Here is a 57671-nt window from a genome sequence, read left to right on the forward strand (position 1 = left end):
CATAGTGTGTCTGTCGAGCACCAGATCTTCCCAACCAAGCGGTGTGTTTATTCTTTTAGCCGGAAATTCTATGCTAAAAGATGGTTTGCGTAATTTACCTCCGGTAAAAAGATCTATGTATTCGTCATTGATTAACAGTTGTCCACTTAATATGGGCTCGTTTGCCGGAGATGAGCCAAGCCACAGAATATTATGAATTTTAAACAGATGGTCGGTATCAAAAAACTGTTGTACTTTAAAGCGCTTGCTTAAATCGCTACCTGCCAGTAAAAAAGAAGCGGTTTCCCCCGTCGGCAGAAAACCGCTGTGAAACGCCCCCCTTAAGCCTCCATATTCTGTTACACCACGATCTTTTAATGTTGTTCTGTTAAAAAAAACATCAAGCAATTGCGGAGCAACATGCGGAAGCAATGCTAAAACTAAAATTAATCGCTCAGAGAAGGACAGTTGATAGAATTGAATGAATTCGGTGAAAACCGATTCTTTCTGATCGGATTTTGGTGATTCTACATCGTAAATAGATTTATACTCGCATTCTTCTCCGGAATGTAGCTTTAACCTCGTTTGAAGTACTTTTTCAAACCAGTTAATTTCATCAAGCAGATCTAATGCATTTAAATGATATGCATCCTTTTTGAAAGGTTGTTCGTTTACCATTCTGTATGTATGATTTCTTTTAGCCAGGGAAGTTTAACCGTACCAATGCTCCAAGGCAAACGATCTAGCAGAATATCGACCCCTGTGCGTTCAACCTGTATCAACCACGAGCTATCTTTTTGAGTTATTTTGCCTTCACGCAAAAAAAAAGTATTCTGAAGTGCACCAACGCTTGATCCTTTTAAGGCATCCCAATAGCTTATAACTGTTTGGAGTAGTAATTTTGATTCTTCTTTTTCCTTTTTTTTCAGTTTAATACCTTTGGGAATTAAATCAGTATGCTGCATGCCACACAGGATTTTGTTCAATGGCATTTCCCATTCATTATATTTTTCGCTTCCGCATTGCAAATAATAAAGCAGAACCGCTGCGCGTAGCTGTGTATGGGCAGATATAAACCGATTCTCATTATCAACTATCCCTAAATCCTTAAAATAAGCCGGCAGAAATGGATGTAGCAGGATTAGTCCTGCATTTTCTAGATATAAACCCTCTTTCGGTTGCCGGTTGTCGGTAGTTTTTTTTTGCTGTTCTTTTTCAGGTTCACCTGTTAAAATTCTTGCATTAGCATCAACCAATTCATCGTAAACATGTTTTTGCAGATTGGACCAGGCTTGGTTAGGCATAATCTCTTGCGCCCGATTTCTAATTCCTTCCGCTGAAACAGGAAATGATCTTCTTAAATTGATCAGGAAGTTTTTGATGAGATCTGTTTCATCAACGTGGAGTGCCATAAAACCGAACAATTGCTTTAAGAACATCTTTTTGGGAATATTAAAAATCTTTGTCAAGTGACTTTTTTCCCCCAGAAGTGTGTTAATGTTTATTTTAATAGAATTATCCGGATACAAATTTCTAAGGTGACCGATGTAGACCTCAAGATCAGCACTTGTCATATAATCGCTAAAACGACTAAGTGTTCGTTCTGCTTCAGGGATGGATAGTGCCTTGATTCTGGTTAATAGTTTCAGAAAGAATCCTTTTTGTTCTTCCTCATCAAAAGTTTCAAGAACTTCGGATGGTGATTTTCTAAGCTGTTTTTCGTACCACCAGGGATAGGTTCCATTTTCAAGAAAGTACAATAAGGCAAGTTTTTTCTGGTTCTTCTCGCTATTATATGCTATCGAGGATGATGATGTATTGGTTGCAGGATTAAAATGATCACCTACAGAGAAATCTCTATTGTACGGGTTTTCTTCGAACTGTTTTTTAAGCTCGCTAACAATCTTCTCTTCTACAATTTGTACAAATCTGCTTTTGAAGTCACTTACCTGTAGATTACCTAGGTCAACCTGAATTGAGTTAATGCTTACATAACTGTCCTGACGTATGTTTTGGTGAAAGATCCGTTCATAAATTTCAGGCAGTTTGTTGCTTATAATTTCGTTTAAATATTGTTTGCATTGAAACGCAAGCTTTTCATTATCGGCCTGGAGCCTGATTTTTTGCCTTCGGATAATTACATCACCATTCACATTTAACGATTAAGTTTAAAACCTCTGGTAATAATATTTGCTTTCTCTACAGTAACGGCTCCCTCTCTCCTTACACCTTCATCTTTGATCAAACTCATGCCTCCCTGTACTTCGGCTAGAGCAGCATTTACATCTTTGGCATTTGTTATATCACCGGTTATGGCCGTATTATCGAGTTTTTCGGTAATTACATTGGCATTTTTAATGTAATCTTTTTCGGCAGCAATTCTTTCCGGAGTTCCAGCCTGAAGGCTTTCCATCTGATCCTGAGCAGCTCTTAAAGCATTCAGATCTGCGGTTATTCCCAAGTCCTTACTGGGAACTGTAAATTTTGAAGGCGTTAATACTGTGGTAAATAAAGACGAATTCTCGTTTAAACGTTTATCAAATCCATCGAGTTTAATATTCAATCCCTTAATGCTGTCCTCAACTCCCTTGTTTACCCTTACATTTATCCTATCATCTAAATCAATGTCCTTGATGTAAGGTACAAGTTTAAGGTTAAGGTCTTTTGTATAATTAGGTATGATTTCGAAAACCTGGCCTATTGGGAATTTCGGAATTATTGGAGTTCCCGGAGGCAATGGCAATGGCAACGGAGTATATATGGGTGGGTTATTTACCACATCTTTATCAATACTGGCATAAGGAAGCATAAAATCAGCCACTACTGTCTTATCATCAGCCGTGTAAACAATTACAAATGTTCCTCCTCGTAAAACACCACCTGCATGTTCCAAACCTGGATTTTCTTTCATAAAGTTGCCGAGCATTAACCCGGTTTTCTTTTTGATTATGGTATTTTGATAGATGCTTGATATGACATCCGTTTTTCTGAGGATATCAGAATTGAGAATAAAATCATGTGGAATGGCAGTGTTTGAGAAGGTGAACTGCTTGGTTTGCGCCTTAACGTTGCTAGTTGCTGTAATGATGTTTGATACTGCAGAGCGATATTTTACATAATCAAATCTCACATCGCCAATATCTACAGCATTGTCGTACACATTTTGTCTTGCAGTTTTAAATTCTGTTGCAGGAATTAATGTTGTAGCTGCGTCGGTTACCCTCACAAGATCATCATTAACCGAGTCGGCATCATCCATCCGATCAAAAAAGGTGCTCTTTATCGATTTTTCATACATATATAAATGCGGGAAAAACCAGGGTCTTGGAGGAATTGTGTCTAACTTTTTCTCCACCTGAACAGATATAATATTTATAGGCAGGTTATTATCCAAAATGATTTTGTTAAGCGAAGCCTCGACATCGGTAAGTTTAAAGCCAATGTGCCCTTCTACCCTGAAAAAATTATATTTAAGGATATTGTATTTTAAAGGTGTAATTGTAGCACCAACATTGGAATATTGATTTGAATTATAAGAAAGGATCTGGTTCTCTTTTTTACGGTTGTTTGCATTAAAATTCCAGTATAGATTTATAGGGAAATTTGCATTGTAACTATAGTAAAAAGGTATACTTCGTTCACCAAGTGCTGCCTCTTCAAAAAGGCTGGGTATTATTTTAAGGCCTATATCTACGGATCGGAAATCTTCTGCCTTTGGAACTTTAAAGCTGCTTATCATGCTATGAATACGCATGAAATTGAACCGTGTCAATTCATCTGAATCATTATTGCTGTTCAATATCGGCGATTCATAAAAATGATGGCGGTATTCTAAATCGATGTGTATTTTATTGAACCGCTTGATCAGTAGGCCAAAATTGAAACGGATATTACTTGGTTTTAAAATATTTCCACGCAGCAAACTAGATATGGGTCTGGCTTCGAGTACCGGCCGTTCTCCTATAGGTGGAATTCTTAAATCTGGAAAAATTACCGGTATTGGATTTTTTAAGGTTGCATCCCTAACCAAACCAATCAATACATGTTTAGGAAATAAATCAACATCCGGTGAGGCCAACATATCATCAGAAAATATGGTTTCTCTAAGCTCGTTATAGGCATAACTAATGTCTCGGGCATAATCATATACATATTGACCGTAAAAGGACTCACTAAGCTTAAATTGTTCCTCCAGTAAGCTTTTCCACTTCTCTGTCGGATCCCCTCCTTCAAAATCATCTTCAACCACCAGTTTACAAACCTGGTAAGCTTTGGTAAGCTTGGCTATAATATCGTCCTTTACAACTAAAGCATTATTAAATGATGCGTTAAGCTCTTTATAAGTGTCTAGATCGGTATTAACAATAACCCTGGGAATGTTAAGGTCTTCAATTGAAAAATAATCCTTATTCATTGAAGGCATGCTTTGAAGCAGAGCGCCAACATTATTTTTATGGATAAGCAAAATCTTTAGCTCTTTTACAGCAATAACACCTTTGTTGTCGCAATCAGTTCCGGTGCATAAATCGGGATCGTTGTTATAATCCTCCAGGTATAAAATACCTGCATAATCTTTCAGTGCAGTGCCGGTTGCTGCTTCAAGTGTGGCCAGATCTTTGCCAGGTATGGCGCCTACCTGTCGACTATCTCTTAATTCGAACATCGGTAAGGGCTGATCGCTATCATTAAGAAAATAAGGATATTTGGCGTTTAAATCTTCAAAAACATCATATTGATCAAACTCCTGATCGTAATCAAAATACAAAAGGTCGCCATCGGTAGTAATTGCTGCGCCTTTTGAAACTACCAAGTGTTTGTTATCTATAACCCCTATTTCCAGTCCATAAATAATCCCGACTCCAATTGCTTTGGTTCGTGTCAATTTGTTCTGTACGTCCAGATAGTTGAATAAATCATTCAATTGATCTGCCGTTAATACCTGATCATTTTCGAAAATAGTAAAGCGGGTATTGTCTTTACTAATTTGGTCGAGCACATTACCCATAATATTTTATGTTTTAAGAGTTCCCAATGCATTTTGATTTAGCATAAAGAGCGTCCGCTCTTCACTACTACTACAATCTTCGAGTCTGGCCACCGGATAAATTGACCTTAATGCCGTTAAAATGGTTACAAACTCGGTTAATTTTGTATTTGTTGTATCTTCTATTTTTCCTGATTTGACATCCAGCCATTCTTTATATGCATTTTCGAATGTGATTAATTGCTCATTACTAACCCAGCAAATCTTTACAAAGGTGTGTGCCGGAGCTTCCATTCTAATTGTTCGTTCTGCATACTGCCTAAAAGCGATGTTCAGAAATCGCGGTGTATAAGCGGGTAAAATAATACTGATTCGAAACGAGTAAGGGTCTTTATCTTCACAGTCTTTACAGCCATCATCAACACAAATTGGCATAAACCCGGCTTCATCGTCAGGAATTAATTCAGGTGTTTCTGTTGCAGGATCATTTATTACTTTAACCTGAGGTGGCAATAGAAGCATGTGTTCTATTAAGAACATACCTTCATCCGCTCTGTTTTTGGTAACCAGTAAAACCAACTGTTGCAGATCCAAACTTGCATCATTCATGGAGGAATAAAGCTTGGTACTGGTGCCTATTGCTTTATCTGCGTTTAAAACCTGATAATAAAATGTACCGTCGCCATTGTCTATTGTTTTCAAATTCTGAGCTTGATAAATCAGACTGATCGAATCTTCAAGTGCAAAACGAGCCCCTTCTTCTCCAGGAAATTTCTCAGAACCTTCCAACAGAATAGTTCCATTTTTGAAATCTGTTATCCTGTACCAGTACTCGTCGTTACCTGATCCGTTTAACCCGTGTTGAATCTCTGTATTCAGGTTAACCAGATTACGCCTATTCAGGTTGTCGAATCCGAGCAAACGCTGCAATCTTTTTTCAAGACCACTTATATTATTACTATCCCACAATTGATCCTGCTGAACATAATTATAGCTGGAAAATCGTTTAGAGCTATATTCCGGATAATTTTTCAAGAAATTGGCCTTATCCTGAACAATATCTTCTGGATTTATGACAGATGGAATAATTACATCTTTAGGGTTTGAGGTAAAACCCGAATAAAGCACGTTTACATACTCAGAGAATGATTCAGAAAACCTCGAGAGCAAATGATCAAGAAATAAATTACGACGTTTGTAGTAAGTGATTTTATCCTCTGCAACAGTCTGTACTGTTGTATCTATAGTAGCATTATCTAAAAAAATATCGTCAGCGTCCTTAAAACTCCTTACAGTATTTGCGAAATAGGTGTTTTTCTGAGTATCAGTAGAGAATAGATTGCCCAGATTTGAAAGTTGTGAGAAAGAATTGGCTAAATGCTGATCAAAAAAATACAGATATCCCTGCAATTGTTTTGCCTGGGCAATTCGTTCTGCGCTTGCATTTTCTGGTAGGCCCCAGTGGCTTATTCCATAGTTTTTTGGGAAGTGATTTTGAATAGAATAATAGTTTCCGGTATCTTCAAACGTTCCTGAATTGAATGCTATATCTTCAGTCCTCACCAGATCATTACCAGTAATATAATCGCTGATCAGTTTGTCAAACCTGGTTTTTATGATGTTCATATCAGGTCTGAGCGGAATACCATTTTTATAAATCAGCACATTTGAATCCAAAATATTTATGATGGGTTGTTTACCTCTCTTAACTGGAATTATCCATTTGTTGTCGAGCTCTTTAGTTTGATCTGTTGGGTTAAAGATAATATCAAGGATATTGTTTACCCCGGATGCGTTAAGCATCTGCTGCATAATATCTGAAAGATGGATTTCCTTTTTCAGATCGGAAGCTAAAAGTTCTTCTTCTTTTATAAAACCATGAATCAGTAACGGTCCTTCAAATATTACATCCGAAGTGTAGCCGCTATCAATGAGATCATTTAGCCAATAAAATTTTATAAGCGGTGTAAGGTAGAGCTGAATATTAAAAAATAGTTCTGCAAGGGTCTCAAACGGATCTGCATCAGATTTTATTTCAATTTCACTGCAAAGCCTGAACGCTTGCGTAGTTATTTCATTAATGGTTAAAAAGTCTTCGCAAAGATTCCTGTTCTGCATTACCAGTTCCAATATTTCTGTTTTTATCAGTTCTTTACTGTCATTAGCAACATTGGTGTCAAACTCTATCAGTACATCATAGTAACCCAACACATCAACCGGTTCCCATTTAAGGCTTTCTGGCTGTGTAAATTGAAGTTTTTTAAGGGTAATGTCGGCAAATATACCCAGGCTCCTTTTTTGCAGCCAGGCATTTTTTACGCCTTCAATATCGATAATCAGCTTGCGGTAATCGTTAATGGTTACTGCCTTGTTCGGAAATATTTTTGAAGCTGAAAAAAAGTGTTTTAGAATATTTTCCCTTGCATCTTTAGATGTGGCCAGCAGATCAGGAATGGTGTTGTTTGTTCTATAACTTAAATCTGTAATTGCATAGCAAAGCAGCTCGAGTATGGTAATGCCCGGATCATGAACATTGTAATCTGTCCAGATATCAGAGCCTGTTTTTTCAATAGATCCGATACCCGTTTTCCGCAGTTCTTCATAATCAAAAGCATCGCTTTGCGGTTTTTTCGACGAAATACTTAGTGCTTCACTCATGTGAATTAGAGGTTTATTTTAGTTCAGATTAATAGTTTCATTGTTCTCGAAAGTGCTATAGAAGAACTTGGTGAATCACTTACAATGTTATGCTGAGTATGTGATACCAAAATAGATGCGGGATTAGAGGCTTCTGCAACTTCTACATTTCTTCCGAATGCTCTTTTATTTGGAGAAAATTTATAAAGAGAAAAATCAGTTAGATAGTCAATGTACTCGAGGTCTTCTAAAAATTTAATGACCATCGACTTTGTAATTTTACCCCCAAAATGAATGTCATTTCCTGTATTATTCATCCAGGGGGATAAAAATTCCTGTAATTTCTGATTGATTACCTTTTGATAATAGTTGAACTCATAGCCCTTTTTTAATTTTAAACTAACCGATACTTTTACTGGCTCATAACTTGGATTCACAACCTGGTAAGATACCCAGGCAGATGAATGCTTACTTAAAAAAGTATTGATTTCATCAAGCGTATGTTTATCAACCTTTGGTTTAAAAGGGTCAATAGCATTGTGGTTGGTTAAATCAGGAACAACCACTATTAATGTATTTCCAGGTGAATAAAATGAACCTGTAGTTGCATGATTAATACATTTAACTTTATGAACCGTTGGGAAATGCTGCAGAATAAGACGCTCGTAATCCCAAATGGCAACGGTCCTTTCTTTATGGCGCAAACGTTCACTTACACGAGTATAATACGCAGCATCATTTTCTTTTACCGCACCGCCGAAGGAAGAATAAGGTTGGGTAATTTTTTTAATCGCTGCAGTTTCAATCTTTAGTTTGGTAATTGTCTTGGCTGGCAGCGCTTTGGCCAAACGCAATGGATCATTATTCTGATCGTCAAAAATGACAATTCCGGCATTTGCCTGCACATCAATCAGGTTGCAAACGCCATCAGTATCTTTTTTTATAGCTGCTTTTATCCAAAGTAAATCGCCAGGTAGAATTGTGTTAGATGTTGTAGCTTCTTTTGGAATTATTATTTTTATAACTCCACTGGCAAGTAAGCCATTAGTGGTATCAAAAATAAAATCATCGTTTGCAAGTGTTTTCCAATAGTTATCGCAGAGCACACTCCATTCTAAAGTTATTTTCGGTTTTTCTGGATTTGCGCCTCCCTCAGCTATCTGGAATAAAATACTTGCGGAATCTTCTGCATATAGATCGCTCAAGCCAATAAGCAATTCACCCTCTGCGTGATACTGTGGAACCAGTTTTACTAAAGCGTTGTTTAGAAACGAATGTTTGCTTCGGGTGTAAGCGTGTTCCCTTGCCTGACCGAAAGCACCCCAATGAAAAAATTCGATCTCTTCATCAACATAATCATTTAATGAGGTTCCACTAAAATTAATTTTGGCTGTTGTTGCCGTATAATTTAAAGAAATGGATTGAATCTCAGGTGAAAATGGTTCTGCAGGAAGCTTAAGCGCTCCTCCGCTGAGGCTATATCTTAAAATTTCGGCTGTATATTTTTCCCTGTAATCTTTAAACAGAAAACTATGATCAAGTTTAAGGTGTAACTGGCCTTTGCGGATGTCTTTGTAAAGATTTAGAATTAGCTGTAGCGCAGGCTTATATAATTGAAGCGTTTGGGCTGATTTGGCATTTACGAAATTGGACTTTTGCTGAATGCTGGAGAATCCCGGTAACAGATAAGACATTTTACTGCTTACCGTTTGCAATACCGATTGTCCCGGATTAATGTAATATGGAGTATAAAACTGTGGAAGTATAAAAAATGGAAATAAAACGGCATAATCGGGATTAGTAAATTTCCAGCTGGTTTGTAACTGAGCGTTTGATGAATTGAAAAGCTTTACTGGTTCATAACTTTTTTTCCACGAATAACCATCTTTAAATGCTGCAGAAGCACTGAAAAAACTATTATTGATATTTGAATTGCCGTAATTTGCAAAATAGGTTTTAAGGTTGGAATCTGGAATATTTTTCCAATCTACATCGAGCGAGAAACTTTTAAGTCGTTTTGAAAAGGTTTCTTCATGAAGAACGTAAAAATTTGAATTTTCTTCTGATAATGGCCCAAATGGTTTAAAAGGTTTTTTGGGATTTACTGTTCCAAAATCATTTTCAAGTTCCATTGAAGAAATACCCTGAACATCAACCTCTATAGTTGCATCCACAAGTTCGGTATTTATGAAATTCTGATAACCAAAATCTGTTTTTTCGTTATTTACAATGATCTGTAGTATCGGGTTGGTCGTGTCAAACTCTCCCCCATGTGTAGCCTTATCATAAACAATTACAGCAGGCTCATCTTTGCTTATATTAAAAGTAAGTTCTATCCTATAAATGAGATTATCAGATGATGTTATTACTGCCGAAGTAAGCTTCGGTCCTATCCATCCCTTTTCACCGGTAATACTAACCTTAAAAAGATTGGAGGTTAGTACATTATTTTTTGCGGATGCATCAAGCCCTCTTACAGTAAGGTATACTTTAATACTCCTGCTGCCTTCTTTCATTTTCAGAATATTGCTCGATAGGCAAAAGCCAATCTGGGCTAATGGTATTGAAGTACTACCGAAACCATTCCATTTTGGATTTTCGGGATCTAGAATCGCACCTAAACCATCTTTGGAATTTGCAATTGGAGCATGAAATACAATATTTCGGTTAACAGGACTAACATAAAGGGACTTTAGCTGAGCCACTTTGGAAGGGTTTACCACAATATCATGCTCAAGTTTATAGCTGATCTCTTTCTTGGTATTGTCTTTACCTGCTAAAAGTAATGTTCCCGATGTTAATAAGGTATTTTCAGTATGCTTCTTAAGTTCAAAAAGTACATGTGCTTTATCTGCGATTGGAGGTGTTTGATTTAGTTTTAAAACATCATGATAGTAAAAGTCCAGGTGGCGCTGGGTAAGTGTATTCATCAAAGCTTTTGGCTTTTCCATCAGCTCGATAAAAGTGTTCCATAAAGCGAGGTGTGGTGGCAATGATTTGTTACTTGCCATTGCATTAATCTCTTCGATACTCAAACCGAAGAAACTATCCCATTGACCACTTTCAGTTAGATTTTTGTTATCAGTATCAATATCAAAAAACCTGACCTGTTTTGAAATCTCCTGTACAAACTTGTAATAATCTGCTTTTGTACGTTGATCAACAGGGGCAATTGCAGGATCCAATAACGCTGACATTCGCTGCTGCTGCGTTTGCCCGTCGCGTTTAAGAATAACTTTATAATCTATTGCTTTAGCGCTCATGCCAATTTATTATTAGCCTCGTTAAGATAAAACGGATAAACAAGATTGAAACGGGTATTGGTGTTGATTACCTCGTAATCGACAGAAATATCGATTCTGCCCTCAGTAATGAAATCGTCAAGAAGATTTACAAGTAGTAACTTAATTCTTGGCTCAAACATTAGAATGGCGTTTTTGACAGTTATTTTTATTGAAGTTTCTGTTGAAGTACTCATCGCTTCGAACACATAGTTTTCAAGATTACAACCATATAAAGGTTGTAGAAATCTTTCACCAATGGTTGTCGACAATAAAATTTCCAAACTCTTATTTATATCTTCCTCATCGGAGGTCATTAAAACCCGGTTAGTTTGCTTAGAGAAAGTTGGAGGAAAACTCCATCCTCTTCCAAGAAATGAAAGTTCGGATACATCTTTAAGCTTATCCATAATTTTTTAATATTTGGTACTTGCTTTATGTTATGGGTCAAATAATTTCAACTACCGCGTTATACAGCGTATCATCATTGAACTTTGTTTTGATTACAAAAGCCTCAGGATGGGCTTTTAAATGATCGATCACCCCTATGGCTACTGCGACACATAAAAGGGTCATCTGTTTATTGGTTTCAGGAGGATTTTTTCCCATTACTTCTGGATAATGTTCATTAAATGCAGCCTGAATTGCTTCTGCCATGCTTCCGGCAAGATCTGAGGGTGTTCCTGGAATTAAGGCCATAATTATCCTGTTTTAACTTTTACAGATAATAAATTTGGAGTAGCTGGTGGCATTGGAGGAACGGGTGGTGCCGGACTTACAGGTAATCCTAGCGCGGTTTCGCCTGGATGCATGTGTGTGGCGTATATGTTTACAATCTGGTTTAGATAAGTAAGCAGTTCATCTCCAAATACAAGTGGATGTGAGGCGCCGTCAACCAGTTCTATTTGAGGGGCATCAACAACTACTTTTGTATTTCCATGTACCTTTATCAATCCTCCATTGATATCTATATTTATTTCATTGCCTTTAGCATCTTTTATAGTGATAGCCGAAGGCTCAGTAATGATCTTACTTCCACTCTGATCTTCAACACGAAATCCCTGTTTATCATCACTAATGAATACTTTGTTTTCTCCCGGGGTTTCAATTTTAATTTCCTTGATGTCATCATCAAAAGTCAACTTCATTTTTTCGCGGGACGTATAGCCCTTTTTATGGTTGTCATTTGAAGGTTGTATTGGTGGAACTTTATTGGAACTATGAAGCATACCTAAAATAACAGGTTGTCTAGGGTCGTCGTATAAAAACCCAAGAAGTACCTCATCATCAAGTTCAGGTCTGAAGAACATTCCCCTTTCATCTCCGGCATCCGTTAAAGCTATTCGCGCCCATACGCCATCGTCATTGGCGTTAATGTAAGGCATTTTTACCCGTACCCGTTGTTCACCATCAGGATCTTCATTGTCGGTAACAATACCGGTATGTAAGCCAATTACGCCAGGCAGTAATCCTCCTGCTTTTGGTGCAACAACATGATTTTCTTCCATAAACGAATCAGGACTATGGCCAAATTGAGCATGCGTTTTCCATCCGTTTGATAGGGTGTATTCATGCCTTACCCCACTTACAAAAGCCTTCCCATTAAACCGCTGGCCAAGGCCATTCAATTCCACTACATCTCCTGGATTTATGTTAGCAATACCTTGAAACTTCACTCTCCCCCTTATTTTCGATAACCTGGATTTCAATAACTCTGCATCGGCCCAGGCTTGAGTTTCCTGTTGGTTTACAGCACCTGAATGGTTTAGAAACATCTCTGCAGGGCCCACAACTGATGCTAAATCTGTTGCTTTAAAACTTCCTTGTTCTTCCAAATCAGAAGGATCACTGGCTGTGGAATCGGCAATTTCTTGATTAGCGATATCCCATGTTTTACTGATTACCGAAGTATATTGATTTCTGCTATCCATCTCTGCATCAAGTTCTATCATTGTTGATCCATGTAAAAGTGAGAGAACGGCATCACCAGTAACTGTAGGTTTTTTGGTAATGATATTTTCATCGTTCGTTAATATGATATTACCATTTGCTTCTGCCCTGCTTAAAATAAAATCCCAATCAGTAGAATTGTATTGAACCATTTCTTTGTGGGTAACATCAGTAGATTCAATGTCGGTATCAGTAAAACCTGCATCTTCTAAAACCTGTGTAATAATATCCGAATCAGGGAGGTCATGGAAATAGGCATTCTTCCTGCCAATTGTTGTTTTTACTGCTTTGTGCTTACACTCTACAGTTAGCAATGGCGCCGAGCCAGTTCTTATTTTTAGCGATTGCTTAATTATAATTCCTTTGAATATATTGACAGCAGTGTCTGAATCTCCAGCTTCGATTTCTATTTCATTACCCGGGCTGAGCAGATCTCCGTCAGTTAAAGGAAATAGACCATCAGATGCATCTCCATCCTGAAAAACTAAAATCGCTGAAGAGATTTTATTAACCACCTTAGTAACAAAAACCGATTGCTTTGCTACTGATTGAGGTACGTCTTTGCCGTTTATTTTGAGTTTAAACTCAGCAACCGACTCAACTTCAGGAATCATTCTTTCTTCAGCCATTGTCTAACTATTTTACGTTCTTATCAAAAGGTGGAAAAACCAATTTCTGTCCGGGTATTAAATCCCTGAAATTTTTCAAGTTATTAACCTTTGCTATTTCCAGATAATATTTAAAATTGCCGTAAATTTTGTGAACCATTGCCGGCAATGTATCCCCCTCTTTCACAATTCGGATATGGGTAAGGTCCGCGGATTTTTTATCTTCTTCAGCTTCAATTTGAGCTTTTGCTCTTTTTTCAATAAAAGTTGCTGTAATAATTGCCCTAAGTGGTTTTCCTCCGTTATTAAATAGTTTGTATTGGATGTTTGCTGTTTTTAAGATACAATCAAATGCAAACTGATTGGCCCTGTACCAGATTAAACCTGGCCATTTTATACGAAGGAACCTTGTTCTATGGCCTTTACCATCGTATCCTGTAGTTTGATAAAATTCAATAATCTTGTCCTTAACATCCAAAGGAACACCCGTAGCATTTGTGCCATCCAAAAAGAACTTTAATGTAACTTGAAATGGCGTAGTGCCAAGAAATGGACCGGCATTACCTGTTGCCCCGCTTGCAGAATTCTGCTCAGATAGAACGGTATAATTAAGGGTAATCTCATCAGGATTAATAAAAGTAGAAAACGTTTTCTCCGAATCTCCTGCCCGCTCAATTTTCTCCCATGACTCAATTTTAAGTTTATCGGCAGGCATAAAGGGATTTAAGGCATCAAGAAGTCCCATTGTCAGCGTTCATTTTTTTGTTTAAGAATTTCCATAACCTGCTCTACGCATTCTTTAATAATATCTTCTTTTGAAAGTGTATCGCTGCTTTGAGAAGGCGCTCCAGAAGACGAAGGATCATCAGAAACGGATACAGAAATTTCGATTTCGTTTATTATAATTGGCATGGTTTAAAAACTTACGGACCCAGAGACACCTCCACTTATTGCGCCACCAACGGCCCCTACCGCCCCCATTAACAAATCGTCGAGTCCCATTGGTTTAAAATACTGGTAGGTTAATTCTAATGTTTCAACTACCATTGTATTTTGTTCTGCATTGAATTCGGAGACATCAATTTTAGTTGGGTAGGCATTAAATACATGCCATACATTTAGCGGAATGTGGCTGTCATTCAATAAACTCACAAGGATGTTTTTTGGCTGAAAATTAAAATTTTCGATGCTATCCCTGCACCAGTGACTTACAAAAGATCCCAAAAACAATCCCCGTTTTAAAATAAGTTTGTTATACTGAGGAACTCCTGGAAACTGATGTTTAAACCTGTTCTCTCCGCCTTCGGCTACAGTTTCTGTTGCAATACTCGCGCTTAGTCCGCTTACACTCTGGAAACGCACATCCTGGGGAGTTTGCGGGAACATTTCAAATACAACAAGAAAATGAAAGCCAACCGGTGGATAGATTAATCCATCAATGATACCGCTGATTAAACTCATAATATCATAGGTTAATCGCCATTTTGTATAGTAAGTCCTTCGTGGGCCAGGTCAAGTTGCTCGATGGCCACTTCACTTCCGTCTGCCTTTAAATCTGTACTTTGTATTTTAATTGGAAAGGCGTTCTTAATTTTCCAAGTGACTACAGGCTCATGATTTTCATTAAGTAGTTTGATGACTACATCGCGTCTTTCAACAGTATTAAGGCTTATGGTATTTAACCACTGATAGAATTCATTATCAGCAGCAAATACTCCTCGCTTTAGTGTGATGTTGCTAAATTCCCTCATGCCGGGCATTTTAATTTTACTGAATTCGGGTGAAGCGCCATCACGGTATTCAATCAGTTTATTTTCGATATTTAATCCGCTTACTTCCGTAAAGCCAATTTTGGTTCCGCCCCAGTCAACCTGGAAATGAAACTTTGGTAGTGGATAAGTTGCCATTTTATTTAGTTTTAGATGAGCTTTTAAAGCTGATTAATTAAGATTCCTGAAGTTTATGAGAGAATTTCAGTATGATAAACTCTGCCGGACGTACTACGGCCATGCCAATTTCAATATTCATTCTGCCTTCCAATATGTCAAGTGCAGTCATGGTTACACCGAGGCCAACCCTGACAAAGAATGCATGCTCCGGTTTAGCACCTGCAAGCGCGCCTGCTCTCCATTGCTTAATTAAGAAGTTTTCGATCATAGCCCTCACCCTAACCCAGGTATTGGCATCATTTGGTTCAAAAACAACCCATTCAGTCCCCTTTTTAATGGATTCTTCTGCAAAAATGAAGAACCGACGCACGGGTACATAACGCCATTCATTGTCATTTCCGGCCAAGGTTCTTGCTCCCCAAACCATCACCCCTTTACCTGTAAAATACCTTATCGCATTTATTGATTTACCTGATGTGGGATCAACATTTAGTGACATCTGATCCTGATGAGAAATCTTTAGCGATGCTGCATTTACATAAGATAGCGAAACATTAGCGGGTGCTTTCCAAACGCCTCTTGAGCTGTCAACAGCAGCGTAAATACCTGCAACTGCTGTTGAAGGTGGCATAACAATGGTTATTTTTTGAAGCTGGAGCTTGATCAGATTATAAAGCTCCGTATTGCCCGTAACTTCTGGTGGGGTAACTGGAGATGTTGGTACTGCCGGGGCGGGTTTCTGAAGATTAAGGCCCGTTTTTACTGATTCTTTTAAATTAGACGGCGGATTTTGGATACTTGCCAGACTAATATTTCCGGGATCATTAACCGCTTCGACAGTTTGGGTTGTTTCTACTCCTCCAACAACAGTTTTATAAACTACGTTTACATCTTTGTCTTCAAATCGATAATTTAATATAGTTTCCAGATAAGGAAAGTAAGCAGCTCCATATTTTATCAAATCCATATTACTGCCCAGGGTTGCTGCATTTCTAAAATCATCTGCTGAGCTGTTGATATCATTAGGCGTGTCTTTTAGCTGTTTTACATCAATAATGGTAAATCTGTCTTGAAGCAGGAAACATTGATTTAGCGCCTGATTAATCAGCGAATAATAGCTTGATGAATCCAGAGAAGGTCCATCGGGGAAAAGCAGTAAAGTAGGCTCATCAACTTTCGCTATTGCAGCTAAACCATCTTGAAGTTTTTGTGATACAATATCAGCATCGGAAGGGACTGAAGAAGGATATGAACCGACCGATACAATGTAACACGGCCCTCCTCCATTGGCGAAATACATCTGCAGCCCATAATATAGTTTAAACCTTGAGCTTGTTACATGTGCCTTGTCAATAGAGATTGTTCTTGCAACTGAAGAATCACTATTGGTAGTGTCTGTAATGGTTACAGTAAATGCTGTTTCCTTTTGGGCCAGACCAAACAATTGCTCATATTCTAGCAATGAACCAATTCGCTGGGGTAACAGCGTAAGATCTTTACCATTAAAAGTTGCTTTCTCAGTATAACCGATGAATGCAGGAATAGCGGTTTCCACTTCAGCTACGGAAGGTGGAAACGTTGGGATCTCACGTATATAGACCCCGGGGGTTTTAAATACATCTGCCATGTTGGTAGGTTTTTAATTAGATTGTGATTAAAATATCTGAGAAAGTATCAGAACCTTCTGTTCTTATGAGATTTAAAGGAGGGTTTGGTAAATTGGCTATGATTACTTTATTGGTTCCATCTGTCAATTTGATCCCCGTAATTGGCTCTTGTTTAAGTGGAAGTACATCGTTGGAAGTAAAAATGAATTTCCCTGGGGGTGAGCTTCCAAGTAATGTGAAATCTATAGATGAGCCATTGGTTTTGGCCACATTGATAGTAGTTATAGATGAGTTAAATTGTTTGGTAATAATATACCTCCATTTTGTTGAGCGATTCGTAAATGGTATTTTATAATTTTTTGTGCTGATTGAATGATCATTATTTTGAAACTGATAGGCTGAACTTAAATTGCTTTTGTAAAAAATTTCAATTACTCCAAATACATCAGAGGTCTCATGGGGATTGATTGAATAAAAAGAGGTCTTTTCGGTTCCATCAATTAAAAAGCGGGTTCGCCCTCCATTTGATTTATTAAGATCGAAAGAAAAATTATATACATTATTGGAGTTATCCAGTTGTTGTTGCAAACTCTCTCCGCTGTCTATAAACTCTAACTTTCCGGTTTGAGTTGCAAGATTACTATTATGTGCAAAAGAAAAGGTATTACTTACAAAGGGAAGTAAATCTGCTTCTGAAACAATTTTATTTGTTTTGTTGGAAACCAGCAGCGGCTCACTTGCTAATAAATTTGAGCTCAGGTTATTGAAGTAATAATGACTGCCAGCTGGTTTGATCAGATTGATGTCGGTAACGTTTTCAAACAGATTGTTTCTCAGTTTAAGCAGGAATGTAAATTTTGTTCCCTCCGTTAAAGGATTTTTAATGACATCCAGACTATCCACCTTTGCATACAATTTGCCGCCAAAATCACTTGGCAGAAAACGTAATCCCAGCGATTTCATGAGAATGGCACAGCTCTCAGATGGTTGCAAAACTATATCAGGGCATTTACCCGAACTGTAAAAGGTATGGGGAAACTCCACTGAAAAAAGAGCTTTGTATTTGATTTTTATCATTACAAAAAAGATTGGAGGTTAACTTAATTGTCGCTAATGGTAACTTCTGTAATTGGAGGTGCTTCCATTTTAGGTTCCAGGTCAATGAAACTCATGGTTCGTATTTTATAAATTGCGTTGGGCATATACTTTGCCCCAAGAACTGCCCAGAGGTTGTTTTGCTGTTCAAAAGTGATAGGATGTAAATTAACCAGTAAACGGCCTACCTTTTGCCAGGGTTTGTCATTGTCAACCTTTGCATTGATACCCGGATATTTATCACTATCAAAAACCTGGTTACCTTGAAAAAATGAAATCACGTAAGATAGTAGTCTTAGCGCGGTAGCATAGTTGTTAGCGAAGACAGAGAAAATAACAAAAACATTTAGATTAACCGGAGGGTTAATTATTTGAATCTTGTCATCTGTTTTTCGATAGTTGTACTGCGCATCAGAAATGCGATCTTCTTCCAGGTTTACCAGCGTTAAAATTATCTTAGATACTTCACCTCCGTCTGATACAACAGCAAATGTGCCGTCAGGAGTCATCAGCGATGAGATCATAACAACATCTTCATTTCCGAAGTTTGTGGCATCCTTGCGTTTAAGATAAGCGTTAAGCTCATCTGATAAAAATTCAAGTGCTGTGCGTAACATGTCTTTAAATAAAGTGTAAGCTCAATTCTTTGAATAGACAAACTGCCTAGCCGCAGAAATATCAGGGTTAAATAATAGACTATAACCGTAATCCTTTAGCTTCTGGTGATTAAAATTATCTGTATGCGTTTCAACAATAATGGTTTGTATCCTTTTTAGGTCCTCTTCTTTTGAAGCCTCAAATAGAAATTCTTCGTAACCTTCAATATCGAGCTTAAGTATAAAAACATCTCTGTCAAGTTCTTTGATAAAGGAAAATAACCCAACAGATTCAACAGATAAAAAGTCATTTGAATTCGGTATTGATGTCCATCGCCCGCTCCAGTCACTTTGATCTGGTGAATAAAGGTTTAATGTTCCGCTGGTTACCGAAACGGCTTTATTCAATGCTTTAATTTTTCCAAACCTTTTGGCGTTTTCATTTAGATACCAGAAACTATCGGGGTTTGGTTCAAAGGAAATAACATCAACGTTTTTTAAATGCTTTGCACACATTATAGAGAATGCGCCAATATGGGCGCCACAATCAATCACATAACTTTGGGTTAAAGGTTCGATATTGGCAAATCGGCTTTTAATACGGTACATGTCCTGGTTAATAACTTCCGGAATAACCCAACGATCATCATCCGTATCTTTTCTGTAAACAATATTCAAAAGATCATTCATCATTTATCTATTAAGCATGCGTGGATTTTGTCTTTTTATTGGCTTCTGAGGTTCTTAATAAGTAGCTAAAAAAAGTATCCTCATCAAGTATATTTGGATATTGATTTTCTTCCAGATATCCCCTAACCATATTGGCAGAAACCATATAGCAGTAAGAATTTGAATTGAGCATTTGCTGGTGTACCTCATCATTAGCCTTTTGAAAAAATGCTGAAGGATTGCTCCAGCAGATCGGCTGAATCTGTTCAACCTTTAGTTCATACCATGAGGTTTTACCCTCGTTTAAGGTTGCTGTTAAGGCTTGTGAACCAATTGTTAGCCAGTCTATTGGCTGTCCGGATCGTAAGATTTGACAAACCCGATTATAATAACCAGAGGCAATATCGCTATTCAATGATGCCCCCATAAAATTATTTGTAACCTCTCCAGAACGTTCCCGATACCCCATAAACTCGTACATATTCAAAATATCCATCAAAGGTTGGAGTGGTTTGATGACAACACAATCAGAATCGATCCATAGTCCGCCAAATTTTTTAAGCAAAAATGCCCTAATGAAATCCGCCCGATGAGCCACATATAAATCACTAATTTTGATGTCCAGATCACAATCCCGCAATTCATTAAATCGTTCTGGGGTTAGTAATTGTACATTATTTACATGTGCAAATACCGTTTTCTGGCAAGCGTTGATCCAGTCAGGAAGCTCACCTTCCCAATATAGCCACACTGGTAAATTTTTGTTTTTAAGATTGGCCATCTTTGTTGTAATGCTTTAATTCAACTTCTTTAAAACCAGTAAAGAATCTGTTAGCTGGAATTTTTGATAATTCTTTTTTGAAATAAGTTCATTTGCAAATGCCATTACATCAGGGAAGTAATCGGCAAAATCATGAAATGCCAGGTAGCCCCCGATTTCTATCCAGGATGCAAACTGTCTGAAATCATTTGAAATATTTAAATAATCATGTAGGCCATCGATTAACAATAAGGAAATTGGGGTGTTCCATTTTACATTTTTGGATTCATCAACTATTGAAACTACTGTTTCAGATAAATTGGCATTTTCAATATTTTTTCTAAAATGATCTAAAGATGGCTCGAACTGCTGCAAACCTTGATCTGCAGAACCTAATATTCCATTATGTGGATCAATTGAATAAACTTTTATGCTATCTGATACCGATTTAGCCAGCTTTCCTAGCAGAACTGTTGCTTTTCCATGGTAGCTGCCAACCTCAACTACATGTCCATTTGGGAATTGATCGCAAGCTTTTAATCCACAAGCAAGTAACAATTCGGCTTCACCTTCACTTAACCACCCATCAATTTGCTTAATTTCAATTAAAACTTGTGCAGGTAAAAACAATACCTGCTTATCATCTTCTTTATCTGTTTCTTCGGGCTTTTGTATATAATTATTTAAGTGCTTACGGGTATGTTTCCTAAGGGGATCATCGTATTTGCGATTTATCGGGTGTACCCAAAAAGCATTAGGATCATTAAATGCACAATCTAATTCTTCTGTTGTATAAGCTTTCTTGTAATTAACAAAATCATGGCTACAAGGGTTTAATACTATTTCATAACCAAGCAAACTCACCATCGTTGGCAATATGATCTCTTCGGTTGCCCATATTTTTGTATGGTTCATTATATTTTGAAGAATACTATTTGTTTTAAAAAGCTTTACCAGATCCTTAACTGCATCGTAGGTAAATACAGTTGAGGGCCAAAAAGACCAATGAACGAATTTACTTTCACCATCTTTAAAAGTTTTAAGCAATGGTTTCCATAAATCATATTCTTTAAATGCCTGAATAGAGGTAAAAACATCAGTATTGTTTGCAGTTATATGTTCTGGTCGGTTTGATAAAAGTCCAATATTACTTTTCTGCGAGAAGAAATCTGACATGAAAGTCGAGTATTCTGACTGCAGACTTAATTGATCAGAATCTACAATAGTTAAAATATCAAATGAAAAATTATCGAGTGCAAACTGCATACATTCAAGTGCAAAATTATGGAGGTAACCATGCTCCACCGGCATAACAGTTGGATTTACTATAGCTCCAAATTCTTCGAAAGGAAATGAACAGGAGTTTAAATTAAGATTGGCGCTACTGTTGAAAATAATAATACTCGAAGATGGATCTTGAAAATGCAAATTGCGAACCATATCAATTACACAATCTAACCTTTCATGTACCAGGCAAGCAAAAACATTTTTTAATTGCTTTCTTACAATCTTTAAATTCCATTTATCTGAAACAATTTGATCATGTTTAGGATAATATTTTAAATCTAAATTCGTGATGCGCTCTATATCCAGTACCGGATAAGGATGCCACCAATCACCGGAGGTTTTTTTCAGGCTAATATTCTGATCATGTATCATGTGGACAGACATCTGCGAATCTGTAAGTGCGGTTACTTTTTCGGGTGAGGCGGCCCAAACAAATAAGCCATCAACACCTACATTTATATCTTTATATTGATTCTTTTCCCAGTAAGACCGCTGATAACAAAGTGAACTTCCCAGCAGCCATTTACGTTGATTTGTAGGGTATTTATATTGAAAAGCCTCTTTTTTTAACAGATCATAATAGAGTAAATTATTTATTCCACAAATATCAGCGTTGCGCTCTTTCAGCTCTTTTACCTGATAATTTATTCGATAATCAGCATACCAGTCATCATCATCCCAATTAACTATTATACTACCTGATGCATGCCTGCACGCTAAATTAAGTTTTGCACCTAAAGATACTTGATGGTCAAGGCGAATGTATTTTATATTATCAGCCTTGGGAATCAGATCCTGTACACAATCAGAACCGTCATCAATTATAATTAACTCTTTATTCTGGTATTCCTGCCTTTGGAAATATTTGATGGCATGCGGAATAAAGTATCTCCTGTTAAAGGTTGGCATCACACATGTAACAAGCGGAAGCATATTGAGGAAGTTTTCAGGCTAAAGATGAAATTGTAAAGCTTCGCTAGAGGTTTGTCACAATAACACCCTTATAATAAGTTCAGTAAATTCTAAAAATCGTTTAATTTATATACCAATAAAGCTAAACTCTTTATAAACGAACATCAATAGTTAGTTATAACTATTTTTATTGACCACTTTTCTTAAACTGGATGAACAAACCTCGATAGACAGTGATTGATTTATGGAACTCAAATGAACTCCAAGACGCTCCTTCCCTCTTTTAAAGAATAATTTTCCCTTTAAGCCGGTAAAAGGTCCGTCTACAATCATCACTTCATCACCACTAACAAGATTTGCTTCTATTTCAAAAACCATAGTTTCAAATTTCATTATATGAGAAATTTCATCCTCAGACACCATTGCTGGTTTACCTTCAAAAGTTATAAATTTTAATACCCCTCCTATCTTTAATAGCTTAAAGCGCTCCCTCTCTGTTGAATTAATGAAAACGTAATTTGGAAACATGGGTACTTTTATTTCTTTTTTACGGTCGCTCCATTGCCTTATTACATTTTGCAAAGGCAAATAAGCTTTTATATTCTTTCTGGTAAGTTCATTATAGATTTTCTTTTCGAGATTGGGAAAGGTATAAACGATATACCAGTTGCTTTTTAATACATTTTCCATGATACAATATATTAGGGATATATTTTTGACGATAGGGATAATAATTAACTTGGATAATAAAATTGATAATATTTAATTGATGATGAAATAGTTATTTATAATCATTTATAATAAGGGCATGAACACTAAAAGTACTTTTTTGACTACTAGCAGGTCTATATATTTCTTTTTGTTAAATATCTTTGATTAGAAGATGCCTAAATTTTCATGACGCTGCTCCACTTAATTCTAATTCTTCGATTTTATTAACCCTTAAAATACCATATGCTATTATATTGATAGGTCCCTAACGTTCAACCAAATATTATCTAAAATGACTAAAGTTATGGAACATAACGCCGGAGAAATCGTTGAACTAGCTGTTCGACGACAAAATGTGAATATTAGCGAACTATCCAAGCGCTTGAATGTAAACAGACGGACCTTATATAATTGGTTTAGGCAAAAGAAATTGCATACCGATGTAATTTTAGAAATAGGTAAGGCTATCAATTACGACTTTTCAAGTGATTTTGAAGGAGAATTAAAACACTTAAATTATAATGAGGACCTAAGGTCCTTTAAAAAGGACTTTAACTCTGAACATCCCGATTCCGTCTATTATTGGATGGAAAAATACATCGCTTTACTTGAAGATTATAAAAGGTTGGTTCGAAGGGATTCAACCCATAACATGCTATCGTAACAGGACAATATCTGAAGGTATATTCAGCTTAGATAAAATTCATCCCTTTAATCTAAAAAGAGTTATGTTTCGAATTAAAAGAACTAACCTGACAAATGCGCTTTCTCTGGGACTACTTAATTGGTTTACAATCGGTCTTCTTGTGTTTGGTATTTTAATAGCAATTTTTTTCGGCACCAGCTCATCCGGTAAGGCTACCATCTTTATGTGGATGTTTGCTTGCCTTCTAGGTAGCTGTGTGATCGGATTTCTATTCGGTATTCCAAAAATTCTTCAGCGTCCGGCAGTACCTGACGCTAACGCCGGCATTACCCAACCCAACTATCAACAACAAGTTAATTCCAATTTAACGGAGATATCTGATTGGTTAACTAAAATTATAGTGGGACTAGGATTGGTAAATCTGACTAATATTCCCCCTTATATCTATTCCGCCGCAAAAATTTTGGCAAATGGCCTTAGTGATCCAAAGGGTACTTCCGAAGATTTATCCCTGGCTTTCGCTTATGCAATTATTATAGGTTATACCTGTTTTGGCTTTCTTTTTGGATACATCACTACTCGTACGTATTTGGCTGGAGTATTTTCTGAAGCAGATCAAAATGCACTTTCCCGGATTGCAGAAAAGGCTGATGAAACTGCGGGTAAAGCGCAAAGCGCACTCCATAAAGCTGAGCTGGCGTTAACAAAACCTCTTGAAGTATACACAAATGAAACCCTCTCGCCCGATGAGCAACTTCAGCGGCTAATAGAATCCTATAACCATGTTAGAAATAGTTTCCCTGTTGGTAGCAGCCGCACAAGCAAAACTACAGAGATTATAAAAGCAATGATGGATTTGGTCTCGTCTTTAATTAATTTCGATATTACTGCTGCACTGAAAAGTGTAGACAATGGAGAGAGACTAAGTGGATATGCATTCTTATATATGAAACCTAGCATCGAATATGTAGACCCGCTGGTTGATGCCATAATAAGAGACCCTACGGCGTTTGGACAATATTGGGGAATACAGGCATTAAGAACCATTGTAAATGCTCAGGAGATCTATAAATTTGATAACAGCAGTCATAAGAAATTAAAGAGTTATTACGATAAACTTAAAAATGATACCGATCGCAGATATGAATTAGGAAAGGTTCTTCAACTTTAAAAAGAAACTGCCCGGATCATATTCGGGGCAGTTTCTTTCTTTAGTATCCACCACCACCGCCATTGTTTCCTCCATTGCCGGTACTGGCAGCAACAAGAACTATGTTGCCTCTTATCTCTCCACTTGTAAAATCTGAACTATGGATATTAACATACCATTTTCCAGACAAAAGCTGACTGATCTCCGCAGTGTTCAACACTCTTGTAGTTCCTGTAAGTGTACCTGAACTGGCAGTGCTAAAGCCAGGGATTTCAATTACGATTGGGGAACTAGTTGAGTTTGATCCGTTTTCTGCACCATGAAAGTGCATGCCTGTAGTTGTTGCAGTAGCAGATCCAAGCTGCCATGTAATGGTATAAGCAATCGTTTTAGACTGCTCACTATAAGTGATGTTTGCCGTGCCCATTCCTGTTGTTGTAACCACAGGGACCTCATTAGAACTGTTTAGCTGGACTGTAGCCGTATAAGTTCTGTAGGTAACATCAGGCCCATTGCTTTTCTTTTTACAGCCTGAATAAAGAACTAACAGAATAACTGCCATAGCAAGGATGGCAGAAAAGAATTTTACAGAATAAGTTTTCATAGTAAGTAATTTAAATGATCAATTAATTACTCCGATTGACAGTACATAAAAGGGCGATAACTTTGATGAACGTTTAGAGTTGTCCTGTCATCATCGCTTCACTATCTAATACGCAACTATTTGCAAATGGTTGCCTGATGCTTTTATTTATTTCAGCTAATTCTGTTCTTTTGAGTATTTAAGGAAGGACAATAAGACTTTCTCATCCTTTTCCAATAGCTTATTTGTTGGATTGCTTAATATGCTTACCCGATTTAACCACTTATGAAGTGCATCGTTTTTATGGGCTTCCAGAAGTAAAGGATAAACATATGAACTTTTACAAACTGCCCTGGTATTTCCTAATTTTTTAGCAACGGAGTCCAAAACTTGTATTTCCGTTTTCACTTTAGAATATCCGTTCTCAGTTTTCAGACAAGTTGCAAACTGTCTTAACGCTTCCAAAGTTCCTCCCCAGGTCCTGAAATCCTTGGCGGTAAAATCATTTCCTGTAATTTCTTTAATGTATTGATTGATTTGGCCCGACTCAATACTTCTATGCATCCCATCATCAGTATAAAACTGAAAAAGTTCCTGTCCGGGAATGTCTCTGCATTTTTTTACAAGCCTTGATAAACGCTGGTCTGTTAAAGCCATTGTATGTCTTACTCCTTTCTTCCCTACAAAACTTAGATGTAGCGAGTTCCCTTTAATTTTAACATGCTTATCTTTAAGAGTACTCAGACCGAAACTACCATATTTTTGCATATAACTTTTTCCGCCCACTCTCAATAATGTCTTTTGTAATAGATCAACACAAATAGCTAGTACTTTTTGTTCATCGAGATCCTTACGTTTTAAATCTCTTTTAATTTTTTTTCTGGCTTCAGGTAATGCTTTGCCAAACTCCAGCAGCCTAAAATATTTATGTTCAGATCTTCTTTTGGTCCATTTGCTATGATACCTATATTGTTTCCTATTTGCTGCATCAATTCCCGTAGCCTGCAAATAGCCATTATGTTTAGGACATATCCAAACTGATGTCCACGCTGGTGGTAACACAAGTGATTTTATCCGTTGTAATTGATTTTCATCCTTTATCCAGTTACCATCACTGTCTTCATAATGAAATTTACCTGGTTTCCCTTTTCTGTAAATCCCAGGCATGGCATCAGTTATATATACCAGGCCGTTTTCTTTAATCATATTTTTAGTTTCCACCATAACTTATTATTACTAGGCTCTTTTTTTCTTAGTAAGACTTTCCATTAATTGGCTGTAAAGATCATCGCTGCTTGCTGTTTTAGGTTGCATTTTCTTAATAATGGGTCGCTTACCCTTAGCTTTTGCTTTTATAATGGCTAACAGCTCAACCCGATGTTCATCTTTAAATGAACTAATGTCAAAATCACCACTGTATTGAGCTATTAAGGCCATACCAATCTCCAGCTCTTTGCTGCTTATCGTTTTTTCTCCTTTAAGCTTAACTTCTGTTGTGCTTCGAATTTCTTCCTCGAACCGGATTTTAGTAATAACCAGTACCTCATCCATAGGATGAATAACGCATAGGTTCTCCGTATTTCTGAATACGAAACGCGCTACTCCAACCTTTTTTGATTTAATAAGCGCACTTAAAAGTAATGCATATGCTTTTTTTCCCTGGCTTTCAGGTTGTGTATAGTACGAGGTTTCGTAATAAATTGGATTGATTTCACTGATGTCAACAAAGCGCTCTAGCTCAACGACCTTGGTCTTTTCCGGACTAGCCTCCTCGAAATCTTTATCATTAAGCACAATATATTTTTCACCAAGCTGATACCCTTTTACTATTTTTTCATAGGGAACTTCTTTACCGGTATTTTCATTGACACGTTTATATTTTATCCTCGCATGGTCTCTTTCATCCAGCATATCGAAATCAAGATTGCTGTTCTGTACGGCCGAGTACAGCTTTACAGGGATATTAACCAGGCCAAACCCAATAGCGCCTTTCCAAATAGATTTCATAATACATGTATTTTAATCTTTAACTGTCTGGTTAACAACTTTGAGATAGGAATGTTTAGATTGTCCATGTAAAACAAATAATCCTAATTACTGTTATGGAAATTTGAACATCAAAAGGGAGTTTTTGACAATCAACAGGTTGTCTGCGGGTCTGTTCATTCGATACTTTTGATTCAAAGATGCCTAATTCTTTCATATTGCCGCTCTAACCATCTCAACCCGTTTCCCAAAACATTTAGGCTCCTTCCATTAAAACGTCCCTAACGTTTAGTCTGATTTATCTAAAAACTATGTTATGGAACAGAATGCAGGAGAAATTATTGAACTCGCAGTCCGGAGACAAAATGTAAATATTAGCGACCTCTCCAGACGTATGCACGTTAATAGAAGGACATTATACAATTGGTTTAAACAGCGAAAATTGCATGCAGATGTAATCATTGAGATAGGTAAAGCCATTAATCATGATTTTTCAGCCGATTTTCAGAATGAATTCAGGTGTTTGGGCTCTGTATCTGTCTATAAAGATGAATTCTCATCAAATCACTCAGATTCTGTTTATTACTGGATGGAAAAATACATTTCACTCTTAGAAGATTATAAGAAATTGGTACAAAAGGGAAGTCATCACAAGACATTGTCATAATATAAAATTGAAGTAAAAAGTAGCGAAGGATTAGGACGCTACTTTTTACTTATTATATAAAATTGAAGTAAAAAGTAGCGAAGGATTAGGACGCTACTTTTTACTTATTATAATTATTTAAGCTGGATTTTTTCTGCCATTGAATAGGCAAGTTCCCCAACTCCTGCTGTTTTTACGCCTACCCGAACATATACCGCATCGGCATTTGACAATGAAGCCGGAATCACAACATTCATAGTAAGTGGCTGATTAATGTTTGGAATAGCAGAAGCAGCAATTGTCGTAACAGCACTTTGATTAGCATCATCAACAAGGGCTGTTTTAAAGACATATAATTTGACTGACTCAAGCAAATTAGTGGTGTTTACTGTTTGTAAATTGACGGTAGCAGTTACCGTTGTACCAGCTTTCTGATAGGAAACGGTTTTAACGAATGTATAAGGCGTTACGGGAACATCAATAATTGTATTTCCGCTCACTTTAACATCAATTGAATCCGTATTATTAATCCAGGGCCCTACTCCTCTTAATCTGGTTAATTTATAGTCGCCATCAAATACTAAGGCAGAAAAAGAACCATCTTGTGCAACATAAACTGGAATTTTTGTAAAGAAATCATAGCCATGTTGCCATAATTCCAACTGTACGCCATTTGATCTGACACCAATGGCCTGACCTTCATACACCACTCTACCTGTAAGTAAAGATTTTGGTGCGGTGTAATTATCTTTCTTACACCCTGCAATTCCTGCTGCCACGATAAACAGCAATGAATATATATATACTTTCATTTTCATAACCTGATTAATTAAATGGATTTTGAACAATTTTTGGATTGTTGTTTATTACATTCTGATCAAAAGATGAGTAGTAATTAAAAATTTGGAAAAACCGTGGCGACCTAAACCTGGGAGCTGCCATTTTTACGAATACATATTTACCGTCTCGGGCCGCGTCTCCTGGGCGAATTACACGATATGGATACAAGGCTGATACTACCGCATCAGGACTATCTGAATTACCGGTCCAAACTTTATCTGCCTGCCTCCAGCGCTTTAGATCCCATAGGCGATGATCCTCAAAAGCTAATTCATTTCTGCGCTCATTTCTGATTTTATTTATAGTTAGAGTTGCGCTTGTCAGGCTGTTTGTACCGAAACCGGCACGCTGCCGAATTAAATTTATATAAGTTAATGCATCATTTGTTTGTCCAAGCTCAAATGCGGCTTCCGAAGCATTCAGATATATTTCTCCTAAACGAAACCATACCCACCAAACATCACTTTGAATCCCCCTTGTAGAAGCTCCACCATTTGCATCTATATACTTGCGAAGATAAAAGCCTGTGTTTGATACTTCTTGTATAGATCTGTGAGGCCCAGAAGCGGCAATTAGAGGTTTGTTATCTGTGTAGTTTGTTCCAAGATCTGGGCCTTCAACTGTCTGATATGAATTTGTTGCAGCATTCCATACCATAACACCAGCTTGCATATCAACTGTTAAGCCTTTAAATGGTGCGCCTGGGAAAATTATTGTTCCATATAGCCTTGCATCTTTACCGGCAAATATATCGGTGGTACGATCATAATATATATAATCAGTGTTGCCAGCATTTCTGGTTTTAAGTTTCCCCTCAGATCCATCAAGATATTCATAATTTTCTACCAGATTTAACGAAGGCGTAATATTGGACGAACTTAAGTTATCCTCACGTATACCCCTGGCAATGTTATCGTAAGTAAATCCGTGTTTCTTAGCCTTAGTTGTCAGGAAATCACGTACAAAGATCACCTCTGGATTATTTGTTTTCTTTACAACAGCCTCATAAAAATTTTCTCCCAGATTTGGGTTACTTGTATATAAGGCATACGGACCTGCTATTACTTCCTTAGAAGCTTCCAATGATTTTTGAAAGTATTCATCAGCTCTGGACGCAGGTATACCTACCTCTCCTCCGGTCGTAGTTATTGTTGGGGTTAGCAAAGCATTATATTTGGCAATAGAGCCAGCATATAACATGGCCCTGCTTTTCAATGCCATACAGGTGTATTTATTTGCTCTCCCTTTACTACCCTCATTAGCGATATCATTTTTAACCGCATCAAGCTCAGAAGCAATGAAATCATATACTTCTGCTTCTTTTGCGCGGGGTTGTTGCAGATAGGTTGGATCTCCTTCAAAATTGTAGATTAACTGAGTGGTAATTAATGGCACCCCTCCCATCCTTTTTACCATTTCAAAATAAAGATAGGCCCTTATAAATCTGAATTCTGCTTTCAATTGAGTCCTTTGAACCGCACTAAGCGTTGCAGCTCCAAATTTATCTACATTCTCTATAGCCAGATTAAGATCACGAACAAAGCCATAATCGTATAGTCTCCAGCGGCCTCTGTCATAGCTTACAATGTTGTTCCGCCCTTCTTCGTTGGAGAAGCCTGACCACATTGCATCATCGTAATCAGCCATATTTCTCCATTGTGAACCAGCCTGATCGGTTAAACCCATATCAGTAGGGATCCGGTTATAATAATTGGCAAGCAGTCCTATTATTAGTTTAGGATCTTTCCATAATTGATCATCTGTAATAATCGTAGTTGGCTCCCTTTCCAAGTAATTCTTTTTACAGGAGCTAAAACTTAGCAGGAGAACTAAGCTGAATATTATATATTTTGATACATTTTTCATGATACTATAGTGTTAAATTAAGCCCTAGTGTGTAGATCTTTTGTTGAGGATAAACCAATCCATTGCCTGCTGAAATTTCCGGATCAATTTCATATTCCTTTACATTGTCGAAAGAAAACAGATTTGAACCGTTAACATAGATTCTTAAGGCAGAGATATTTACTTTTTGTAGTAGGGTTTTTGAGAAAGAATAACCCAATTCCAGATTTTTCAGTCTTAGATAACGAATATTGGTTGTCCAGAAATCATTTCGGTTATTGCCACTAAGCGGACTGGTAAAAACAGATAGTCCGGTGTTGTCCTTCCTTAATGCAGGGTAAGTTCCTGGAATCCATTCACTGTTAGGGTTATATGGATCTGCTCTGTGCCAACGATCTGTTAGCATATAAGCAGGTGAGTTTCCATTATTTTGAAATGGAAATTTCAATTCCCAATCTCTAAAATAGGTCTGCATACCTGCGCCCATCAGATCAAATGCAAGCGATATACCTTTCCACGTAATACGGCCGTTTATGCCGTAGTTAAAATAAGGCAAAGCCCCTTCTGCATATCCAATGGGTTTTATGTCCATGGCATTTATAATACCATCACCATTTAAATCCTCATAAATTAAATCACCGGGTAAAAGCGTTCTGTTACCTTGTCCATCTATGTTAACCGGGTAGTCATTAATTTGTTGTTCAGATTGGAACCTTCCTAAGATATGATGTCCCCAATTCACATTTTGCCAACGGCCAGTCCTATCGTTCCTGTACTGATCGTAAGAATTTCCAAAACGTGGTTTGTATAAGTAATCATCTTTAGTCCTGCCGAATGTTGCGTTACCGCCGATTGAAAAATCCACCTTACCAATTGAATTGCTATAGGTAATAAAACCATCAAATCCCTGAGTAACGTCTGAATTTAAATTTTCTGGTGGCAAACTATATCCTACTTCATTTGGTAATACTACATCATAGCGCGGTGCGGGAAAACCTGAACGTTTGCGTCTGAATAAATCAAACTGTCCTGTAAAATGTTTGAATATGGTAAAGTCCACACCTACGTTCGATGTTTTATTGGTTAACCATGAGATAACGGTAGTGGGTAGTCCTCTCGGTGCTACACCATTATAAAACGTACCATCAAATACAGCATTGCCGGCATTAACGTTATACCCACCCAAATAAGCGAAAGGATTTGGCGAATAATAATTACCACCACCATCTTGTAAAGATGTTCCGGTCTCGCCATAAGAGGCCCTGAATTTTAGATCGTTAATGCTTTTAGAAAAGATTTTCTTAAAAAAACCTTCCTCCGAAATACGCCAGCCTACAGACACGCCGGGAAAAAATCCAAAACGACTGCCTGAACGATAAAGAAATGAACCATCATATCTGCCAACAGCCTCAACAAGGTACTTTTTCTTATAGTCATAATTTAACCTCATCGCATATCCTTCAAAAGCCTCTTCATAATGTGAATCACCTATGTAATCCAAATCAGCAAATACCTGCGTTGGAATAATGTTGTTTGGCGGAACTGAGTGTAATGCCAGGTAATCATTAGTAGCGTCTTTGCGTTCAAATGCAACTAAAGCACCTATAGAATGATCATTAATTTGTTTGGTGTAGTTTAATTGAAACTGTGCAAACTTGGCTACAACATTTCTCTTATGTCTTTCTCTCCATGGATTTTGGTTGCCATATAAAGCACCGTTTGGAGCTCTGTCATTGTAGGTGTCTGTAGCCGCGTCATAAATATACGCAGGATAGGTATATTCAAAACCATCAAAATCCTCATTACTATAATCATACGAATACAATGCCTTTGCAGTTAAGCCAAATCCAAACTCGTACTGTGCATTTAATTTCGCACCAGCTCCTCGGGTAATGTTGTCAATATAACCGGTTATGTCCTTCGAATAAGTTGCAGGGTTAACGTTTACATTGTGTGTTTGATTAATATACAAAGGGTTGTTATTAGCATAAGCTGTTTCTGTAGGCCACATACTGCCAATACTGAGTAAAGGATTAAAGTAATCGTCCAATCCCGGAACTCCTACATTATGCCTGTTTTCTATCCTGCCACTGATTTGGGCTCCAACTGTAAAACCTTTTAAGACAGTACTGGAAATGTTAGCCTGAAGATTTGTACGGTTAAAGTTGAAATCTTTAAGTGCAGCTTCCTGATTAATATGACCCAGAGATAAATAATAGCTTGATTTATCAGATCCTCCTGAAGCATTTGCTGTTATAAATTGTTGCGGAACGTTGTCCCTTACGATAAAAGCATAATAATCGTTGTTTTGATAACCGGGTTCTGTTCCTGCTTCCCATTTGGCTAATTCTTGCGGAGAATAGAGATCCGCCGGATTACGGCCAAGATTTTGTTCAGATTCTAAACGGCCTCTGACGTATTGTCCTGCATTTCCAGGATAAGGATAACGGGAGAAATTTTGGAAGCCATAATAGCTGGAAAGTCCGAAAGTAGATTTGTCACCTCTTTTTCCTTTCTTAGTGGTTACCAATACCACGCCATTCCCCGCGGCCAAACCGTATATGGAAGCAGAGGCATCTTTAAGTACCGTTATGCTCTCAATATCATCTATTCCAAGTTGGTTAAATGCATTAACCCCCGAAATACCTGTATTAAGGCCAAACCCATCAGTACCGTTGCTGGTACTATATGCTACCCCATCAATAACATATAAAGGATTTCCCAGGTTTCGGATTTGTAAATTGGCACCATTTCCTGGTCGGGCATCCGTGGTACGTGCAGTTACACCAGGAATTTTCCCAGCCAAAGCACTTGTAGCGGCCACAGAAGGTGATCGGACAATATCTGAGGCCTGTAAAGTGCTGATCGCTCCAGACACGGTCGCTTTCTTTTGTGTACCATAAGCAACAACAATAACTTCATTCAGGTCTTCTCCACCGGCGGTAACCATACGGACATTAATGACTTTCCGATCGTTTACCGTGAATTCCTGATTTTTAAATCCAATGTATCGAAAAACAAGTACTGAACCTGGTGTAGGAGCATTTATAGTATAATTTCCATTGGCGTCGGTCTGGGTACCTCCATTACCTCCTTTTAAAGTAACCGTAACGGAAACTAAAGGCTTATTTTCATCATCAGTTACCTTGCCAGATATCATGATTTGAGAGAAAGCATTTACTGATGTAAAAAGGGCAATCACTGCCATTAGAAATTTTAATTTTGGTTTAGGATACCAACGTATATCCTTTGCCTGGATTCCACTACCATGGAATACCTTAAGTAGTTTTCTGTGCATGATTTTTTTGGTTAGAGATTTATAGATTTAAAGGTTAATTAAATTGCAATGCGTATTTCATTACCCAGAAATAGAATCTTAGCCTTATGGAGAGTTATTTTGAATGCGTTTCTGCCTATTACTCTTGCTTTATTTGAATAATATTGAAACAGGGTATTACTTAGTACGATTAGGTAAATAATCATTCTCATTTTAGCCGTTCTTATATTTGGTGAGACAAATAAGCCACTTTTTATATCATTATTCTATCTTAATGTTGTCAGTTTCTGAGCTTATCTTGTCATAATGCTCTTTTTATGACTTTGCAGCAGAATAAAAATATTTTTGATGTTTTTTGGTTGATTATCAATTGGTTATTGAAACAAAACAGGAGAAAGTGTGTAAAACCTGGAGAATGTTAAGAATATATTCCAAACAATTTCCATGATTTTGGCTTTTAGAATACATTAAACTCAAGATTTATGCGAAAAACAGAGACCAAAACAGACCTTCAAAAGTTCATAGAAAAATTTGAACCCAATAAATTTAAAATGTTGGCCAGAGGGATTGAGATCAGGGGCAATAACGACTTGCACCGAAGCATTACTTTTGCCAAGGAGCTAATTGAAAGAATGAAATTAAAGCTCACAGTTAACCATTCCGCCGAAATGGCGATGTATGGAGGATTTGAAGTAGTATATGCTTAAAGAATATCCTACATGAGAATAAAATAAAAAGGTCAGCTATTTTTGATAGCTGACCTTTTTATTGGATGTTCTTTTCTCAAAAAGTACCTAACTTACATATCACCTGGCAATTATTAGCTCTGTTGCTTTGCCCCGATTTGCTTCAATAGTGTGATTATTTTGAAGATAAATTTTACTATCCCTGTATACTGCCGGATAAGTTTTACCGTCTTTAAAGTAATTGCCCGGTACCGGAAGATCTCCTTCTTTACCCAATTTTATAGACTGATTAAATCGATCAATGATCCACTCTCCGGTAGAAGGACGAAATATCGCCATTTCGGCTCTCCCATCACCATCATAATCACCCGGAACGGGAATATCACCTGGTGTGTGCTTTACTTGCAATGGAATATTACCCAGGCTTGTTTGCCATAAAGAATTATCTGTGCGGAATATGCCGACATCCAGCATTCCGTCACCGTCATAATCTGCAGGAACAGGGATACCATTCTTATGACCAAAAACAATACTGTCAAGCCCATCAAAATACCATGTAAGTGTAGATGGACGATAAACTGCAAAATCTGCAAAGCCATCTCCATCGTAATCTCCGCATACCGGAATATCACCCTTCTGTCCAAGATTTACCATCTTTCCGCTCTCCAGATAAAATTTACCTTCCGATGGTCGGAACACTGCCAGATCAGTCTTTCCGTCACCATTATAATCAGCCGGAACAGCAATGTCTTCTTCGTTCCCGAATTTTACATCTTTTTGCCCTTCAATTTTCCATATCCCATTAGAAAAAAAAGCAATATCAGTAGTCTGGTCGTTATTGTAATCCTGATAACGGGCTACACTATTATGGTGCAACCATGGTAATGTAAACTCACTATCCGCATCTTTTTCTTCTTCACCAGTATAAGGCGAAAAAGTACGCACGCTAATCAGATCTTTTGATTTTGAAAACTTCATTAGACGCATCAATCCATGCCCACCATCAGAACGACTTTGATAATCAGATAAAAACGACTTGATGATATTTCCCGCGTAACCATCCTGACGATAACCTTCACCATTATCACCTACATGACCTGATAAGGTCATCATTACATTTGGATAGCTTTTCAAGCGATCAAACACCCGCTGGGCCTGTTTTGAAAATTTTGGAAAACCTTTCTCATTGGTGCCTTTTGTTTTATTAAAATGAATTATGGAATGACTAACCAGAATGGCCTTCCTATCGCTGTATTTTTCAAGTACCTCGGCGGCCCATTTGTTCATTCCTTCAATATCCTCTCCATAAGAGTCATATTCTAAAAAGATGCTGATAAATTTAACTCCACCACCCTCAAAAAGATCGAAATGGCTATCGTTGTTGTCTTGATAATGACCACCGTACCATTTTTTTTCCTTAAAATGAGAAATGCCAAAATACTTGTTGTATTGATCTGTTTTGCCACTTAAAGGATACTGGCTTTTGGTCTGATCATGGTTCCCTACAGCCATACCATAAGGGATGCCTTGTGGATAGCCCGGCAGAGGCTTTTCCAGAATGTACATAGACTCAGATGCATTTACCCATTGCTGAGGAAATTTCTCGCCATCATCAGAGATATCACCTAAATGGATTACATATTTGATGTTCTCCTTCGCTGCATTTTCGACTATCCATTTAGTCTGTGCAGAGAACATCTCCTTTTTACCTCCATTTTTCTCTGAAGTATAATATTGAGTATCAGGAATTACCGCAATTGAAAACTCATCCTCGCTTTCGGCAACTTGCTTTTGTTTACCGGGAATATTGATAGCGCTGGTGGTCAAAACCATTTGTCCGATTAAGAAGAAACAGAAACCCTTTTTTAAAATATCTTTTTGAAATATAATCATGATAAAATTTAGTTTGAGAAGTATTAAAAATAGCCTGGATTCTGAACGATTTTAGGGTTTAATCCTACTTCATTTTGAGGTATTGGGAACAATAACTGATGGTTGTCAATCGCATATGCATCAGAAGAAAGAAAAGGAAGTTGTTGTCTGATCTTCACCCCAAAAGCATTAATAACTGTCAAAGCCTTACCGGTTCTAAGTAAATCTGTCCACCTATGGTTTTCAAAGGCCAATTCAACCCTACTTTCATGAAAAATTGTCTCCCTAAGCAGTCCGGCATCTGTATTTGTAAAATTAGCTAGTCCTGCTCTTTTTCTTACTCTGTTCAAAGGAGCCAGGGCCTCAGAAGACTTACCTTGTTCATTCAGTACTTCAGCTAGCAGCAGTAAAGCGTCCGAAAAACGATAGATTGGGAAATCATCACTAGATCCGGTTGTTGCTTCAAGTGGTGAATGCAAGTATTTTTTGATATAAGGGACACCCACCTTTCCTGATTCAGGAATATAATTAATCACGCTTTTAACAGCCGTGTAGCGGAAATAACTACTGGCATCATAAGTTCCTTCGGCAATGCCAATTGAAGCATCAAGGCGCTTATCACCAGTTTCGAAGTCTTTGATCAGATCATCACTTGGCGTATTCCAGCCTCCTGCCCCTGTATTATCAATGGAAATGCCGGTCAACAATTTTGTGTCCTTACTTCTAGGCAAGAAATGAATAGGAAGGACATTAGGTGTAGCGCCTGTTAGCGACCCTCCAAGAAACTGGATTTCAAAAATTGATTCCTTACCATTTTTATTAGCAGGCCTAAAAGCATCTTCATAATTTGGGTTCAAATCATATCCCATTGTAAGCAGGTCCTTTAATAGTATTTCAGCATCTCCCCATTTTTTTTGCACCGCGTAAACTTCTGCCAATAACATGGCGGCAGCACCCTTGGTAGCCTCACCTGTTTGAGGGAATTTACCAGGCTTAGGTAGCTTACTCACTGCATCTTTTGCGTCAGTAATGATCTGGGTATAAACCTCCGCTTCTGTAGAACGAGCTTTGAATGCTTCATCAGCAGTGGTTACCTCTTCAAGAAACAATGGGACCCCACCGTATAAACGAACTAGCTTAAAATAATTCAGAGCTCTTAAGAACTTAGCCTGTCCATCAAGAATAGCCTTTACTTCCTCACTTAGATTTGATTCTTTAAGCCTTTCAATAATAATATTGCAACGCGAAATGCTAGTGTAACTATGCTGCCATGTGGCAGCTACATAAGCATTTGTAGAGGTATTGGTAAAATCCGAAATATTTTCCCGTTCTACAATTGAGGTACCCCTATTACCTGGAATCGGTTGATAAATGGTATTATCAGAGTGCATTTCTGAAGTGAAATAATCATTCACTAAAACATCTCTCAACGGAGCATAAGCAGCTACAACAGCTGATCTGAATTGTTGCTCTGTTTTGTAAAATACACCATCTGTATAAGAATCTTCTGGTGATAAACTGATAAAATCTTTTTTACAGGATACTGTTAAACAAAACAAGGCAATTAGTATATATATCTTTTTCATTTTTTCAGGATTAATAGTTACTTAAATGTAGTTGAGATTCCAAAGGAGAAGGTTCTTGGTATTGGATACGCATTTTCATCCACACCAACCCCAAGGGTAGGATCAGAACCACCCACATTTATTTCTGGATTCATACCCGAATATCCAGTCAATATAAAAGCTTGCTGAACAGACGCAAATACCCTTAAGTTTCTAAGCATCAAATTCTTTAAAGGCACAGTATAACCCAGCGATATATTTTTAGCTGTTAGATAAGAACCATTTTCTATCCATTGTGTATTCACTTGTCTGCCCATTGCAGTTGTACCAGATTTAGTGCGCGGATAAACTCCCGATCCCGGGTTCTCCTCTGAACGCCAGCGTTCGGCTGCCGAAGCAAGCAATATCCTGGATCCATCCATATTTGTCTGATAAGCCCATTTGGCAGCATTTAAAATCTTGCCTCCCACAGAAAAGGTCATATCAATGTTCAGGTCAAAGTTTTTATACTTAAAACTATTGACCAGACCGCCCGTAAATGTTGGCGTTGGGTCACCTATAAAAGTACGGTCGTTCACATCATCAATTACTCCATCACCATTGATGTCTTTAACCTTAATGGTACCAATGTCTGAATTGCCATTTGGTTTTGAAGGAGTGCTTAAATATTTTGGAGAATTGGCTAAATCAGCAGCATCTTTATACAGACCTTCGAAAACGAAACCATAAAACTCGCCAAGGTGATGTCCTACCTGCTGACGGAAATAATCTGAACTTGTAGTCACGTTTCTGCGGATGTAGCCAGGGTCAACCAAATTAGTGATCAGGTTTCTGTCAAAAGACAGGTTCAGATTCGTATTCCATTTGAAATCACCTGTAAGATTTTTGGAACTTATTGAGAATTCATGACCCCACATCTTAAGCTCTCCTACGTTATAAATGATTTTGCTAAAACCCGATGAATTCGGGATGTCGCGTTGCTGGATCAGCCCATCAGTTAATTTACGGTAATAATCATAAGTAAAACTAATACGGTTATCCAGTATACCTAATTCCAGTCCTATATCAAATTGCTTGTTACGTTCCCATCTTAGCTCCTTATTTGGCAAACGGTTGATGGTTTGCCCCTGTGTGATCACATTATTGAAATTGTAATAATACGTTCCTATGGTAGCCTGCGAATCGTAGTTTCCCGCAAAAAAGTTATTTCCGGTAATCCCGTAACTAGTCCTCAGTTTCAGAAAATCAATGGCAGTTATCTTTTGCATAAATGGTTCGTCGCTCACTATCCATCCTGCAGATACAGAAGGGAAACTCCCCCACTGTTTGTTGATCCCGAATTTTGAAGAACCATCACGTCTAAAAGCTGCAGAAAAAAGATATCTTCCTTTATAATTGTAGTTTAAGCGTCCAATTGTAGAAAGCATTGAATAAGAACCGGCTCCACTACTGCCAGTAATACTGGTGGCTGCATTAAGGTACTCAATGTCGTCGCTAGCAAAACCCAAACCTGTTAAAGTGTTGCTGTAAGTACTAAATTCCTGAGCAGAATAACCTACCAGAGCCTCTATGTTATGGTCTTTTAAAAAGGTTTTGTTGTAAACGAGGTTCCCTTCTGCTGTCCATGAGCCATTATCAATTGAGGAACTAGTGCCGGTAGTTTGTCCCTGTGTGCCCGTAACCAATCCAGATTGGAAATATTTACGCGTTTCAGCACCTTTATCACCAGCTAAATTGGTTTTTATAGTTAACCCGGGTAAAAATTCGTAATTAAGGTAAGCATTGCCCAGTATGCGCGTAGTTTTATAATCGTCGTTGGTAAGTTCGTAAGTTGCCAACGGATTAATATAAGCTACCATTCCTGGAGAGGCTACATTACGATTATAACTGCCATCCTCAAGATAAGGCTCTGAAAGCGGACTTGCTTCAAAAAATCTTTCAAAATACCCACCAACACCGTCACTATTTAACCTGTTGTTATGATCTATCCGATAACTCGGTGCCAGATTAAAACCTAGTTTAAGTTTATTGTTTTCTGAAGTAAAATCCTGATTAAAACGTAAAGAGAATAATTTAGTTCCTGTATTGATCAATACTCCCTGTTGTTCCTGATACCCAGCTATTACTGTTGAAGAAGAATGTTCTCTGGCAGATTGAATGGTTAAATCATAACTATGGATCGGAGCAGTTCTGCTCAAAAGTTTAAACCAGTTTGTTCCTTCGCCATACTGATCAGCATTGTCGTATGCTGCATGATAATCAGGAGAAACGGTGTAACCCGGCTCATATTTTAATCCATCTTCAGCACGTTCCTTCATAAAGGTGGCAAATTGTCTTGCGTTCATCATCTTTGGCAGTTTGCCGGTAGGGATCTTCTGTAGGCCATAATAGCTGGAAAACTCAATTTTTGACTCTCCTGGTTTTGCATGTTTGGTGGTGATCAGTACAACTCCATTGGCTGCTCTGGAACCATATAGTGCTGTTGCCGATGCATCTTTAAGAAAACTATAGCTTTCTATTTCTGCCGGATTAATATTATTAATACTACCAGTAATGGGAGTGCCATCTATTACAAAGAGTGGTTGATTGCTTGAATAAAAAGAAGCAGCCCCACGAATGATAAAACCTATGCCACGGCCAGGCTGGCCACTTGTTTGGGCAATCTGTACACCCGCAACCTTCCCTTGCAGTTGCTGTGCAAACTGAGTTACAGGCATATCCTGAAGAGTAGATGCATCAATGGTAGCTATCGCACCAGTAATCTCTCTGCGCTTCTGTTTGCCATAACTCACAACCACCTCTGCCAGCTTGTTGTCTGCCAGCTGCATTGAAAAATCGAGATCCGTAGTTTTTCCTTCTTTTATAGTCACATTGCTCATTCTCTGAGAACGGAAAGAAATATAGCTGACTTCCAAAGTATAACTTCCCGGTTTAAGCGCCAGCGTATAATTTCCATTTGGATCACTTTGAACAGTCTGACCAGTTTCAATAACCCTTATTGTAGCGCCAGGTAAAGATTTGCCTTCGTCATCAACAACATGACCAGATAATTTACCCGGTTCCTGTGGAACAGGCTTGGCATCAATCACAACATATCCTTCAACAATTTTATATTCAAGGTTAGTCAACTCCAATACTTTTTCAATCAAATACTTTACTGTAGCATTATCAGAATTGATGGTGATTTTTTGATCAAGACCTTTTATTAGTTTCTCAGGCAATACGAACTTGATTCCGCTTCTCGTTTGTATCTCCAACAGGCTCTCTTTCACACTGGCATGCTCCAGCTTAATGGCAATCACCTTGTCCAGATTCTGACTGTGAACATTACCTGCCAGCAGTACACCTATAAAGGTAAACTGCGCTATTAAAAGCATACATGAACATCTCATAATAAACTTAATTGTAGGATGTAATCCTTTTTGCATAAATTTGTGCATTAATGGTTTGCCCGGTAAAACCGGAATAATTGTTAATTTTTCTTATCATTTTACCGCTTTGTCGTCGAAAAGCATGCGGTTATAATGGCATCAAATATTGCTTCCCTGTTCTTTGAACGGGGAGGCTCTTTTACTCTTAATACATACCAGGTCCTTTCATATCTTATTTTTTAACGAATAACTATTTCTTTATTTTTTATGGTATAGTTAAAATGACCGGCTGCGGCCAGAACATTTAATATCTTGTCTACCGAAACACTGGCATCTAACGTAAGCGTCATTCTTTCCCTTGATTTTGCTTGTTTCTTAAATATGACCCTCACATCGTACCATCTCTGCAATACTTTAGAAATTTCATTTAAGGATGCGTCATTGAAGGTTAAGCGGGCTTCTTTCAGGTCTGTTACCTCTTCCAGATTAACCATTAGATTAGTAACCTTACCATGATCTAATACCATCTTTTGACCAGGGGTTAAGACAGCCAGGGCTTTAGAAAGCTTTCCGTCTATATGGTCAACTCTTACTTTTCCGGTAGCTACCCCTACCATTAAAGGTTGATTTTTAAAAGCTTCTATTTTAAAGGAAGTCCCTAGCACCTTTGTCCGTATGTTGCCGGTATGGATGATAAAAGGCCTTTTAGGATTCTTTTTTACTTCAAAAAATGCTTCGCCATCTAAGTATATCTCCCTTGTGTCTGTAGCAAATGCTTCCGGATATTTCAGACCACTACCTGCGCCAAGATAGACCACACTACTATCAGAAAGAATTATTTTCGACCGCTGACCATTTGGATTATTGCGTTCTACAAAAACCAGCTTGTCTTTTTTTGAGCTGTCCAAATAGTTTATGGTATAGATACCAATCCCAGTCAGGATCATTATAGCCCATATTGCCGCTTGTCGTAGTTGAAAAAAGCCTGTCAGTTTTCTTTTGTGCGTAGCAGACTTATATCCCATTCTTTCTTGTATAGAATTTTTCCAATCTCCGTGTTTAGGATGCACAGTCTGATCATTCGAGAACGCTGCAAAATCTTTGGCCTCATTTTCAGAAAGGATCTTGTTTAACAGTTCTTCAGATTCAGGTTTTTTTAGAAAAATGTTTACAAACTCCTGCTCTTCCGGCGAACATTTGCCCATTAAGAACTTTTCTAATAACTCCTGATTTATCTGTTTTGACATCCTTATTTAAAAGAGAATAAAGACTCCCTCAATTATAGAGGGACTAAAAACAAGACAAGGGGCTATTCAATTTTGAATAAAATTCGCAACTTGCTTATTATGAGTTAAATAAAATTATACTGATTTTAAAAAAACAAATATATTCCGGCAATTAGTAATATAGTACCGCTATAGTTGTTGAACTCTTTCCTGAAATGATTTAAAGAGAACTTAATATGGTTCTTCACCGTATTGATCGAAATATTAAGATTACTTGCAATTTCGGCATGTGTGAATTCATCTTCACGGCTCATCTTAAATACCATTTTGCGTTGAGGGCTCAATAAATCCAAATTCATCAGATACTTGTTTTCTAATTCGGTAGTTTGCAGTTGGTAATCTGCAGATTGGGCTACAAATGAGATGTCATTTTCAATAACTTCAATTGGAGCACAGGCAAACGCCCTTTTGCGAATCGCCTTGATCGTAGCATTTTTGGCTGCCCTAAATATGTAGGGACTAAATTCTCCCTCTATTTTTAGTGCATGCCTTTTATCCCATACCCACATCATCAGATCCATCATGGCTTCTTCAGCAAAATACTCATCGTTAATATAACTGATGGAGTAATTATAAAGCTTTCCAAAATAACGATCAAATAAAGCATTAAAAGCCTTGGTGTTATCTTTAGAACATTCTTCAAGAAGCTGTTTGTCTGAAAGTAAAGGGTATTCCATATAAATGGATTAACTACATTTTTCAGCAAAACTAGAGTCCGGAAATTATTCTTTGATTAATTGCGTGTTAAGTATTCATTAACAAATATTCTTCGCTTTGGCCTTTAATTATACCTTTTACCTTTTTGTTCCAAACTTGCAATGTAAAAGATAATGCCAATAACAATTAGCAAGCCCCCTGTAAATGTGATCCATGGGAAAGAATTTATTCCATTGATATTGATCGTCCAAGCATGCCCATCAACGGCATTAATATAATGCAGGTTGCGAAATATCAACATACCTACAACTGTAATAATGATTCCCAGAGCGACTAAAACTTTACTTGATGTTTTCATTTGAATAGTAATTGAATTTATAGTTTATATTGCTAATTTAATATTTTTTGGCAATAAATTGTTATAAAATTATCATTAATATTGTTTTAGCAATATAAATCAATATTCTCTTACATCTTCCCATTCACTGGCGATTATAGAAGAATGAGCCGTTTTCCCGTCTACTTTACGCGGTTAATGATAAAACCATTGTTAACCACATCCATGCCGATTTTTGGGTAATACTCAATAGCTGCCGGCGCTGCGAGTAGCAACAACATACTCTTATCGCCAATTGTAGCTTTTGTAAGTTTTACCAGTTCTTTGCCAATACCCGACTTTTGATAAGTTGCACTCACTGCAAGGTCAGCAAGGTAACAACAGTGACAAAAATCTGTTAATGATCGGGCAATACCGACTAACTGATCATCATGCCAGGCCGTAACCACAAGATTCGAATGTTTATACATCTCTTCTATCCTGTCTTTATCAGATGTAGGACGATTGAGGCCAGAACTGTCGTATACACTTATGATTTCTGCTAATAATGGTAGCACATTTGTTTTGTAGGTGATCTTCATATTTAATTAAATTATATTCAAAAGTATATCATTAAAGGACTATCTTTATCATCCAGAAATAAGAAGTTAAGTAGTCCAGATGCTGCCATTTGATACCCTTATAACAATCGATAAAACGCTAAGCATATCCGCTTATCAGCAGATTGCGAACCAAATACTTACGCTGATAAAAAATGGAGTTGTAAAGTCAGGTTCTTATCTGCCCGGCACGCGCGAACTGGCAAGAATGGTTGTTGTTCACCGTAAAACAATTATTGCTGCATATAACGAATTAAGCGCTCAGGGATGGATCACTGTGATACCACGGAAAGGGTTTATTGTGGTTCCTAATCTTCCGGAAGTGCGGCCACAGCAATGGGACCAGCAGAAAGCAGGTTTTGCATATGAAAGTTCCATGCCCAGCCCCTTTTATAAAGTAAATCAGTACGGGGTAATTCCTTTGGTCAATGACTCCAGGCTACATGAATTGATAATAGACGATGGCCACCCCGACATGCGACTAGCGCCAATGGACCTGCTAAACAGAGAATACAGGAGCCGTCTTAAAAAGGTCCAAACCTTTAAACGGGTTTCAGCAACACTGGCACCGGGCTCGCTTAACCTAAGGGAAACAATGGTGGGCCATATGGCGCAAACCAGGGGGCTGCAAGCCCAGGTATCAAACATCATGATGACCCATGGGGCTCAAATGAGTATTTATATAGCTGCCAGCTTACTATTAAGACCTGGGGATTACGTAATTGTAGGAGAACCGGGCTATTTTGTTGCTAACCAGGTTTTTGAATATTTAGGCGCAAAGGTAATTCGTATTCCTGTAGATCAGGATGGAATAGATACTGATCTGATATCTGCAAACTGTCAGAAATTAAACATACGGATGCTGTATCTCATTCCTCACCATCATCATCCTACTACAGTAACTTTAAGTCCGCAGCGGCGGATGCGCATACTGGAGTTGGCCGAAGAGCACAACTTTACAATTGTAGAGGATGATTACGATTATGATTTTCACTACAGCTCCTCTCCTTACCTGCCTCTTGCCGCCGGAAATCATCAAAATCGGGTGGTTTATATTGGCTCCCTTTCCAAATCTCTTTCCACATCCATACGAATTGGTTTTATGATCGCCTCAGCAGATTTTATTGCCCACGCAGTTCATATTAGAAGACTTGTTGATTTGAAAGGCGACCACATTATGGAAGATAGCCTGGCCGCGCTTATCGAAAACGGCGATATTACTCGATACCTGAAAAAGAACAATAAGATCTATAAAGAAAGAAGGGATCATTTAATAAAGGTGCTAGACACGCACCTAAAAGATATAATCAGTTACGAAAAACCAAACGGAGGTATGGCGATCTGGGTTAAATTTGATCCTAACTATCCTATCGAACAGATCTCAATAAAGGCAGCCAGGCAGGGTCTGTATATGAATAACGGGAAGCTTTTTGATAACAACGGAATCAGTTATAATGCCATGCGATTTGGATTTGCGTCATTAACGTTGCCTGAAATAACCAAAGTCGTTCAAATTATTTCCTCCTGTTTGGTAATGAACCGCAACCAAAATAAACTGAACCTTTCAACAAAGTAAAATTGGACTTTTCAACAAAACAACATTGCTTTTTAATCTGCAATTTTGTATCATCAATTAGAAAGCGAATGACAAATTCAATTCATACGGTATTGGTAACAGGCGGCTCAGGCTTTGTAGCCGGTTACTGCATCCAGCAATTATTGGATAAGGGCTATCATGTGAGCACAACTCTGCGCGATTTAAATAAACAGGACAAAGTGATAGCCATGCTCAAAAAAGGCGGAATCACTGACTTCAATAACCTTTCTTTTGTAAAAGCAGATCTTACAAGGGACGACAATTGGAGCACGGCTGTAAAAGATCGTGATTATGTATTGCACGTAGCTTCTCCCATCTTTTTAAAGCTGCCAAAGCATGAAGATGAAATGATACGCCCTGCAGTTGACGGAACAATACGCGTACTTAAAGCAGCCAGAGATGCTGGTGTTAAGCGCGTTGTTATGACGTCCAATTTTGGGGCAGTTGGCTATAGCCATAAGGATAAAACTACTCTGATAACAGAAGAAAGCTGGACAGATCCAAATGAAAAAGGGCTCTCTGCTTACAACAAATCAAAAGTATTGGCCGAAAGAGCCGCATGGGATCTTATGGAACAGGAAGGTGGTAGTCTTGAATTATCAGTGATCAATCCGATGGGTATTTTTGGCCCCTCCTTCACTAAAGACCTGTCCAGTGGTTTTGAACTGCTGCAGAAAGTAATGGATGGAAGCATGAAAGCGTTACCCAACATCAGCCTGGGTATTGTAGACGTCCGGGATGTTGCTGATCTGCACATCCGGGCAATGACCAATCCCCAGGCAAAAGGACAACGATTTCTGGCCTTAAGTGGTGGTACGATGTCACTTTTAGAAATTGCAGATTTCCTTAGAAAGGAAATGCCTGAGGCAGCTGCAAATGCATCCACCAAAACAATCCCAAACTGGCTGATCCACGTCGCCGCTTTGTTTAATGCACAAGCAAAAGCCATCGCCCCACTTGTAGGTATTTACCGCAATGCAAGTAATGAAAAGGCCAGAACCCTATTAGGATGGACGCCTCGCAGTAACGAGGAAGCCATTCTAGCAACAGCACAGAGCCTGGTCGAATTTGCATCATGAACACATTACTTAAACTTAAATCACCAACCCGTATGAAACGGTTTTTAAAAATAATAAAACGAACTATGATTATCTTGCTTAGCACAGCGATGCTTTTAACCATCGCTATTTTCTTTTATATCCGTCAGGCAAAGTTTGGGCAGGCTCCTACTGCTCAGCGATTGGAACTGATAAAAAACTCGCCTCGTTTTAAGGATGGCAAATTTCAGAATACCCATCATACGCCCGACCTTACCGAAGGCTACAGCATGAGCGGTATCCTATATGACCAATTCTTCGGCGATCATCCCAGAAGAAATCCCACTGCAATGATCCCTTCTAAAAAGACGGATCTGTACAGTCTTCCTCCCGATTCAAACGTGTTGGTTTGGTTTGGACACTCCTCTTATTTCATGCAGATAGACGGGAAGCGCTTTCTGGTAGATCCTGTTTTAAGCGGTAGCGCATCTCCAGTGCCGTGGACAGTACAAGCCTATAAAGGTACAGACCGATATACGGTTGATGATCTGCCTCCTATTGACTACCTGCTGATCAGTCATGACCACTATGATCACCTTGACTACGAAACAATTACCAAACTAAAAGATAAAATAAAAACAGTTATCTGTGGGCTTGGTGTCGGCGCTCATTTCGAGCATTGGGGATATGCTGCTGATAAAATCATTGAAAGAGACTGGAACAACACCATCTCATTGGATGAAGGATTTAAAGTGCACACCACCCCTGCAAGGCATTTTTCGGGCAGAGGGTTTACAAGAAACAATACGCTATGGATGTCTTACGTGCTGCAAACACCAAATACAAAAATCTACATTGGCGGAGACAGCGGTTACGACACCCACTTTGCAGAAATTGGTAAACAGTTTGGGCCAATTGACCTTGCGATATTAGAGAACGGGCAATACAACGTCGCCTGGAAGGCCATTCATATGCTGCCAGAACAAGTGTTGCAGGCAGCAGAAGATTTAAAAGCCAAAAGACTGTTCCCGGTACACTCCTCTAAGTTTACCCTGGCAATGCACTCATGGGACGAGCCTCTTATCAAAGTTACAGAACTAGCCAAAATACAGCACTTGCCGCTGGTTACACCAGTTATTGGTGAAATGGTTAACCTAAACGATACTACACAAGTTTTTCCGGAATGGTGGAAAGGGGTAAATTAGTAAACCATAAAAGATAAGGCCATGCGCTATACTGAAATCAAATCCTGTTACCTAGGCCCGGAGATATCTCCCGAACAGTTTGTTCCCGAGCATTTCTTTTTGTTTTTAGCCAAAGGTTCTATAACAGGATACGACGGCAGTAAAAAATATGAACTGAAATCGGGAGAATCTTGTATTGTCAAAAAAAATCATCTGGCCAGGTATCACAAGCAAAAAGACAATGGAGACTTTGAGAAAGTAGTGGTCATTTTCGACAAAGCTTTTCTTAAAACCTTCCATGATAAACATCAAAGCAAAATAAGTACTTCTGAGGAAGAAAATGCCTTTATCCTTTTAAAAAAGGATTCTATGATCACCAATTTCATCAGTTCACTTTCTGCATATTACAATGACGACGGGAAAATCGACGAGAAATTTTCCAATATCAAAAGAGAAGAACTCCTATTGATCCTTTTGCAAAAGCAACCGGAGTTGTATCCTATTTTCTTTGATTTTGGACACCCGGAAAAAATAGACCTAGAAGAATTTATGAACCGGAATTATAAATTCAACGTAAGCATTGAACGTTTTGCTTATCTTACAGGAAGAAGTATATCCGCATTTAAAAGGGATTTTAAAGATATTTTCCATGACACGCCTAGCAGGTGGCTGGTTAGAAAACGCTTGGAAGAAGCATATTTTCTAATAGAAAGAAAGGGAAAGAAGCCCACTGATATTTATATTGATCTTGGATTCGAGGACTTGTCGCATTTCTCCTTTGCTTTTAAAAAGAAATACGGATTAGTTCCTTCTGTGCTCAAAAATCAATTGTTAAGCAAAGATTAACTTGGCTAACGTCCTGTGTCTCTTTCCATCAACATATATACTTCATTCATGTACGTCGCTTCAGAGAGTGCTGCCCTAAAGTCTTCTAGCTCATCAGGGTCAAAAGTAAAACTGATATCATCATTTGGGGTGTGTAAAATAATGCGGTCTTCTCCATCAGGGAAAGGCAATGAATTGCTTTCAAAACATATTGTGTCAACAACTTCCTTAAAGGAGCTGAATCCTATTTCCGGGAAATTGAGGACCAGGTTGTGGTGCCATATGTAATACATTTTGCATCCAGCGCAGCAGCTGATGACTGTTTTTCCTCTGGTTGTTAATATTCTTGTCTGGCACATGTTACTTGTTTGTGCCTGAATTACCCATGCCCATTAACATGGGTAACCAGGACTTGATACATTATCAAATTAACTAACTAAACTAAGATCAGCGGAGCACTGATCTGCACCAAAGGTATAATAATTTTTTATTATTTATAATTATTCTAAATAAAGAATTGTGTTAAGAAAATATAGTCTTATCGGTAGCCCTACGCAATAGCACACGATAGTAATGCCTTTACTCTGCTTCAGGTGTGCTTGAGGGATGCTTCAGCATCAAACTCGTATCAACCCGTACCAACTTCAATGCATCTTCGTCTCGGAACGAATGTGCATCGAAGTTGATACTGAAGCATCCCTCAAGGACAGCTAAACCATAGCTACATTTTACCTGCTTCAAACCTTATCTTTGGTGGAGCTTTGATGTTTCTTTATGGCGTCTTTGTGTATGGCCCACAGGCAAATTTCTGGCCGTTAAGCCCGCAAATGCTTCTAAAAAATACCGTTGGAACAGGCATTGGCTTTATGAATATGAGTGGCTATCTGTTGCCGCTCTTGGCGAACCTCTGTTTGGTTTACTATAGATACTATGGGAGTACTGCAAGTATTTTTGTAATGATTTCACTGATTTGTTTGCTCTGGGCGATCCTTATTTCAACGATAAACAGATCTGTACGTCATTGCCATTAAGTTTCGTATTTACATGCTCCCGGTATGCTTAGTGGAAGGAGATTTTAATTTATGTTGCTAACCTTGTTATAGGCATCCAGGTATTCACTAGGGGTTTTGCCTTTCACATTTTTGAAAACTCGGTTAAAATTATTTACACTGTTGAATCCTACCTTGTAGGCTACGTTTGCAATAGACTCTGGATTTCTTTCAGAAAGCAGTTTTTTACAGGCATCATTTACCCTTACTTCATTCAGAAACGAGACAAACGTATGACCGGTGTGTTTCTTGAAGTACCGGCAAAATGCATGCGGATTCATATATGCAGTATTGGAGATGTCTTCCAGATCGATCTTGTTATGGTAATTTTTCATGATGAAGTTGATGATCCGGCTCAATCGCATACCTTCATTTTCGGTAAGACTTGCAGAATAAACCTCCGGACATAAAACTTCAACATCACTGTCTATAGATTGGATCATATTCATTAAGGTCAGGAAATTAGACAACAATACCATACCAGCAGAATGGTGTATTTGTTTAATTTGTGCAGCAATCTTTTTGTATTGGTTGCCCGGAATCTTAAATCCGTGCTTGTAGTTGTCTAAAAAGACATTGGCAGCTTTCAATTCAGGAAGGTCAAATAAGCCTGAAAGTGTGCTTTTAGTACTGAAATAGACGGAATGTGCCTTAATTGATTTGCCGCTCTCAGTGTTAAAATAATCAGGATTACTTTTAAATAAATGAGGTAGGTTGGCTCCTACTAGAAAAATATCGCCCGAGGAAAAGACATGCATATTGTTCCCTGCAATTAAGGTTCCTTCTCCTTGCTCAACCCAGGTAAGCTGCCAATCTTCATGCCGGTGAAGATATGGGTAAAAGTGTGGTAACTCGATCTCTTCGCTGACCACACTTCTGTCAGCAGGTACTAAAATGGTAAAAGGTAAAACTTTCATACGTTCCTGTTTATTAATACCTAATTTACACAATCTTAACCAAAAGAGTGCCGCCTATAGCCTAATAATGCTAATATCCGGCTATAGGTAGCTAAAATCGTATTATCTGTCGGGATGGAAAGATGAAATTTCTATTTCTGTTTTCTCCTGATCGAGTAGTTGACTTACCAGCAATCCTGTTGCTGGGCCCAGACTTAAGCCCATCATTCCATGGCCGGTAGCAATCACCAAATTAGCTGTACTGGAACTGTATCCGATATAAGGTAACCCATCAGGAGATGAGGGTCTGAAGCCATACCAGATTTTATCAGTATTGGGCAGTTTAGGCGCTAACCCGGGAAAGTATTTAGGCACGGATTCTAAAATTCCCTGGACCCTGTTCATGTTTATTTTGTTGTTAATTTTTGCTATTTCCATTGTTCCACCAAACCTGAGTTGTCCGTTCATTGGAGTAATGGCAACTCTTGCTTCACACAATAGGGCCGGAATGGTCATTCTTTGTTCCGGTTCATCCTCCATAAATGAATATCCTTTGCCCGGCATCATGGATAAATTCAAATTTAACATCTTTGCAAGCGAAGGCGACCAGGCTCCTGCCGCCAATACATATTGGTCGGCATTCCACTTTGTTGCTCCGGTATAGATAGCGGTAATATTCTTGCCCGAGCGCTCGATACCGGTAACCTCTAAATTTCGCAAGATCTCTACTCCCTGCTTTTCCAAATACCTGGTTAATAATTCCATTAATTTAGCTGGATCAAGGTGTGCATCGCATCGGTAGTGAGCCGCTCCAAGTACATCCAGATCTAGTTTTGGCTGGAGTACTTTACATTCGTCAGAATTCAATATAGCTATATCCAACCCAAGTTCCTTTGCTTTAAGTGCCAGGTGCAATTCTTCTTCTGCGGCAGCTTCGGTTTTATAGTAAGCTAGAATTCCATTTTTGGTGAGGTCAAAATCCAGTGAAGGATTACTATAAAGTCCTTCATACAATTTTTTGCTGAGCAGTGAAATGTTCCGTAGTGGCTCCCCGGATTCTGCAACATGCTTTTTATTGGCCTTTCGAAGAAATTTGATGCCCCAGGCAGGCAGCCCGGAATTAAAGGATGGCTTTACATAAAATGGGCTGTTGCTATTGAACATCCATCGAAATCCCTGGCTAATCATTCCCGGTGCCGCAAGCGGGATAAAATGACTGGGAACAATCATACCGGCATTACCAAATGAGCAACTGTCTTTAATGCTGCCTTTGTCGATTACGGTTACATGATGTCCCTTTCTGCTTAGGTAATAAGCAGAACTCAGTCCAACAATCCCAGCTCCTATTATTATAATTTTCTGCATTTGTTTCTTATATCTTATATCACCTGAAATCCATGAGCATATGGATCTCTGTCATCTATTTTGATGGTGTTGTATCCATATACTTCGGCCCAGCCCTCTATACTTGGAATAATGGCATCGTATTTATCCATCTTAACAACATCCTCAATCCTGCCCGTAAATTTGCTTCCTATGATACTTTCGTGGATAAAAACATCTCCTTTTTTCAATTTTCCTTTGGCATGCCACTGAGCCATTCTAGCCGATGTACCTGTACCACAAGGTGAACGATCTATAGCTTTGTCGCCATAAAATACTGCATTTCTGGCGGTAGCGGTAGGATCAATCGTATCTCCTGCCCAAAGAACATGGCTGCAGCCATTAATTGTAGGATCCTGAGGGTGTACAAAACTATACCTTTCATTGATTTGTTTGCGCATATCACGACTCCAGCTAATGAGCTGACCGGCAGTATGTTCCTGTAAGCCTTTAAAATTATTTTGAGGATCAATAATGGCGTAGAAATTACCGCCATAGGCAACATCAATAAAAAGTTCTCCCAATTCAGGACATTCAATTGAAAGATTTTCAGCGGCAAGGTATGCAGGTACATTTCGAAGTTTAACAGAAATCACCTTTCCATCTGTTTCTTTATATTCAATTAAAACCAGACCAGCAGGAGCCTCCATACGTACAATTCCGGGAATTTTTGGTTTTATTAATCCTTCTTCAATGGCTATAGTGATAGTTCCAATAGTGCCGTGTCCGCACATTGGAAGGCAGCCACTTGTTTCTATAAATAATACAGCAACATCATTTTCAGGATCATGAGGAGGATAAAGTATACTGCCCGACATCATATCATGGCCCCGGGGTTCAAACATTAACCCCTTCCGGATCCAATCAAATTCTTTCAAAAAATGTTGCCGTTTCTCACTCATGTTTTTCCCGTTTAGGACAGGGCCTCCACCGGCGACAAGCCTTACCGGATTACCGCAGGTATGTGCATCTACACAAAAAAAAGTTTTACTATTCATGGCTATTTAGTCCATTTGTTATTTATCAATCTGAAAATATGGAGTGGATTGTTTTCTTTTAATTCATCCGGAAGCATTTCATCAGGCCAGTTCTGCCAGGCTAACGGTCGGCAAAAACGAAGCACAGCGGTTGATCCCACGGAGGTAAAACGTGAATCATTTGTAGCGGGGAAAGGTCCGCCGTGTTGCATGGCAGCACAAACCTCTACCCCTGTTGGTGGATTGTTTAGGATTAACCGGCCCGTTTTATCTTTTAACTTCTCGATCAGCAAATGATATTCGGTCAGTTCCGATGGTTCTGCCATTATTGTAATGGTGAGTTGCCCCTGCAGGACATTGGCTATGTCTGTAAGTTGGTTGATGTCGTTCGCTATAACAAGCATAGAATATGGCCCGAAAATTTCTTCCTGAAGCATTGGATTTTGGAGAAATTCGCTCCCCGAAATGGTTGATACAACGGATAGTGCCTGACAGTTATCATCGGCATTTAAAAGCGAGGAAGCAGCTAAAACTTCTACATTTGGTTGTTTAAGTACCTCTGTGGTTCTTTTTTTATAATTGTTGTAGATGCCAGCTGTGAGCATGGTAGCAGAAGCTACACGCGCTATTTCTACTTTTAACTGTTCCACAAAAAGATCAAGCTCCTTTGATTTTACTGCGATCAGCAAACCAGGGCTTGTGCAAAATTGTCCTGCACCCATGGTAATTGATCCTGCATAAGTGGTAGCAATTTGCCCTGCCCTGCTTTTTAATGCCTGCGGCAACAGAAATACAGGGTTTATACTTCCCATTTCTGCAAAAAATGGAATGGGATTTTTTCTCTGCTCCGCCATTTTGAGTAAAGCCATGCCACCTTGATACGAACCAGTGAAAGTGACCGCTCTAGTTTCTGGGTGCTTAACCAGCATTTCTCCTATCTCATAACCCTCATCAAATAACATTGAAAAAAAACCATGATTTACTCCTGATTTATTTAGGGCACGCATAATTGCCTCACCAGCGAGTGCACTCGTACCTGGATGGGCAGCATGGGCTTTTACAATAACGGGGCAACCGGCAGCAAATGCAGAAGCAGTATCTCCTCCGGCAACGGAAAATGCAAGTGGAAAATTACTCGCACCGAACACAGCCACTGGCCCCAGGGGCACTAGCATTCGCCTGATGTCGGGCTTAGGAACCGGTTTTCGATCTGGAATTGCGGTATCAATGATGGCATTGGGCCATGAACCTTCTTCAACCTGATCTGCAAAAAGCCTGAGTTGTCCGGTAGTTCTTGCCAATTCGCCCGTTAAGCGTACTTTAGTTAAACCACTTTCCAACTGTGCACGCTGTATCAATTCTTCACTAAGATGCTCAAGCTCTTCTGCTATGCTTCTGAGAAAGGTAACCCTGATGCTTTTTGGAAGTTGTTTGTAATGGGCTTCTGTCGCTGCTGTCATTGCCTCATTCAAATCTTCGGCAACAGCATTGAAAAATTTCTCTTTAAGTAACTCACCTGATGCAGGATTACTTGCATGGAATGCTTTAGCTGTCCTTTTTGAGTATTGGGATGCAATTATGCTCCTTCCGTTCATACGGTTGGTAATTCTAGCACTCCCCAGCTGTTTTCTGGCAGTACCGGCCTTGCTGCCAATGCATCATTAATAATCTTAAGTACACGATCGCGCTCTTCACCTTTAATTTTTAATCGCGGCGCTCTTACGTTTTCAGTTCCTATACCGGTACCCACCTCAGCGAGTTTTATATATTGTACAAGTTTAGGATGAATATCCAATTCAAGAACCGGAAGGAACCACCTGTAAATTGTTAATGCTTCCTGTATCCTGTTAGATTTTACCAAACGATAAATTGCAACCGTTTCTTTGGGGAAAGCATCAACAAGACCTGCAACCCATCCATGTGCTCCCATTACCAGACTTTCCATAGCAATTGGATCTACTCCGGTAAAGATTTTAAACCGGTCTCCAAATCTGTTGATCATTCTTGTAATGTTTGAAATGTTCCTGGTCGATTCTTTGACAGCCTGGATGTTTTCATAGTTAGCAAGTTCTGCAAACATATCCAGTGTTACCTCAATCTTATAATCTACTGGATTGTTATAAATCATGATTGGCAAGTCTGTACTTTCAGCAACAGCTTTAAAAAAAGCAAGCGTTTCTTCATCATCGGCATAATAACGCATTGGCGGCAAAAGCATTAAGCCGCTGGCACCTAACTCCTTAGCTGTTTTTGCAACTTGTACTGCTGCTTTGGTAGTTGATTCTGCAATATTCAGTAAAACCGGTACGCTGCCATTTACCAATTTTATGGTATGAGACAGTAATCCAAATTTTTCTTCGTTTGTGAGGGAGCTTGCTTCGCCCAGAGATCCTCCCAGGATTAGTCCATCAACCCCTGCCTCGAGCTGGGCATTGATGTTTTTGTCAAATGCATTGAAATCTAACTCATCATTATCCGTAAACTTGGTTGTTACGGCTGGAAATACGCCCGACCATTTTATTTTCATAGCTTAATTTTTTTAACAAAAATAGCCTACAGAAAAACATGAAGAGATGCAGAATTTAGCTAGCTTTTCTAATAAATTGACAATATTGAGAAAAGACAACGCTGCCGCACCACCAGATGATTTTTTTATCTTCTTAGTTCTCAATTAAAACCGTAAATTTAAAGTCATTAAGGTTTTAATATTTTTTAGGGTATACCTTAATACTTTGGACGAGCGTATTGGTAAAATTTGAAAACTAATCAAAACAGCTTTATGGAAACCAAAATAAAAGAAAAGCAGACAGTGATCATGGATCCAGCCTTAACAGCAGAAACTGATAATTGGAATTCAATATTGAATGGCCCACCAGAAGACGACGATATCCAATTTGAAGATGATGATATGGACGATCTTGAGGATGATGAATTCCCAATTGAAGAAGATCTTGATAACCTCGATTTTGATGAAGAAGATGAGCTTGGGTTTGATGAAGAGGAGGATCTAGATTTTCTAGAAGCGGTATTGCATTGAAACAGTTATTCTACTCAAAGGACAGCGGACATCCGGATGATATCTATCATTATCGACCCGGAAAACCCTGGGTTAAAACCGCTGAACTTTTTTTTATCCGACCCGAAGGTAAACACCTAAGGGTAGAAAATAAAAATGTCAATTGTTTATTTAACAATCTGACCAGGGAGTTGTTTGACGTTCATTATAATCATTTTATACAGTTCCTAAACATAGATTTTAGTCCCATTACTGTACAAGAAAGAAATTATGAGCTACTGGGTTCAGAGCAAGAATTCGTGATGCAAAAGATCATTACGAGCTGGATCTACTATTACACAATTAATAACCTTGAGGTAAAAGTTCAACGGGATGATTTTACTCATCCCTATATGACAGATTATATTTTAAGCTTGCTGGATAAAAAATATGGCATCGATACTCTTGCAAGCCTGGCACTTGGTGCTCATCTATTGCGAATGAACTTAGACGATTATTGTAATACGGTTAAAGGAAGAAGAACATATTACAATCGCTAGGTTCATGGTCTATTTAATCACTTTGATCTGTCCCTTCATTACCGAATAGTGGCCAGGATAAGAACAGATAAAAGGATATATCCCAGGTGTTTTTGGTACTGTAAAATAAATAGTATCTGACTTTCCGGGTTGTAATAATGCTGTATGTGCCAGAACCTTAGGGCTATTAGGGACAAAACTATATTTTTCGCCATCAAGCCCCATTTTCATCACCATTTCTCCAATAACATTGCCCGCACCTGGAGTTGTGAGTACAAAATTGTGCAGCATGTCATCCGTATTGGCAAAGGTCAGTTTCACTTTAGTGCCTGCTTTTAAAGTGACATTTGTAATATCAAATTTCAATCCCGGTTTGGTTCCTAATAAAATGGTTTTATCTGGTCCGTTCTTCCAGCTTATTGGCTGTTTGGTAACGTGCTTTCCATCAGCAGTACTACCCGTGATTTTGCTGTTGGCGGCTGTCATATTCCCCATGTGATGATGATCCATACCTTGTGCTGGGTTTGCAGTCTGCATGCTGCCAGTTGGTTTGTTTTCGGCCGTTGCCACTACTTTTTCTCCATCCGGAATCTTATTTAAAGTATAATATCCATAATTGTGGAGCAGAGGGGTATTGCCGCCTTCTGAGCGTAGTCCTTCAGTTCTGATCTCATGAATATACCCTTCTTTTAAACTATCAAGTACTAAACGCACACGTTTATGATCTGGAGAGATTACGATTGCTTTAATGTTGCAGGGAGATTGGTTGATCACCGGACTTCCGTAAATGTGGTGGTACTTATAAGTAAAAGTCGACAATTTATAGGAGCCAGCATTGCGGGCAGTTTTTTCATCTACTGGCATTGTAAATTCCAGTT

At 38.3% G+C, this 57671-nt stretch carries 49 protein-coding genes (2 of these 49 cut by a window edge); 10 read left to right on the top strand and 39 right to left on the bottom strand.

The features are described from left to right. From AC6CH7_RS10620 to AC6CH7_RS10710, 19 genes are all read right to left on the bottom strand, one after another. On the bottom strand, positions 1 to 657 hold the 5' end (the start) of the coding sequence (locus AC6CH7_RS10620) for an ATP-binding protein (protein WP_498262672.1). The gene continues 714 nt to the left of window position 1, outside the view; the window shows 657 of its 1371 coding nt (coding positions 1-657); its start codon is at positions 655 to 657; its stop codon lies beyond the left edge, outside the window. Beyond that, positions 651 to 2132, bottom strand: coding sequence for a contractile injection system tape measure protein (locus AC6CH7_RS10625; protein ID WP_498262673.1), 1482 nt, complete (start codon positions 2130 to 2132; stop codon positions 651 to 653). Before AC6CH7_RS10625 ends, AC6CH7_RS10620 begins: the two co-directional genes overlap by 7 nt. Before the next feature lie 2 nt (positions 2133 to 2134). Beyond that, positions 2135 to 4984, bottom strand: coding sequence for a hypothetical protein (locus AC6CH7_RS10630; protein ID WP_498262674.1), 2850 nt, complete (start codon positions 4982 to 4984; stop codon positions 2135 to 2137). A 6-nt stretch (positions 4985 to 4990) separates the two neighbouring features. After that, the gene (locus AC6CH7_RS10635; protein WP_498262675.1) at positions 4991 to 7621 is read right to left on the bottom strand and encodes a baseplate wedge protein; all 2631 of its coding nucleotides are present in this window, start codon (positions 7619 to 7621) and stop codon (positions 4991 to 4993) included. Positions 7622 to 7644: 23 nt separating this feature from the next. Next, positions 7645 to 10863 (bottom strand): baseplate J/gp47 family protein, encoded by a 3219-nt coding sequence (locus AC6CH7_RS10640; protein WP_498262676.1) that lies wholly within the window; start codon positions 10861 to 10863, stop codon positions 7645 to 7647. Further along, a complete protein-coding gene (locus tag AC6CH7_RS10645) occupies positions 10860 to 11291 on the bottom strand; it encodes a GPW/gp25 family protein (protein ID WP_172662901.1) in 432 nt (143 codons plus the stop codon). Before AC6CH7_RS10645 ends, AC6CH7_RS10640 begins: the two co-directional genes overlap by 4 nt. A 37-nt stretch (positions 11292 to 11328) precedes the next feature. After that, the gene (locus tag AC6CH7_RS10650; RefSeq protein WP_498262677.1) at positions 11329 to 11580 is read right to left on the bottom strand and encodes a hypothetical protein; all 252 of its coding nucleotides are present in this window, start codon (positions 11578 to 11580) and stop codon (positions 11329 to 11331) included. 2 nt (positions 11581 to 11582) lie between these two features. Next, positions 11583 to 13460 carry a type VI secretion system tip protein VgrG gene (vgrG, locus tag AC6CH7_RS10655; protein ID WP_498262678.1) on the bottom strand — a complete coding sequence of 626 codons (1878 nt, stop codon included), beginning with the start codon at positions 13458 to 13460 and terminating at the stop codon, positions 11583 to 11585. Positions 13461 to 13467: 7 nt separating this feature from the next. After that, the gene (locus tag AC6CH7_RS10660; protein ID WP_498262679.1) at positions 13468 to 14184 is read right to left on the bottom strand and encodes a CIS tube protein; all 717 of its coding nucleotides are present in this window, start codon (positions 14182 to 14184) and stop codon (positions 13468 to 13470) included. A gap of 2 nt (positions 14185 to 14186) precedes the next feature. Next, entirely contained in the window at positions 14187 to 14351 is a 165-nt protein-coding gene (locus tag AC6CH7_RS10665) for a DUF5908 family protein (protein ID WP_498262680.1), read from the bottom strand. Positions 14352 to 14354: 3 nt separating this feature from the next. Continuing rightward, positions 14355 to 14900 (bottom strand): phage tail protein, encoded by a 546-nt coding sequence (locus tag AC6CH7_RS10670; RefSeq protein WP_498262681.1) that lies wholly within the window; start codon positions 14898 to 14900, stop codon positions 14355 to 14357. A gap of 11 nt (positions 14901 to 14911) precedes the next feature. Then, complete coding sequence (locus AC6CH7_RS10675) at positions 14912 to 15346, bottom strand: phage tail protein (protein WP_048905512.1); 435 nt, start codon at positions 15344 to 15346, stop codon at positions 14912 to 14914. Positions 15347 to 15383: 37 nt separating this feature from the next. Then, positions 15384 to 16955, bottom strand: a complete 1572-nt coding sequence (locus AC6CH7_RS10680) for a phage tail sheath family protein (RefSeq protein ID WP_498262682.1) — start codon at positions 16953 to 16955, stop codon at positions 15384 to 15386. Positions 16956 to 16971: 16 nt separating this feature from the next. Beyond that, the gene (locus AC6CH7_RS10685) at positions 16972 to 18012 is read right to left on the bottom strand and encodes a hypothetical protein (RefSeq protein ID WP_498262683.1); all 1041 of its coding nucleotides are present in this window, start codon (positions 18010 to 18012) and stop codon (positions 16972 to 16974) included. Positions 18013 to 18035: 23 nt separating this feature from the next. Continuing rightward, positions 18036 to 18647 carry a Pvc16 family protein gene (locus tag AC6CH7_RS10690; protein WP_498262684.1) on the bottom strand — a complete coding sequence of 204 codons (612 nt, stop codon included), beginning with the start codon at positions 18645 to 18647 and terminating at the stop codon, positions 18036 to 18038. Positions 18648 to 18668: 21 nt separating this feature from the next. Next, complete coding sequence (locus tag AC6CH7_RS10695) at positions 18669 to 19319, bottom strand: FkbM family methyltransferase (RefSeq protein WP_498262685.1); 651 nt, start codon at positions 19317 to 19319, stop codon at positions 18669 to 18671. A gap of 7 nt (positions 19320 to 19326) precedes the next feature. Continuing rightward, positions 19327 to 20076: a capsular polysaccharide synthesis protein gene (locus AC6CH7_RS10700; RefSeq protein WP_498262686.1), complete on the bottom strand. Its 750-nt coding sequence runs from the start codon at positions 20074 to 20076 to the stop codon at positions 19327 to 19329. Between the two features lie 15 nt (positions 20077 to 20091). Next, positions 20092 to 22275, bottom strand: coding sequence for a glycosyltransferase (locus AC6CH7_RS10705; RefSeq protein WP_498262687.1), 2184 nt, complete (start codon positions 22273 to 22275; stop codon positions 20092 to 20094). A 150-nt stretch (positions 22276 to 22425) separates the two neighbouring features. Beyond that, a complete protein-coding gene (locus tag AC6CH7_RS10710; protein ID WP_498262688.1) occupies positions 22426 to 22944 on the bottom strand; it encodes a UpxY family transcription antiterminator in 519 nt (172 codons plus the stop codon). 325 nt (positions 22945 to 23269) lie between these two features. Between AC6CH7_RS10710 and AC6CH7_RS10715 the strand changes: the two genes are divergently transcribed. Both AC6CH7_RS10715 and AC6CH7_RS10720 read left to right on the top strand, forming a co-directional pair. After that, positions 23270 to 23629: a hypothetical protein gene (locus tag AC6CH7_RS10715; RefSeq protein WP_498262689.1), complete on the top strand. Its 360-nt coding sequence runs from the start codon at positions 23270 to 23272 to the stop codon at positions 23627 to 23629. A 64-nt stretch (positions 23630 to 23693) separates the two neighbouring features. Then, a complete protein-coding gene (locus tag AC6CH7_RS10720; RefSeq protein WP_498262690.1) occupies positions 23694 to 24782 on the top strand; it encodes a hypothetical protein in 1089 nt (362 codons plus the stop codon). Positions 24783 to 24822: 40 nt separating this feature from the next. On the opposite strand, the gene AC6CH7_RS10725 is transcribed toward AC6CH7_RS10720, so the two are convergent. From AC6CH7_RS10725 to ku, 3 genes are all read right to left on the bottom strand, one after another. After that, positions 24823 to 25365, bottom strand: coding sequence for a CHRD domain-containing protein (locus tag AC6CH7_RS10725; RefSeq protein ID WP_498262691.1), 543 nt, complete (start codon positions 25363 to 25365; stop codon positions 24823 to 24825). A 156-nt stretch (positions 25366 to 25521) separates the two neighbouring features. After that, complete coding sequence (locus tag AC6CH7_RS10730; protein ID WP_498262692.1) at positions 25522 to 26550, bottom strand: DNA topoisomerase IB; 1029 nt, start codon at positions 26548 to 26550, stop codon at positions 25522 to 25524. A gap of 30 nt (positions 26551 to 26580) precedes the next feature. Further along, positions 26581 to 27351: a non-homologous end joining protein Ku gene (ku, locus tag AC6CH7_RS10735; protein WP_498262693.1), complete on the bottom strand. Its 771-nt coding sequence runs from the start codon at positions 27349 to 27351 to the stop codon at positions 26581 to 26583. A gap of 295 nt (positions 27352 to 27646) precedes the next feature. Here ku and AC6CH7_RS10740 point away from each other — a divergent pair, with 295 nt between their 5' ends. Next, on the top strand, positions 27647 to 27997 hold the full coding sequence (locus AC6CH7_RS10740; protein WP_498262694.1) for a hypothetical protein: 351 nt from the start codon (positions 27647 to 27649) through the stop codon (positions 27995 to 27997). A gap of 113 nt (positions 27998 to 28110) precedes the next feature. Here AC6CH7_RS10740 and AC6CH7_RS10745 read toward each other — a convergent pair whose 3' ends face one another. From AC6CH7_RS10745 to AC6CH7_RS10755, 3 genes are read right to left on the bottom strand one after another with little or no spacing between them, the layout of a single operon-like run. Beyond that, positions 28111 to 28788, bottom strand: a complete 678-nt coding sequence (locus AC6CH7_RS10745) for a DUF3823 domain-containing protein (RefSeq protein WP_498262695.1) — start codon at positions 28786 to 28788, stop codon at positions 28111 to 28113. 13 nt (positions 28789 to 28801) lie between these two features. Further along, on the bottom strand, positions 28802 to 30682 hold the full coding sequence (locus AC6CH7_RS10750) for a RagB/SusD family nutrient uptake outer membrane protein (RefSeq protein WP_498262696.1): 1881 nt from the start codon (positions 30680 to 30682) through the stop codon (positions 28802 to 28804). A 4-nt stretch (positions 30683 to 30686) separates the two neighbouring features. Next, positions 30687 to 33959 (bottom strand): SusC/RagA family TonB-linked outer membrane protein, encoded by a 3273-nt coding sequence (locus AC6CH7_RS10755; protein WP_498262697.1) that lies wholly within the window; start codon positions 33957 to 33959, stop codon positions 30687 to 30689. A gap of 461 nt (positions 33960 to 34420) precedes the next feature. Here AC6CH7_RS10755 and AC6CH7_RS10760 point away from each other — a divergent pair, with 461 nt between their 5' ends. Beyond that, the gene (locus AC6CH7_RS10760; protein WP_498262698.1) at positions 34421 to 34645 is read left to right on the top strand and encodes a hypothetical protein; all 225 of its coding nucleotides are present in this window, start codon (positions 34421 to 34423) and stop codon (positions 34643 to 34645) included. 99 nt (positions 34646 to 34744) lie between these two features. On the opposite strand, the gene AC6CH7_RS10765 is transcribed toward AC6CH7_RS10760, so the two are convergent. The 7 genes from AC6CH7_RS10765 to AC6CH7_RS10795 form a co-directional block, all read right to left on the bottom strand. Then, the gene (locus AC6CH7_RS10765; RefSeq protein ID WP_498262699.1) at positions 34745 to 36517 is read right to left on the bottom strand and encodes a metallophosphoesterase; all 1773 of its coding nucleotides are present in this window, start codon (positions 36515 to 36517) and stop codon (positions 34745 to 34747) included. Positions 36518 to 36540: 23 nt separating this feature from the next. Further along, positions 36541 to 38082 carry a RagB/SusD family nutrient uptake outer membrane protein gene (locus tag AC6CH7_RS10770; protein WP_498262700.1) on the bottom strand — a complete coding sequence of 514 codons (1542 nt, stop codon included), beginning with the start codon at positions 38080 to 38082 and terminating at the stop codon, positions 36541 to 36543. Positions 38083 to 38099: 17 nt separating this feature from the next. Continuing rightward, the gene (locus tag AC6CH7_RS10775; protein WP_498262701.1) at positions 38100 to 41453 is read right to left on the bottom strand and encodes a TonB-dependent receptor; all 3354 of its coding nucleotides are present in this window, start codon (positions 41451 to 41453) and stop codon (positions 38100 to 38102) included. Between the two features lie 218 nt (positions 41454 to 41671). Continuing rightward, positions 41672 to 42679 carry a FecR family protein gene (locus tag AC6CH7_RS10780; protein WP_498262702.1) on the bottom strand — a complete coding sequence of 336 codons (1008 nt, stop codon included), beginning with the start codon at positions 42677 to 42679 and terminating at the stop codon, positions 41672 to 41674. A 125-nt stretch (positions 42680 to 42804) separates the two neighbouring features. After that, entirely contained in the window at positions 42805 to 43395 is a 591-nt protein-coding gene (locus tag AC6CH7_RS10785) for an RNA polymerase sigma factor (protein WP_498262703.1), read from the bottom strand. Positions 43396 to 43499: 104 nt separating this feature from the next. Then, positions 43500 to 43733 carry a hypothetical protein gene (locus tag AC6CH7_RS10790; protein WP_498262704.1) on the bottom strand — a complete coding sequence of 78 codons (234 nt, stop codon included), beginning with the start codon at positions 43731 to 43733 and terminating at the stop codon, positions 43500 to 43502. A 161-nt stretch (positions 43734 to 43894) separates the two neighbouring features. Further along, the gene (locus tag AC6CH7_RS10795) at positions 43895 to 44293 is read right to left on the bottom strand and encodes a GNAT family N-acetyltransferase (protein WP_498262705.1); all 399 of its coding nucleotides are present in this window, start codon (positions 44291 to 44293) and stop codon (positions 43895 to 43897) included. 79 nt (positions 44294 to 44372) lie between these two features. Here AC6CH7_RS10795 and AC6CH7_RS10800 point away from each other — a divergent pair, with 79 nt between their 5' ends. The 4 genes from AC6CH7_RS10800 (at position 44373) to AC6CH7_RS10815 (ending at position 48975) form a co-directional block, all read left to right on the top strand. Beyond that, positions 44373 to 45887 (top strand): aminotransferase-like domain-containing protein, encoded by a 1515-nt coding sequence (locus AC6CH7_RS10800; RefSeq protein WP_498262706.1) that lies wholly within the window; start codon positions 44373 to 44375, stop codon positions 45885 to 45887. 68 nt (positions 45888 to 45955) lie between these two features. Continuing rightward, entirely contained in the window at positions 45956 to 46987 is a 1032-nt protein-coding gene (locus AC6CH7_RS10805; protein ID WP_498262707.1) for an SDR family oxidoreductase, read from the top strand. A gap of 65 nt (positions 46988 to 47052) precedes the next feature. Beyond that, complete coding sequence (locus AC6CH7_RS10810; RefSeq protein ID WP_498262708.1) at positions 47053 to 48150, top strand: MBL fold metallo-hydrolase; 1098 nt, start codon at positions 47053 to 47055, stop codon at positions 48148 to 48150. A gap of 21 nt (positions 48151 to 48171) precedes the next feature. Then, a complete protein-coding gene (locus AC6CH7_RS10815) occupies positions 48172 to 48975 on the top strand; it encodes a helix-turn-helix domain-containing protein (RefSeq protein WP_498262709.1) in 804 nt (267 codons plus the stop codon). A 5-nt stretch (positions 48976 to 48980) separates the two neighbouring features. On the opposite strand, the gene AC6CH7_RS10820 is transcribed toward AC6CH7_RS10815, so the two are convergent. The 6 genes from AC6CH7_RS10820 to AC6CH7_RS10845 all read right to left on the bottom strand — a co-directional run bounded on the left by AC6CH7_RS10820 (position 48981) and on the right by AC6CH7_RS10845 (position 55786). Beyond that, positions 48981 to 49313, bottom strand: coding sequence for a DUF6686 family protein (locus AC6CH7_RS10820; protein ID WP_498262710.1), 333 nt, complete (start codon positions 49311 to 49313; stop codon positions 48981 to 48983). A gap of 716 nt (positions 49314 to 50029) precedes the next feature. Continuing rightward, positions 50030 to 50920, bottom strand: a complete 891-nt coding sequence (locus AC6CH7_RS10825; RefSeq protein WP_498262711.1) for an AraC family transcriptional regulator — start codon at positions 50918 to 50920, stop codon at positions 50030 to 50032. 102 nt (positions 50921 to 51022) lie between these two features. After that, positions 51023 to 52264, bottom strand: a complete 1242-nt coding sequence (locus AC6CH7_RS10830; protein ID WP_498262712.1) for an NAD(P)/FAD-dependent oxidoreductase — start codon at positions 52262 to 52264, stop codon at positions 51023 to 51025. A gap of 14 nt (positions 52265 to 52278) precedes the next feature. Further along, positions 52279 to 53280, bottom strand: a complete 1002-nt coding sequence (locus AC6CH7_RS10835; protein WP_498262713.1) for a 4-hydroxyproline epimerase — start codon at positions 53278 to 53280, stop codon at positions 52279 to 52281. 2 nt (positions 53281 to 53282) lie between these two features. Next, positions 53283 to 54854: an aldehyde dehydrogenase (NADP(+)) gene (locus tag AC6CH7_RS10840; RefSeq protein WP_498262714.1), complete on the bottom strand. Its 1572-nt coding sequence runs from the start codon at positions 54852 to 54854 to the stop codon at positions 53283 to 53285. Continuing rightward, positions 54851 to 55786, bottom strand: coding sequence for a dihydrodipicolinate synthase family protein (locus AC6CH7_RS10845; protein ID WP_498262715.1), 936 nt, complete (start codon positions 55784 to 55786; stop codon positions 54851 to 54853). The genes AC6CH7_RS10840 and AC6CH7_RS10845 overlap by 4 nt, the downstream gene beginning before the upstream one ends. A gap of 252 nt (positions 55787 to 56038) precedes the next feature. Here AC6CH7_RS10845 and AC6CH7_RS10850 point away from each other — a divergent pair, with 252 nt between their 5' ends. Both AC6CH7_RS10850 and AC6CH7_RS10855 read left to right on the top strand, forming a co-directional pair. Next, positions 56039 to 56296, top strand: a complete 258-nt coding sequence (locus tag AC6CH7_RS10850) for a hypothetical protein (RefSeq protein WP_048905552.1) — start codon at positions 56039 to 56041, stop codon at positions 56294 to 56296. After that, positions 56293 to 56814, top strand: a complete 522-nt coding sequence (locus AC6CH7_RS10855) for a hypothetical protein (RefSeq protein ID WP_498262716.1) — start codon at positions 56293 to 56295, stop codon at positions 56812 to 56814. The genes AC6CH7_RS10850 and AC6CH7_RS10855 overlap by 4 nt, the downstream gene beginning before the upstream one ends. Positions 56815 to 56823: 9 nt before the next feature. Here the strand turns inward: AC6CH7_RS10855 and AC6CH7_RS10860 are convergent, their stop codons facing one another. Further along, positions 56824 to 57671, bottom strand: partial view of a plastocyanin/azurin family copper-binding protein gene (locus AC6CH7_RS10860; protein WP_498262717.1) — the 3' portion only. 1174 nt of this gene lie beyond the right edge of the window; 848 of the gene's 2022 nt are visible here — the last part of the coding sequence; the start codon falls outside the window, past its right edge; its stop codon occupies positions 56824 to 56826.

It is taken from the genome of Pedobacter sp. GQ55 (assembly GCF_059758925.1).

Excerpts from the sequence above, each read along its gene's own strand:
- AC6CH7_RS10630 (WP_498262674.1), bottom strand. The coding sequence starts at position 4,984 with ATGGGTAATGTGCTCGACCAAATTAGTAAAGACAATACCCGCTTTACT.
- AC6CH7_RS10635 (WP_498262675.1), bottom strand. The coding sequence starts at position 7,621 with ATGAGTGAAGCACTAAGTATTTCGTCGAAAAAACCGCAAAGCGATGCT.
- AC6CH7_RS10640 (WP_498262676.1), bottom strand. The coding sequence starts at position 10,863 with ATGAGCGCTAAAGCAATAGATTATAAAGTTATTCTTAAACGCGACGGG.
- AC6CH7_RS10645 (WP_172662901.1), bottom strand. The coding sequence starts at position 11,291 with ATGGATAAGCTTAAAGATGTATCCGAACTTTCATTTCTTGGAAGAGGA.
- AC6CH7_RS10650 (WP_498262677.1), bottom strand. The coding sequence starts at position 11,580 with ATGGCCTTAATTCCAGGAACACCCTCAGATCTTGCCGGAAGCATGGCA.
- vgrG (WP_498262678.1), bottom strand. The coding sequence starts at position 13,460 with ATGGCTGAAGAAAGAATGATTCCTGAAGTTGAGTCGGTTGCTGAGTTT.
- AC6CH7_RS10660 (WP_498262679.1), bottom strand. The coding sequence starts at position 14,184 with ATGGGACTTCTTGATGCCTTAAATCCCTTTATGCCTGCCGATAAACTT.
- AC6CH7_RS10665 (WP_498262680.1), bottom strand. The coding sequence starts at position 14,351 with ATGCCAATTATAATAAACGAAATCGAAATTTCTGTATCCGTTTCTGAT.
- AC6CH7_RS10670 (WP_498262681.1), bottom strand. The coding sequence starts at position 14,900 with ATGAGTTTAATCAGCGGTATCATTGATGGATTAATCTATCCACCGGTT.
- AC6CH7_RS10675 (WP_048905512.1), bottom strand. The coding sequence starts at position 15,346 with ATGGCAACTTATCCACTACCAAAGTTTCATTTCCAGGTTGACTGGGGC.
- AC6CH7_RS10680 (WP_498262682.1), bottom strand. The coding sequence starts at position 16,955 with ATGGCAGATGTATTTAAAACCCCCGGGGTCTATATACGTGAGATCCCA.
- AC6CH7_RS10685 (WP_498262683.1), bottom strand. The coding sequence starts at position 18,012 with ATGATAAAAATCAAATACAAAGCTCTTTTTTCAGTGGAGTTTCCCCAT.
- AC6CH7_RS10690 (WP_498262684.1), bottom strand. The coding sequence starts at position 18,647 with ATGTTACGCACAGCACTTGAATTTTTATCAGATGAGCTTAACGCTTAT.
- AC6CH7_RS10695 (WP_498262685.1), bottom strand. The coding sequence starts at position 19,319 with ATGATGAATGATCTTTTGAATATTGTTTACAGAAAAGATACGGATGAT.
- AC6CH7_RS10700 (WP_498262686.1), bottom strand. The coding sequence starts at position 20,076 with ATGGCCAATCTTAAAAACAAAAATTTACCAGTGTGGCTATATTGGGAA.
- AC6CH7_RS10705 (WP_498262687.1), bottom strand. The coding sequence starts at position 22,275 with ATGCTTCCGCTTGTTACATGTGTGATGCCAACCTTTAACAGGAGATAC.
- AC6CH7_RS10710 (WP_498262688.1), bottom strand. The coding sequence starts at position 22,944 with ATGGAAAATGTATTAAAAAGCAACTGGTATATCGTTTATACCTTTCCC.
- AC6CH7_RS10715 (WP_498262689.1), top strand. The coding sequence starts at position 23,270 with ATGGAACATAACGCCGGAGAAATCGTTGAACTAGCTGTTCGACGACAA.
- AC6CH7_RS10720 (WP_498262690.1), top strand. The coding sequence starts at position 23,694 with ATGTTTCGAATTAAAAGAACTAACCTGACAAATGCGCTTTCTCTGGGA.
- AC6CH7_RS10725 (WP_498262691.1), bottom strand. The coding sequence starts at position 25,365 with ATGAAAACTTATTCTGTAAAATTCTTTTCTGCCATCCTTGCTATGGCA.
- AC6CH7_RS10730 (WP_498262692.1), bottom strand. The coding sequence starts at position 26,550 with ATGATTAAAGAAAACGGCCTGGTATATATAACTGATGCCATGCCTGGG.
- ku (WP_498262693.1), bottom strand. The coding sequence starts at position 27,351 with ATGAAATCTATTTGGAAAGGCGCTATTGGGTTTGGCCTGGTTAATATC.
- AC6CH7_RS10740 (WP_498262694.1), top strand. The coding sequence starts at position 27,647 with ATGGAACAGAATGCAGGAGAAATTATTGAACTCGCAGTCCGGAGACAA.
- AC6CH7_RS10745 (WP_498262695.1), bottom strand. The coding sequence starts at position 28,788 with ATGAAAGTATATATATATTCATTGCTGTTTATCGTGGCAGCAGGAATT.
- AC6CH7_RS10750 (WP_498262696.1), bottom strand. The coding sequence starts at position 30,682 with ATGAAAAATGTATCAAAATATATAATATTCAGCTTAGTTCTCCTGCTA.
- AC6CH7_RS10755 (WP_498262697.1), bottom strand. The coding sequence starts at position 33,959 with ATGCACAGAAAACTACTTAAGGTATTCCATGGTAGTGGAATCCAGGCA.
- AC6CH7_RS10760 (WP_498262698.1), top strand. The coding sequence starts at position 34,421 with ATGCGAAAAACAGAGACCAAAACAGACCTTCAAAAGTTCATAGAAAAA.
- AC6CH7_RS10765 (WP_498262699.1), bottom strand. The coding sequence starts at position 36,517 with ATGATTATATTTCAAAAAGATATTTTAAAAAAGGGTTTCTGTTTCTTC.
- AC6CH7_RS10770 (WP_498262700.1), bottom strand. The coding sequence starts at position 38,082 with ATGAAAAAGATATATATACTAATTGCCTTGTTTTGTTTAACAGTATCC.
- AC6CH7_RS10775 (WP_498262701.1), bottom strand. The coding sequence starts at position 41,453 with ATGAGATGTTCATGTATGCTTTTAATAGCGCAGTTTACCTTTATAGGT.
- AC6CH7_RS10780 (WP_498262702.1), bottom strand. The coding sequence starts at position 42,679 with ATGTCAAAACAGATAAATCAGGAGTTATTAGAAAAGTTCTTAATGGGC.
- AC6CH7_RS10785 (WP_498262703.1), bottom strand. The coding sequence starts at position 43,395 with ATGGAATACCCTTTACTTTCAGACAAACAGCTTCTTGAAGAATGTTCT.
- AC6CH7_RS10790 (WP_498262704.1), bottom strand. The coding sequence starts at position 43,733 with ATGAAAACATCAAGTAAAGTTTTAGTCGCTCTGGGAATCATTATTACA.
- AC6CH7_RS10795 (WP_498262705.1), bottom strand. The coding sequence starts at position 44,293 with ATGAAGATCACCTACAAAACAAATGTGCTACCATTATTAGCAGAAATC.
- AC6CH7_RS10800 (WP_498262706.1), top strand. The coding sequence starts at position 44,373 with ATGCTGCCATTTGATACCCTTATAACAATCGATAAAACGCTAAGCATA.
- AC6CH7_RS10805 (WP_498262707.1), top strand. The coding sequence starts at position 45,956 with ATGACAAATTCAATTCATACGGTATTGGTAACAGGCGGCTCAGGCTTT.
- AC6CH7_RS10810 (WP_498262708.1), top strand. The coding sequence starts at position 47,053 with ATGATTATCTTGCTTAGCACAGCGATGCTTTTAACCATCGCTATTTTC.
- AC6CH7_RS10815 (WP_498262709.1), top strand. The coding sequence starts at position 48,172 with ATGCGCTATACTGAAATCAAATCCTGTTACCTAGGCCCGGAGATATCT.
- AC6CH7_RS10820 (WP_498262710.1), bottom strand. The coding sequence starts at position 49,313 with ATGTGCCAGACAAGAATATTAACAACCAGAGGAAAAACAGTCATCAGC.
- AC6CH7_RS10825 (WP_498262711.1), bottom strand. The coding sequence starts at position 50,920 with ATGAAAGTTTTACCTTTTACCATTTTAGTACCTGCTGACAGAAGTGTG.
- AC6CH7_RS10830 (WP_498262712.1), bottom strand. The coding sequence starts at position 52,264 with ATGCAGAAAATTATAATAATAGGAGCTGGGATTGTTGGACTGAGTTCT.
- AC6CH7_RS10835 (WP_498262713.1), bottom strand. The coding sequence starts at position 53,280 with ATGAATAGTAAAACTTTTTTTTGTGTAGATGCACATACCTGCGGTAAT.
- AC6CH7_RS10840 (WP_498262714.1), bottom strand. The coding sequence starts at position 54,854 with ATGAACGGAAGGAGCATAATTGCATCCCAATACTCAAAAAGGACAGCT.
- AC6CH7_RS10845 (WP_498262715.1), bottom strand. The coding sequence starts at position 55,786 with ATGAAAATAAAATGGTCGGGCGTATTTCCAGCCGTAACAACCAAGTTT.
- AC6CH7_RS10850 (WP_048905552.1), top strand. The coding sequence starts at position 56,039 with ATGGAAACCAAAATAAAAGAAAAGCAGACAGTGATCATGGATCCAGCC.